This is a genomic window from Pseudomonas sp. FG29, from assembly GCF_057809355.1.
Map to the genome: position 1 here is coordinate 112,638 of NZ_JBMDJU010000008.1, position 57,671 is coordinate 170,308.

At 60.9% G+C, this 57,671-nt stretch carries 52 protein-coding genes and 1 pseudogene (2 of these 53 cut by a window edge); 29 read left to right on the top strand and 24 right to left on the bottom strand.

Annotated features, from left to right (window positions below; genetic code table 11):
- The 3 genes from ACODS1_RS11235 to ACODS1_RS11245 all read left to right on the top strand — a co-directional run.
- Window positions 1–744, top strand: the 3' portion of a protein-coding gene (locus ACODS1_RS11235) for a serine/threonine protein kinase (RefSeq protein ID WP_322978624.1). It extends 555 nt beyond the left edge of the window; the window shows 744 of its 1,299 coding nt (coding positions 556–1,299); its start codon lies off the left edge, out of view; it ends in the stop codon at window positions 742–744.
- Window positions 737–1,507, top strand: coding sequence for an MlaA family lipoprotein (locus ACODS1_RS11240; RefSeq protein WP_489085703.1), 771 nt, complete (start codon window positions 737–739; stop codon window positions 1,505–1,507). The genes ACODS1_RS11235 and ACODS1_RS11240 overlap by 8 nt, the downstream gene beginning before the upstream one ends.
- 114 nt (window positions 1,508–1,621) lie before the next feature.
- On the top strand, window positions 1,622–2,476 hold the full coding sequence (locus ACODS1_RS11245; RefSeq protein WP_489085704.1) for a pirin family protein: 855 nt from the start codon (window positions 1,622–1,624) through the stop codon (window positions 2,474–2,476).
- 8 nt (window positions 2,477–2,484) lie between these two features.
- On the opposite strand, the gene ACODS1_RS11250 is transcribed toward ACODS1_RS11245, so the two are convergent.
- Both ACODS1_RS11250 and ACODS1_RS11255 read right to left on the bottom strand, forming a co-directional pair.
- The gene (locus tag ACODS1_RS11250; protein WP_489085705.1) at window positions 2,485–3,672 is read right to left on the bottom strand and encodes a patatin-like phospholipase family protein; all 1,188 of its coding nucleotides are present in this window, start codon (window positions 3,670–3,672) and stop codon (window positions 2,485–2,487) included.
- Between the two features lie 180 nt (window positions 3,673–3,852).
- Entirely contained in the window at window positions 3,853–4,785 is a 933-nt protein-coding gene (locus ACODS1_RS11255) for a lipid A biosynthesis lauroyl acyltransferase (protein ID WP_489085706.1), read from the bottom strand.
- 202 nt (window positions 4,786–4,987) lie between these two features.
- On the opposite strand from ACODS1_RS11255, the gene minC reads away from it, so the two are divergent.
- From minC to lpcA, 6 genes are all read left to right on the top strand, one after another.
- Window positions 4,988–5,713 carry a septum site-determining protein MinC gene (gene minC, locus ACODS1_RS11260; protein WP_489085707.1) on the top strand — a complete coding sequence of 242 codons (726 nt, stop codon included), beginning with the start codon at window positions 4,988–4,990 and terminating at the stop codon, window positions 5,711–5,713.
- Window positions 5,714–5,929: 216 nt separating this feature from the next.
- Complete coding sequence (gene minD, locus ACODS1_RS11265) at window positions 5,930–6,745, top strand: septum site-determining protein MinD (protein ID WP_322978629.1); 816 nt, start codon at window positions 5,930–5,932, stop codon at window positions 6,743–6,745.
- On the top strand, window positions 6,742–6,996 hold the full coding sequence (minE, locus tag ACODS1_RS11270; protein WP_159970531.1) for a cell division topological specificity factor MinE: 255 nt from the start codon (window positions 6,742–6,744) through the stop codon (window positions 6,994–6,996). The genes minD and minE overlap by 4 nt, the downstream gene beginning before the upstream one ends.
- A gap of 149 nt (window positions 6,997–7,145) precedes the next feature.
- The gene (locus ACODS1_RS11275; protein WP_322978631.1) at window positions 7,146–7,781 is read left to right on the top strand and encodes an RluA family pseudouridine synthase; all 636 of its coding nucleotides are present in this window, start codon (window positions 7,146–7,148) and stop codon (window positions 7,779–7,781) included.
- A gap of 177 nt (window positions 7,782–7,958) precedes the next feature.
- Complete coding sequence (locus tag ACODS1_RS11280) at window positions 7,959–9,248, top strand: M18 family aminopeptidase (RefSeq protein WP_489085708.1); 1,290 nt, start codon at window positions 7,959–7,961, stop codon at window positions 9,246–9,248.
- Between the two features lie 14 nt (window positions 9,249–9,262).
- Complete coding sequence (lpcA, locus tag ACODS1_RS11285; protein WP_316913641.1) at window positions 9,263–9,850, top strand: D-sedoheptulose 7-phosphate isomerase; 588 nt, start codon at window positions 9,263–9,265, stop codon at window positions 9,848–9,850.
- Window positions 9,851–9,875: 25 nt separating this feature from the next.
- Here lpcA and ACODS1_RS11290 read toward each other — a convergent pair whose 3' ends face one another.
- Window positions 9,876–10,625: a helix-turn-helix domain-containing protein gene (locus ACODS1_RS11290; protein WP_489085709.1), complete on the bottom strand. Its 750-nt coding sequence runs from the start codon at window positions 10,623–10,625 to the stop codon at window positions 9,876–9,878.
- A 272-nt stretch (window positions 10,626–10,897) separates the two neighbouring features.
- Here ACODS1_RS11290 and lon point away from each other — a divergent pair, with 272 nt between their 5' ends.
- Both lon and ACODS1_RS11300 read left to right on the top strand, forming a co-directional pair.
- A complete protein-coding gene (gene lon / locus ACODS1_RS11295; RefSeq protein WP_489085710.1) occupies window positions 10,898–13,294 on the top strand; it encodes an endopeptidase La in 2,397 nt (798 codons plus the stop codon).
- Between the two features lie 81 nt (window positions 13,295–13,375).
- Window positions 13,376–13,768, top strand: coding sequence for a protease inhibitor I42 family protein (locus tag ACODS1_RS11300; RefSeq protein ID WP_489085711.1), 393 nt, complete (start codon window positions 13,376–13,378; stop codon window positions 13,766–13,768).
- A 161-nt stretch (window positions 13,769–13,929) separates the two neighbouring features.
- Here ACODS1_RS11300 and ACODS1_RS11305 read toward each other — a convergent pair whose 3' ends face one another.
- The 8 genes from ACODS1_RS11305 to kdgD form a co-directional block, all read right to left on the bottom strand.
- Window positions 13,930–14,691, bottom strand: coding sequence for an ABC transporter permease (locus tag ACODS1_RS11305; protein ID WP_322978636.1), 762 nt, complete (start codon window positions 14,689–14,691; stop codon window positions 13,930–13,932).
- Window positions 14,688–15,617, bottom strand: coding sequence for an ABC transporter ATP-binding protein (locus ACODS1_RS11310; protein ID WP_489085712.1), 930 nt, complete (start codon window positions 15,615–15,617; stop codon window positions 14,688–14,690). Before ACODS1_RS11310 ends, ACODS1_RS11305 begins: the two co-directional genes overlap by 4 nt.
- Window positions 15,618–15,834: 217 nt before the next feature.
- Window positions 15,835–16,776 (bottom strand): 2-hydroxyacid dehydrogenase, encoded by a 942-nt coding sequence (locus ACODS1_RS11315; RefSeq protein WP_489085713.1) that lies wholly within the window; start codon window positions 16,774–16,776, stop codon window positions 15,835–15,837.
- A gap of 26 nt (window positions 16,777–16,802) precedes the next feature.
- Window positions 16,803–18,221: an FAD-binding oxidoreductase gene (locus tag ACODS1_RS11320; protein WP_489085714.1), complete on the bottom strand. Its 1,419-nt coding sequence runs from the start codon at window positions 18,219–18,221 to the stop codon at window positions 16,803–16,805.
- Window position 18,222: 1 nt separating this feature from the next.
- Window positions 18,223–19,779, bottom strand: a complete 1,557-nt coding sequence (gene garD, locus ACODS1_RS11325; RefSeq protein ID WP_489085715.1) for a galactarate dehydratase — start codon at window positions 19,777–19,779, stop codon at window positions 18,223–18,225.
- Between the two features lie 22 nt (window positions 19,780–19,801).
- A complete protein-coding gene (locus ACODS1_RS11330; RefSeq protein WP_489085716.1) occupies window positions 19,802–21,127 on the bottom strand; it encodes an MFS transporter in 1,326 nt (441 codons plus the stop codon).
- Window positions 21,128–21,271: 144 nt separating this feature from the next.
- A complete protein-coding gene (gudD, locus tag ACODS1_RS11335; protein WP_489085717.1) occupies window positions 21,272–22,621 on the bottom strand; it encodes a glucarate dehydratase in 1,350 nt (449 codons plus the stop codon).
- A 111-nt stretch (window positions 22,622–22,732) separates the two neighbouring features.
- Window positions 22,733–23,644, bottom strand: coding sequence for a 5-dehydro-4-deoxyglucarate dehydratase (gene kdgD / locus ACODS1_RS11340; protein WP_489085718.1), 912 nt, complete (start codon window positions 23,642–23,644; stop codon window positions 22,733–22,735).
- A 328-nt stretch (window positions 23,645–23,972) separates the two neighbouring features.
- On the opposite strand from kdgD, the gene ACODS1_RS11345 reads away from it, so the two are divergent.
- The 6 genes from ACODS1_RS11345 (at window position 23,973) to ACODS1_RS11370 (ending at window position 29,781) form a co-directional block, all read left to right on the top strand.
- Window positions 23,973–24,137: a hypothetical protein gene (locus tag ACODS1_RS11345; RefSeq protein WP_489085719.1), complete on the top strand. Its 165-nt coding sequence runs from the start codon at window positions 23,973–23,975 to the stop codon at window positions 24,135–24,137.
- Between the two features lie 56 nt (window positions 24,138–24,193).
- Entirely contained in the window at window positions 24,194–25,588 is a 1,395-nt protein-coding gene (locus ACODS1_RS11350) for an enolase C-terminal domain-like protein (RefSeq protein ID WP_489085720.1), read from the top strand.
- 36 nt (window positions 25,589–25,624) lie between these two features.
- Window positions 25,625–26,602, top strand: a complete 978-nt coding sequence (locus ACODS1_RS11355; protein WP_489085721.1) for a tripartite tricarboxylate transporter substrate binding protein — start codon at window positions 25,625–25,627, stop codon at window positions 26,600–26,602.
- Window positions 26,603–26,668: 66 nt separating this feature from the next.
- The gene (locus ACODS1_RS11360) at window positions 26,669–27,181 is read left to right on the top strand and encodes a tripartite tricarboxylate transporter TctB family protein (RefSeq protein WP_489085722.1); all 513 of its coding nucleotides are present in this window, start codon (window positions 26,669–26,671) and stop codon (window positions 27,179–27,181) included.
- A 9-nt stretch (window positions 27,182–27,190) separates the two neighbouring features.
- Window positions 27,191–28,711: a tripartite tricarboxylate transporter permease gene (locus ACODS1_RS11365; protein WP_489085723.1), complete on the top strand. Its 1,521-nt coding sequence runs from the start codon at window positions 27,191–27,193 to the stop codon at window positions 28,709–28,711.
- 164 nt (window positions 28,712–28,875) lie between these two features.
- Complete coding sequence (locus tag ACODS1_RS11370; RefSeq protein ID WP_489085724.1) at window positions 28,876–29,781, top strand: LysR family transcriptional regulator; 906 nt, start codon at window positions 28,876–28,878, stop codon at window positions 29,779–29,781.
- 4 nt (window positions 29,782–29,785) lie between these two features.
- Here ACODS1_RS11370 and ACODS1_RS11375 read toward each other — a convergent pair whose 3' ends face one another.
- Both ACODS1_RS11375 and ACODS1_RS11380 read right to left on the bottom strand, forming a co-directional pair.
- On the bottom strand, window positions 29,786–30,943 hold the full coding sequence (locus tag ACODS1_RS11375) for an L-talarate/galactarate dehydratase (protein WP_322978650.1): 1,158 nt from the start codon (window positions 30,941–30,943) through the stop codon (window positions 29,786–29,788).
- 1,173 nt (window positions 30,944–32,116) lie between these two features.
- Window positions 32,117–33,142, bottom strand: coding sequence for a LacI family DNA-binding transcriptional regulator (locus tag ACODS1_RS11380; protein ID WP_489085725.1), 1,026 nt, complete (start codon window positions 33,140–33,142; stop codon window positions 32,117–32,119).
- Between the two features lie 368 nt (window positions 33,143–33,510).
- Here ACODS1_RS11380 and ACODS1_RS11385 point away from each other — a divergent pair, with 368 nt between their 5' ends.
- The 6 genes from ACODS1_RS11385 (at window position 33,511) to ACODS1_RS11410 (ending at window position 39,171) form a co-directional block, all read left to right on the top strand.
- The gene (locus ACODS1_RS11385) at window positions 33,511–34,338 is read left to right on the top strand and encodes an NAD-dependent epimerase/dehydratase family protein (RefSeq protein ID WP_489085726.1); all 828 of its coding nucleotides are present in this window, start codon (window positions 33,511–33,513) and stop codon (window positions 34,336–34,338) included.
- A 54-nt stretch (window positions 34,339–34,392) separates the two neighbouring features.
- Window positions 34,393–35,268: an SMP-30/gluconolactonase/LRE family protein gene (locus tag ACODS1_RS11390; RefSeq protein WP_489085727.1), complete on the top strand. Its 876-nt coding sequence runs from the start codon at window positions 34,393–34,395 to the stop codon at window positions 35,266–35,268.
- A 79-nt stretch (window positions 35,269–35,347) separates the two neighbouring features.
- The gene (locus ACODS1_RS11395; protein ID WP_322978654.1) at window positions 35,348–36,322 is read left to right on the top strand and encodes a TRAP transporter substrate-binding protein; all 975 of its coding nucleotides are present in this window, start codon (window positions 35,348–35,350) and stop codon (window positions 36,320–36,322) included.
- 57 nt (window positions 36,323–36,379) lie between these two features.
- Window positions 36,380–36,907: a TRAP transporter small permease gene (locus tag ACODS1_RS11400; RefSeq protein WP_322978655.1), complete on the top strand. Its 528-nt coding sequence runs from the start codon at window positions 36,380–36,382 to the stop codon at window positions 36,905–36,907.
- A complete protein-coding gene (locus tag ACODS1_RS11405; protein WP_489085728.1) occupies window positions 36,907–38,187 on the top strand; it encodes a TRAP transporter large permease in 1,281 nt (426 codons plus the stop codon). Before ACODS1_RS11400 ends, ACODS1_RS11405 begins: the two co-directional genes overlap by 1 nt.
- A 78-nt stretch (window positions 38,188–38,265) precedes the next feature.
- Window positions 38,266–39,171 carry an EamA family transporter gene (locus ACODS1_RS11410; protein ID WP_489085729.1) on the top strand — a complete coding sequence of 302 codons (906 nt, stop codon included), beginning with the start codon at window positions 38,266–38,268 and terminating at the stop codon, window positions 39,169–39,171.
- Between the two features lie 33 nt (window positions 39,172–39,204).
- Here ACODS1_RS11410 and ACODS1_RS11415 read toward each other — a convergent pair whose 3' ends face one another.
- Complete coding sequence (locus tag ACODS1_RS11415) at window positions 39,205–39,960, bottom strand: FadR/GntR family transcriptional regulator (protein WP_322978658.1); 756 nt, start codon at window positions 39,958–39,960, stop codon at window positions 39,205–39,207.
- A 94-nt stretch (window positions 39,961–40,054) separates the two neighbouring features.
- On the opposite strand from ACODS1_RS11415, the gene ACODS1_RS11420 reads away from it, so the two are divergent.
- A complete protein-coding gene (locus tag ACODS1_RS11420; protein WP_489085730.1) occupies window positions 40,055–40,933 on the top strand; it encodes an aldose 1-epimerase in 879 nt (292 codons plus the stop codon).
- A 225-nt stretch (window positions 40,934–41,158) separates the two neighbouring features.
- The gene (locus tag ACODS1_RS11425) at window positions 41,159–41,380 is read left to right on the top strand and encodes a hypothetical protein (protein WP_322978660.1); all 222 of its coding nucleotides are present in this window, start codon (window positions 41,159–41,161) and stop codon (window positions 41,378–41,380) included.
- A 304-nt stretch (window positions 41,381–41,684) separates the two neighbouring features.
- Here the strand turns inward: ACODS1_RS11425 and ACODS1_RS11430 are convergent, their stop codons facing one another.
- From ACODS1_RS11430 to ACODS1_RS11455, 6 genes are all read right to left on the bottom strand, one after another.
- On the bottom strand, window positions 41,685–42,089 hold the full coding sequence (locus ACODS1_RS11430) for a hypothetical protein (protein ID WP_489085731.1): 405 nt from the start codon (window positions 42,087–42,089) through the stop codon (window positions 41,685–41,687).
- A 501-nt stretch (window positions 42,090–42,590) separates the two neighbouring features.
- The gene (locus ACODS1_RS11435) at window positions 42,591–43,547 is read right to left on the bottom strand and encodes a tetratricopeptide repeat protein (protein ID WP_489085732.1); all 957 of its coding nucleotides are present in this window, start codon (window positions 43,545–43,547) and stop codon (window positions 42,591–42,593) included.
- A gap of 21 nt (window positions 43,548–43,568) precedes the next feature.
- Window positions 43,569–46,688 carry a hypothetical protein gene (locus ACODS1_RS11440; protein WP_489085733.1) on the bottom strand — a complete coding sequence of 1,040 codons (3,120 nt, stop codon included), beginning with the start codon at window positions 46,686–46,688 and terminating at the stop codon, window positions 43,569–43,571.
- A 1-nt stretch (window position 46,689) separates the two neighbouring features.
- Window positions 46,690–47,526, bottom strand: a complete 837-nt coding sequence (locus tag ACODS1_RS11445; RefSeq protein WP_489085734.1) for a DUF4123 domain-containing protein — start codon at window positions 47,524–47,526, stop codon at window positions 46,690–46,692.
- Window positions 47,511–49,586, bottom strand: coding sequence for a type VI secretion system Vgr family protein (locus tag ACODS1_RS11450; protein WP_489085735.1), 2,076 nt, complete (start codon window positions 49,584–49,586; stop codon window positions 47,511–47,513). The genes ACODS1_RS11445 and ACODS1_RS11450 overlap by 16 nt, the downstream gene beginning before the upstream one ends.
- Before the next feature lie 116 nt (window positions 49,587–49,702).
- Window positions 49,703–51,190, bottom strand: coding sequence for a helicase HerA-like domain-containing protein (locus tag ACODS1_RS11455; protein ID WP_489085736.1), 1,488 nt, complete (start codon window positions 51,188–51,190; stop codon window positions 49,703–49,705).
- 148 nt (window positions 51,191–51,338) lie between these two features.
- Between ACODS1_RS11455 and ACODS1_RS11460 the strand changes: the two are divergent.
- Together ACODS1_RS11460 and ACODS1_RS11465 are read left to right on the top strand one after the other, a co-directional pair.
- A pseudogene (locus ACODS1_RS11460) lies at window positions 51,339–52,361 on the top strand (HAMP domain-containing protein); the annotation flags it as partial.
- 90 nt (window positions 52,362–52,451) lie between these two features.
- Entirely contained in the window at window positions 52,452–53,216 is a 765-nt protein-coding gene (locus ACODS1_RS11465; RefSeq protein ID WP_489085753.1) for a methyl-accepting chemotaxis protein, read from the top strand.
- A 26-nt stretch (window positions 53,217–53,242) separates the two neighbouring features.
- Here ACODS1_RS11465 and ACODS1_RS11470 read toward each other — a convergent pair whose 3' ends face one another.
- From ACODS1_RS11470 to purU, 3 genes are read right to left on the bottom strand one after another with little or no spacing between them, the layout of a single operon-like run.
- Window positions 53,243–53,428 (bottom strand): hypothetical protein, encoded by a 186-nt coding sequence (locus tag ACODS1_RS11470; RefSeq protein WP_489085737.1) that lies wholly within the window; start codon window positions 53,426–53,428, stop codon window positions 53,243–53,245.
- A gap of 15 nt (window positions 53,429–53,443) precedes the next feature.
- A complete protein-coding gene (locus ACODS1_RS11475; RefSeq protein ID WP_322978668.1) occupies window positions 53,444–53,869 on the bottom strand; it encodes a CBS domain-containing protein in 426 nt (141 codons plus the stop codon).
- Window positions 53,870–53,916: 47 nt separating this feature from the next.
- Window positions 53,917–54,768 (bottom strand): formyltetrahydrofolate deformylase, encoded by an 852-nt coding sequence (gene purU / locus ACODS1_RS11480; protein WP_322978669.1) that lies wholly within the window; start codon window positions 54,766–54,768, stop codon window positions 53,917–53,919.
- A gap of 495 nt (window positions 54,769–55,263) precedes the next feature.
- Between purU and mvaT the strand changes: the two genes are divergently transcribed.
- Window positions 55,264–55,635 (top strand): histone-like nucleoid-structuring protein MvaT, encoded by a 372-nt coding sequence (mvaT, locus tag ACODS1_RS11485; protein WP_322978670.1) that lies wholly within the window; start codon window positions 55,264–55,266, stop codon window positions 55,633–55,635.
- Between the two features lie 181 nt (window positions 55,636–55,816).
- On the opposite strand, the gene sbcB is transcribed toward mvaT, so the two are convergent.
- Window positions 55,817–57,253 (bottom strand): exodeoxyribonuclease I, encoded by a 1,437-nt coding sequence (sbcB, locus tag ACODS1_RS11490; protein WP_489085738.1) that lies wholly within the window; start codon window positions 57,251–57,253, stop codon window positions 55,817–55,819.
- A gap of 198 nt (window positions 57,254–57,451) precedes the next feature.
- On the opposite strand from sbcB, the gene ACODS1_RS11495 reads away from it, so the two are divergent.
- A protein-coding gene (locus ACODS1_RS11495) for a DUF975 family protein (protein ID WP_489085739.1) crosses the window boundary here: on the top strand, window positions 57,452–57,671 show its 5' end (the start). 542 nt of this gene lie beyond the right edge of the window; 220 of the gene's 762 nt are visible here — the first part of the coding sequence; the start codon lies at window positions 57,452–57,454; the stop codon falls past the right edge of the window.

Sequence of the window (57,671 nt, forward strand, 5' to 3'; positions counted from 1 at the left end):
CTGGGCGCCCTGCATGCCGCCTTCGTCAGCAAGCTGGACGAGACTCGCCGCGCCTTCAACTTCAAGCGCGTGCTGATGCTCAACCCGCCGGTCAACCTCTACACCTCGGTCAGTAACCTCGACAAGCTGGTACAAACCCGCGTCCAGGGTATCGACAACAGCACCAATTTCTACGACCTAGTACTGGGCAAGCTGACCCGCTACTTCAACGACAAGGGTGGCTTCGACATCAACGAAGCCATGCTCTACGACTTTCAGCGCTCCAAGGAACACCTGACCGACGAGCAAATGGCCATGCTCATCGGCACCTCCTTCCGCTTCTCTTCGAGCGACATCGTCTTCACCTCGGATCTGCTCAACCGCCGCGGCCTGATCACCCCGCGCGACTATCGCATCACCGAAAGCACAAACCTCACGCCCTTCTTCGAAATGGCGCTACGCTGCGACTTCGAGTGCTACATGACCGAACAGCTGGTACCCATGTGGCGCGCCCGCTACGACGGCGGCAGCGTCAACCAGTTGATCAACGAGAGCAGCCTCTACGCCCTGGAGGACTACCTCAAGGGCAGCGACAAGATCGCCGTGATGCACAACGCCGACGACCTGATCCTCGGCAAGGGTGATATCGGCTTCCTGCGCCGCACCTTCGGCGACCGCTTGACCCTGTACCCGCGTGGCGGTCACTGCGGCAACCTCAACTACCGCGTCAACAGCGACGCCATGCTGGAGTTCTTCCGTGGCTAAGCACAAAGTCCTGATCGCCGCCCTGCTGCTGGCCAGCGGGCCGGCCCTGGCCGAACGCCAGGTCGATGCCGATGGCTTCACCAACCCGCTGCAGAATCTCAAGTTCAACCCCGGGCTCGACCAGCAGGAGTTCGAACGCGCTTCCAGCGACGCCCTGCAGGTCTATGATCCGCTGGAGCCGTGGAACCGCCGCGTCTACCACTTCAACTACCGCTTCGATCAATGGGTATTCCTGCCCGTGGTCGAGGGCTATCAGTACGTGACGCCGAATCTGCTGCAGACCGGCGTGCACAACTTCTTCAGCAACCTGGGCGAGATTCCCAGCCTGGCCAACAGCCTGCTGCAGCTCAAGGGCGAGCGGGCGATGAACAACACCGCGCGCCTGCTGTTCAACACCATCCTCGGCATCGGTGGTCTCTGGGATCCGGCCACTGCGATGGGCCTGCCCAAGTACCGTGAGGATTTCGGCCAGACCCTCGGCTACTACGGCGTACCGGCAGGCCCCTACCTGATGCTGCCGCTGCTCGGCCCCTCCAACCTGCGCGACACCGGTGGCCTGGTGGCCGATTACAGCCTGGAGAATGCGGTCAACTACCTGGACGTCGCCGAGGCAAGCAGCAAGAACCCAGGCATCACGGTCTTGCGCGCAGTCGACCAGCGTGCCAATACCAGCTTCCGCTATGGCCAGTTCAACTCACCGTTCGAGTACGAGAAGCTGCGCTACTTCTATCACGAGGCGCGCAAGCTGCAGATCGCGGACTGAATCCACGACCGGTAATGAATCGAATTAATCGATTCATTACCGGAATATTTTCCAACCATCCATCGACTCATTACGCATAGCATGGCGGCATTCCTCACTGATCAGGAGCCCCTCATGACCCAGCATCGCCGCGTTCTCAGCATTCAACCCGGCCAACCCGCCTCGGACGGCGCCGGTGTACGCCTCAATCGTGTGATCGGCGGCCCTGGCCTGGAGCGCTTCGACCCGTTCCTGATGCTCGATGAGTTCGCCACCGACAACCCGGACGATTACATCGCCGGCTTCCCGCCGCACCCGCACCGCGGCTTCGAAACCGTCACCTACATGCTCGAAGGCCGCATGCGCCACGAGGATCATCTGGGCAATGTCGGCCTGCTCGGCAGCGGCGGCGTGCAGTGGATGACGGCGGCGCGCGGCATCATCCATAGCGAAATGCCGGAGCAGGAATCCGGTGCCATGCGCGGCTTTCAGCTGTGGCTCAACCTACCCGCCAAGGACAAGCTCGGTGAAGCCGGCTACCGCGACATTCCGGCCAGCGAGATTCCTCGGCTGACCACAGCGCAGGGCGTGGAGGCGGTGGTGATCGCCGGCCAGTTCGACGACGGCAACCTGCAGCAGCCCGGCGTCGTGCAACGCCCGCATACCGAACCGCAGTTGTTCGACCTGCGCCTGCCGGCCGGCAGCGCCATCGCCCCCAAACTGCCTGACGGGCATCGGGTGATGCTCTACGTCTACCAGGGTGAACTGCAATTGCCGGACGCTTGCCCGGAGCCGGTCAAGGCCGGTCGTCTGGTGCGCCTGTCGGACGAAGGCACATTGCACCTGAGCAGCAGCCAGGGCGCCGGTGTACTACTGATCGCCGGCAAGCCCCTGAACGAGCCGATCGTGCAGTACGGGCCGTTCGTGATGAACAGCCGGGAAGAGATCGAACAGGCCCTGCGCGACTTCCGCGACGGCGTACTGGCCTGAGTTCAGGCTCAGGCTGGCTGCACCAACTCCGCCAGGCCCAGGAAGGCGCACAACTCGCTCTTGCGCGCCATGGCGTCCTGGTAGCCCAGTTCGATGAGCTCGTTGCAATAACCCGACTCGAACAGCAGGTAGCTGAGCACACCGGCACCACCGGCCTTGGTCGCCCCCGGCCCGCGCAGGAACAGGCGCAGCACGCGCGGCAACTCACGCTGGTGCCGCGCGGCAATCTGATCCAGCGGTCGGCTCGGCGCTACCACCATCACATCCACCGGCTTCAGCCCCAGGCCGCGCGAACGTGGCTCGCCAGGCAGCATGCCACTCAACTGGTTCAGCCGGTTGAGCAACTCGATATCGCTTTCCAGGCTGTCGATGAAGGTGCTGTTGAGCAGATGCCCACCAATCTGCGCCAGCGTCGGCGGTCGCTTGCTGCTGGGTCGCGGCTGCAGTTCCACGGCCGCACCCTGCGCACTGCCATTGCCGCTGACGCCAATCACCAACACCCGGCTGGCCCCCAGATGCAGCGCCGGGCTGATTGGCGCGGACTGGCGCACCGCACCATCACCAAAATACTCACGGTTGATCTTCATCGGCGGGAAGATCAGCGGAATCGATGCACTGGCCAGCAGATGATCCAGCGCCAGACGCGTGGGGATACCGACCCGCCGATGACGAAACCAGGGGTCGATGGTGGCGCGCCCCTGATAGAAGGTCACCGCCTGGCCACTCTCGTAGCCGAACGCCGTGACCGCCACCGCGCGCAGCTTACGCTGGCGCACAGCCGCAGCGATCCCGGAGAAGTCCAGCTCACGCTCCAGCAAACCGCGTAGCGGCCGGCTGTCGAGCAGCGCCACCGGCGTCTCGCGCCCCAACCCCAGCAAGCTGTGCCCCAGAAAACGTGCAGCCTGGTGCAGCACGCCCGGCCAGTCGCTGCGATACACCTGATGGGTATGGAAGCTCTGCCAGACGGCGGTGAGCCGGCGCACCGCCTCACCGAACTGCAAAGCCCCGCAGGCCAGGCTGACGGCATTGATGGCGCCGGCAGAAGTGCCGACGATGACGGGAAAGGGATTGTGGCTCGGATCAGGCAGCAGGTCGGCGATGGCCGCCAGTACACCGACCTGATAAGCCGCTCGCGCACCGCCGCCGGACAGGATCAGGCCGGTGACGGGCTCATACGGCTGAGAGATGACGGTCATCGGGCGATCCTGTTTTTGTTTTCAGTATAGAGAGCCCTAACGGACCATTGAAAAACGTAGGCGAGGCAGGCAAGACAAGGAAAAAACGGCCGAAAAAGCGCAGTTTACGTGTTGTAAATGAGCATTTTGAGGCCGTTTTTAACGCAGTATTGCCCACGCAGGTAGTTTTTCAACGGCCCGTTAACGGCGCTTCCCGTAGAGCTTCGCCTCCCCCTCCGGACGCGTCTTGAAACGACGATGGGCCCACAGGTACTGCTCGGGGCAGGCGCTCACGGCCTGCTCGATCCACTGGTTGATGCGCAGGCAGTCGGCCTCTTCGCTCTCTCCGGGGAAGCCTTCGAGCGGCGGATGGATCACCAGCCGATAGCCGCTGCCATCCTCCAGCCGACGCTGGGTGAAGGGCACCACACGCGCCTTACCGAGACGTGCGAACTTGGTGGTGGCGGTGACGGTCGCCGCCTGGATGCCGAACAGCGGCACGAAGATGCTCTGCTTGCGCCCGTAGTCCTGATCCGGTGCGTACCAGATCGCGCGGCCGGCACGCAGCACCTTGAGCATGGCGCGGATGTCCTCGCGCTCGATGGCCGTGGCATCCAGGTTGTGCCGCTCGCGGCCACGACGCTGGATGAAATCGAACAACGGATTCTTGTGCTCGCGGTACATGCCGTCGATGGTGTGCAACTGGCCGAGCAGCGCCGCTCCGATCTCCAGCGTGGTGAAATGCACCGCCATGAGGATCACGCCCTGCCCCTCGGCCTGTGCCTGCTGCAGATGCTCCAGACCTTCGACATGCGCCAGACGCGCCAAGCGCGCCCGTGGCCACCACCAGCTCATCGCCATCTCGAAGAAGGCGATACCGGTGGAGGCGAAGTTCTCGCGCAACAGGCGCTCGCGCTCGGCCTCGCTTTTCTGCGCAAAGCACAACTCCAGATTGCGCCGGGCGATGCGCCGCCGCGCACCGGCGGTGCGGTACATCACCCAGCCCAGCGCCCGCCCCAGCGCCAGCAGCCAGCGATAAGGCAACTGCACCAGCAACCAGAGCTGCCCCAGGCCCAGCCACAGCGGCCAGAAGCGCGGGTGAAGGAAGGAGGCGCGAAAACGGGGGCGTTCCATGAAGCAGATCCGGTCACAGGCAAGGCCGCGCATTCTACCCCAGTTTGTCCGCCTCGCTGCCGACCGCGCCTCGGCAGATGACGAACCTGCGCGACACGTCGCGGTCAATCCCCGGGACAGGGGCTGCGAGTTGCGGTGCGCAGTCGTTACCGCTATAAGTCCCGCAAACTTTCGTACCGCTGCAGAAGCCCCGCGCCCGACCATGAGCCAAGCCGATCTCCTCGACCAAGACCCCGTATTCCAGCTCAAGGGCAGCATGCTCGCCATCACCGTGATGGAACTGGCGCACAACGACCTCGAACGCCTGGACGCCCAGCTCGCCGAGAAAGTCGCCCAGGCTCCGGCCTTCTTCAGCAACACGCCGCTGGTGCTGGCGCTGGACAAATTGCCGGAAGGCGAAGGCGAACTGAATCTGGATGCGCTGATGGACGTCTGCCGTCGTCATGGCCTGCGTACCCTGGCGGTACGTGCGGCGCGCGAAAGCGACATCGCTGCTGCCGAGGCGCTAGACCTGCCGGTGTTGCCACCTTCCGGCGCGCGCGAACGCCCCATCGACCCGGCGCCAAAGGCACCGCCGAAGCCGGTGGAGCCGGAGCGCAAACCGACCCGCGTGATCACCACACCGGTACGTGGCGGTCAGCAGATCTATGCCCAGGGCGGCGACCTGGTCGTGCTCGCCCCGGTCAGCGCCGGGGCGGAACTTCTCGCCGACGGCAACATCCATGTTTACGCGCCCATGCGCGGCCGTGCCCTGGCCGGTATCAAAGGCGATGTCACGGCGCGTATTTTCTGCCAGCAGATGGGCGCCGAAATGCTCTCCATCGCCGGTCAATACAAGGTTGCAGAAGACCTGCGCCGCCACCCGCTCTGGGGCGATTCGGTACACGTCAGCCTGTCGGGCGACGTGTTGAACATCACCCGCCTTTGACGGATACTGCGGCCATTTTTCATGGACACAAAAGGAGCGTCTGAAAACCTCGGCAAAGCCACCCGCAACAGGCGAAAACAGGCGCATGCAAGCGATCTGTCATCGACCTTCGCGGCAGCCAAGCAAGGCGTTTTCAGAGGTTCGTCAAAGGGCATCCGGACGCCTCGACCGGCCGACGGATTCCCGCGTTATCTTCATTTCTTAGGGTGAATCACCTTGGCCAAGATCCTCGTAGTCACTTCCGGCAAGGGTGGCGTCGGCAAAACCACCACCAGCGCTGCCATCGGTACCGGCCTCGCCCTGCGCGGGCACAAGACCGTCATCGTCGACTTCGACGTCGGCCTGCGTAACCTCGACCTGATCATGGGTTGCGAACGCCGCGTGGTGTACGACTTCGTCAACGTGATCAACGGCGAAGCCAGCCTGACCCAGGCCCTGATCAAGGACAAGCGCATCGAGAACCTGTTCGTCCTGGCCGCCAGCCAGACCCGCGACAAGGATGCGCTGACCCTCGAAGGCGTCGAGAAAGTCATCGCCGAGCTCTCGGAAACCTTCGACTACGTGGTCTGCGATTCGCCAGCCGGCATCGAGAAAGGCGCCCACCTGGCCATGTACTTCGCCGACGAAGCCATCGTCGTGACCAACCCGGAAGTGTCCTCGGTACGTGACTCCGACCGCATGCTCGGCCTGCTGGCGAGCAAGTCGCGCCGCGCCGAGAAAGGCGAAGACCCGATCAAAGAACACCTGCTGCTGACCCGCTACAACCCCGAGCGCGTCACCAAGGGCGAAATGCTCGGCGTCGAAGACGTCGAGGAAATCCTCGCCATCCGCCTGCTCGGCGTGATCCCCGAATCGCAGGCCGTACTCAAGGCCTCCAACCAGGGCATCCCGGTCATCCTCGACGAGCAGAGTGACGCCGGCCAGGCCTACAGCGACGCCGTCGAGCGTCTGCTCGGCAAGGAAATGCCGCACCGCTTCCTGGACGTGAAGAAGCAGGGCTTCCTGCAAAGACTATTTGGAGGTCGAGAATGAACATCTTCGACTTCTTGCGTTCGCGCAAGAAGGAAACCACAGCCTCCATCGCCAAGGAACGTCTGCAGATCATCGTCGCCCACGAGCGCGGCCAGCGTACCCAGCCGGATTACCTGCCAGCCCTGCAGAAGGAACTGGTCGAGGTGATTCGCAAGTACGTCAACATCGATCAGAAGGACGTACAGGTGGCACTGGAAGATCAGGGCAGTTGCTCGATTCTGGAATTGAACATCACCCTGCCGGATCGTTAAGCGAACCCGGCAACGCTCACGGCGGCTTCGGCCGCCGTGTTCATTTGTAGCCACTGATCCCCTGTAGGAGCGAGCTCTGCTCGCGAATACCGGAAGCCTGCATTCTTTCGCGAGCAGAGCTCGCGCCTACCAGACCGTTGCGAAACACCATGCCGCTAAGCCAGATCGAAATTCTCCACCAGGACGCCGCACTGCTGGTGATCAACAAGCCCACCCTGCTGCTGTCGGTACCTGGCCGCGCCGATGACAACAAGGATTGCCTGGTCACCCGCCTGCAGGAAAACGGCTACCCCGAAGCGCGCATCGTGCATCGACTGGACTGGGAAACCTCGGGCATCATCGTCCTGGCCCGCGATGCGGACAGCCACCGCGAGCTGTCGCGCCAGTTCCACGACCGCGAGACCGAGAAGGCCTACACCGCGCTGTGCTGGGGCCAGCCACAGGCCGATAGCGGCAGCATCGACCTGCCGCTGCGCTACGACCCGCCGACCAAGCCGCGTCACGTGGTCGATCACGAACTGGGCAAACACGCCCTGACGCACTGGCGCATCATCGAGCGCTGCGGTGACTGGTGCCGAGTGGAGCTGACGCCCATTACCGGCCGTTCGCACCAGTTGCGCGTGCACATGCTGTCCATCGGCCATCCGCTGCTGGGCGATCGCCTCTACGCCCACGAGCAGGCCCTCGCCGCCCATGAGCGCCTGTGCCTGCACGCCAGCATGCTCGCCCTCACCCACCCACAAAGCGGCGAGCGTATGCGCTTCGAATGCCCGGCACCGTTTTGATCACCCGCCGTAGGGTGGATGACGCTTTTTCATCCACCGCCCTGACCACAACGACCATCGCCCAATACCCCGCCAGCGCCTAACGGATAGCCTGAAACTATCGCCCCAAACGAGTGCGCAGCCGGCACAGGGCGATGCAAATTGGTTACACTCGCGCCATCGTTGCCCGGAGTCCCTATGCGCGAAGAACTGATCCAAGGCCTGCTCGATTTTCTCAACGCCTCGCCGACCCCCTTCCATGCCACCTCCAGCCTGGCCATGCGCTTGGAAGCTGCGGGTTACCGCCATCTAGACGAACGCGCGCCCTGGCACACCGAGGCCGGCGGTCGCTACTACGTGACCCGCAACGACTCCTCGATCATCGCCTTCAAACTGGGCAAGCGCCCGGCCGTCGAGGGCGGCATTCGCCTGGTCGGCGCACACACCGATAGCCCCTGCCTGCGCGTCAAGCCGAGCCCCGAACTGCAACGTCAGGGCTTTTTCCAGCTCGGCGTGGAAGTCTATGGCGGCGCTCTGCTCGCCCCCTGGTTCGACCGTGACCTGTCGCTGGCCGGCCGTGTGACCTACCGCCGCGACGGCAAGGTCGAGAGCCAGTTGATCGACTTCTACCAGCCCATCGCCGTGATCCCCAGCCTGGCCATCCACCTCAACCGCGAGGCCAATCAGGGCTGGGCGATCAACCCGCAGAACGAGTTACCGCCGATCCTCGCCCAACTTGCCAGCAGTGAAACCGCCGACTTCCGTGCCCTGCTCGCCGAGCAACTGGCCATGGAGCACGACTTCAACCCGGACGCGGTGCTGGACTACGAGCTGAGCTTCTATGACACCCAGAGCGCCGCCATCGTCGGCCTCAATCAGGACTTCATCGCCAGCGCGCGCCTGGACAACCTGCTGTCGTGCTACGCCGGCCTGCAGGCGCTGATCGACTCGGATGACGAGGAAACCTGCGTGCTGGTCTGCACCGACCACGAAGAAGTGGGCTCCTGCTCCGCCTGCGGCGCCGACGGCCCCTTCCTTGAGCAGGTGCTGCGCCGCGTGCTGCCGGAAGGCGATGCCTTCGTCCGCGCCATCCAGCGCTCGCTGCTGGTATCGGCCGACAACGCCCACGGCGTGCACCCCAACTATGCCGACAAGCACGACGGCAACCACGGGCCCAAGCTCAACGCCGGCCCGGTGATCAAGATCAACAGCAACCAGCGCTACGCCACCAACAGCGAAACCGCAGGCTTCTTCCGTCACCTGTGCCTGGAAAACGAAGTGCCGGTGCAGAGCTTCGTGGTGCGCAGCGACATGGGCTGTGGCTCCACCATCGGTCCGATCACCGCCAGCCAGCTAGGCGTGCGCACGGTCGACATCGGCCTGCCCACTTTCGCCATGCACTCGATCCGCGAACTGGCTGGCAGCCATGACCTGGATCACCTGGTGAAAGTGCTGACCGCGTTTTACTCCAGCCCTGAACTGCCCTGAGAGCGAGCCCCGCGATGATCGAACACATCCGCAACAGCCTGCAGGAAGCCCAGCGCGCGCTGGAGGCCTTCCTCGCCAACGAACAGACCCTGGGCAATATCCAGAAGGCCGCCGAACTGCTGGTCGAGAGCTTCGAGCACAAGGGCAAGGCCTTTTCCTGCGGCAATGGCGGCTCGATGTGCGACGCCATGCACTTCGCCGAGGAACTGACCGGGCGCTACCGCAAGAACCGTCCCGGCATCGCCGCAGTGTCGATCAGCGACCCCAGCCATATCAGCTGCGTGGCCAACGATTTCGGTTACGACTTCATCTTCTCGCGCTACATCGAGTCCCACGGCCGCGCAGGTGACGTGTTGATCGCCATCAGCACCAGCGGCAAGAGCCCCAACGTGGTCAAGGCTGCTGAAGCCGCCAAGACGCTGGGCGTGAAGGTGATCGCCCTGACCGGCAAGCCCGGCTCACTGCTGGAAAGCCTGGCCGATGTGTGCATCTGTGCCCCGGGCGGCGACTTCGCCGACCGCGTGCAGGAACTGCACATCAAGACCCTGCACATCCTCATCGAGCTGATCGAGCGCAAACTGAGCCCGCAGAACTACGCTTGAGTGCCAACGGCGGGTTGCACCCGCCCTACGCAGCGCGCAGGCGCTTCGGCGTCAGCCCCAGATAGCGGCGCATCGCCGTGGTCAGGGCGCTCTGACTGGAAAAGCCGCACTCCTCGGCAATCCGCACCAGCGGCAGCTTGCTCTCGCGCAGCAGGCGCGCGGCGCGGTCGAGGCGGGTCTTGAGCAGGTACTGATGAGGCGTCAGGCCGACGCTGTCCTTGAACTGCGCATGGAAATGGCTGGGGCTGAGGCACGCCACCTGGGCCAGTTCGGCGACACTGATGCGCCGCGCCAGGTGCTCGCCGATATAGCCATCGAGACGCTGCAGATCCAGCGCAGTCTGTGGCGGCCGGCGCTGCTCACCGAACAGACGCAGGTGCAGGGCCCGCAGCAACACGCCGCCAATCGAACGCGCCAGAATGGAGTCGCCGCCATAACGCTCCAGCTCGGCGCCGGCATAACTCAGCAAATTCTGAAAATCCGCATCCAGAGCCGGGTAACAGGGCTTCTCGAAGAGGCGCTGGAGCAGTTCCAGGTCTTCGCCGGGCGTATCCTGCTCATCAAGATCGAGGATCAGCATGCGGTTGTCGCCCATGCCGGCGAACTGGTGCGCAGCATCGCCCGGCACCAGGCAAGCACGCATACGGCAGACCTCGCCACCGCGACCGCCCACCTCGAATTCGGCACGGCCGACCAGCGACATCACCAGTTGATGATGATCATGGGCATGGTTATGAGCCTGTTCGTCCAGGCGAATCACTCGGGCTTGCAGCATCGGTCAGGATCCACGACGCGGAACGAGGGTTGCACTTTACCGTTTTTTCGGAGAAAGCGCCGCAACCCGTCGTCGCCAAAGGTTGCACCTTTAGCAACCAAGCCCCTTAAGCCGGCCTGAATACCCCACGAGTGACGAGTCATTCGGCCGAGCAGCGATCCGATCCAGCCTGTCCGCCAGGTGCCGCCATAGCGCCAGGAAACCATTGGCAGGCGTTGAAAACCTCCGCGCCTCGCCCCATGTAGCAGCTAACGTACACGCACAGGTGCTCCATGAACGATCAGGACAACACCCCCGAAGCTGTCGAAGTTCACGTCCAGGCCGATAGCACCGGCCTGGTACTGCCCGCGCAGCAGTTGCCGGACAAGCTCTACATCATCCCCATCCACAACCGTCCGTTTTTCCCCGCTCAGGTACTGCCCGTGATCGTCAACCAGCAGCCTTGGGGACGCACACTGACGCGTGTTGGCAATACCGAACACAAGTGCATGGCGGTGTTTTTCGTCGACACCCCGCCGGACGAACACGGCGAGTTCGATCTGGCCAGCCTGCCCGAGCACGGCACCCTGGTGCGCGTGCACCACGTCAGCGAGGAAGGCGGCAAGCTGCAGTTCGTCGCCCAGGGCCTGACCCGCGTGCGCATCCGGGGCTGGCTCAGCCGCCGTGGCCCGTACCTGGCCGAAGTCGAATACCCCCAGGCGCCGAACGACCCGCGTGATGAGGTCAAGGCCTACGGCATGGCGCTGATCAACGCGATCAAGGAGCTGCTGCCACTCAACCCGCTGTACAGCGAAGAGCTGAAGAACTACCTGAACCGCTTCAGCCCCAACGACCCGTCGCCGCTCACCGACTTCGCCGCCGCCCTGACCACCGCCTCTGGCCAGGAGTTGCAGGAAGTGCTCGACACCGTGCCCATGCTCAAACGCATGGAAAAGGTGCTGCCACTGCTGCGCAAGGAGGTCGAGGTCGGTCGCCTGCAGAAGGAACTGTCCGCCGAGGTGAACAAGCAGATCGGCGAACGTCAGCGCGAGTTCTTCCTCAAAGAGCAGCTCAAGCTGATCCAGCAGGAGCTGGGCATCAGCAAGGACGACAAGAGCGCCGACCGCGAAGAATTCCTCGCCCGCCTGGAAGGCAAGACCCTGCCGGCGCCCGCACAGAAGCGCATCGACGAGGAACTGAACAAGCTGTCGATCCTCGAAGCCGGCTCGCCGGAGTACGCCGTCACGCGCAATTATCTGGACTGGGCCACCGCCCTGCCCTGGGGCATACACGGCGAGGACAAACTCGACCTCGGCCGCGCACGCAAGGTGCTGGACAAGCACCACGCCGGCATGGACGACATCAAGGAGCGCATCACCGAGTTCCTGGCCGTCGGCGCCTTCAAGGGCGAGATTGCCGGCTCCATCGTGCTGCTGGTGGGCCCGCCCGGCGTGGGCAAGACCAGCATCGGCAAGTCCATCGCCGAATCCCTCGGCCGGCCGTTCTACCGCTTCTCGGTGGGCGGCATGCGTGACGAGGCAGAGATCAAGGGCCACCGCCGTACCTACATCGGCGCCATGCCCGGCAAGCTGGTGCAGGCGCTGAAGGAAGCCGAGGTGATGAACCCAGTGATCATGCTCGACGAGATCGACAAGATGGGCACCAGCTACCAGGGCGACCCTGCCTCGGCGCTACTGGAGACCCTCGATCCGGAGCAGAACGTCGAGTTCCTCGACCACTACCTGGATCTGCGCCTGGATCTGTCCAAGGTGCTGTTCGTCTGCACCGCCAACACCCTCGACTCCATCCCCGGGCCACTGCTCGACCGCATGGAAGTGATCCGCCTGTCCGGCTACATCACCGAGGAAAAACTGGCCATCGCCAAACGCCACCTATGGCCCAAGCAGTTGGAAAAAGCCGGCGTGCCGAAGACGCGCCTGTCCATCAGCGATGCAGCGCTGCGCGCGGTGATCGAAGGCTATGCCCGCGAGGCCGGCGTGCGCCAGCTGGAGAAACAGCTCGGCAAGCTGGTGCGCAAGTCAGTGGTGAAGTTGCTGGACGATCCCGAGGCGAAAATCCGCATCGGCGCCAAGGATCTGGAAGACGCCCTCGGCATGCCGGTGTTCCGCAACGAGCGGGTGCTGGCCGGCACCGGGGTGATCACCGGCCTGGCCTGGACCAGCATGGGCGGTGCGACCTTGCCGATCGAGGCGACGCGTATCCACACGCTCAATCGCGGCTTCAAGCTTACTGGCCAGCTCGGCGAGGTGATGAAGGAGTCGGCGGAGATCGCCTACAGCTACGTCAGCTCGCACCTCAAGCAGTTCGGTGGCGACCCGACCTTCTTCGACCAGGCCTTCGTCCACCTGCACGTACCGGAAGGCGCCACGCCCAAGGACGGCCCCAGCGCCGGCATCACCATGGCCAGCGCCCTACTTTCGCTCGCGCGCAACCAGGCGCCGAAGAAAGGCGTGGCCATGACCGGCGAGCTGACCCTCACCGGCCAGGTGCTGCCCATCGGCGGCGTGCGCGAGAAGGTGATCGCGGCGCGCCGGCAGAAGATCCATGAGTTGATCCTGCCGGAGGCCAATCGCGGCAGCTACGAGGAACTGCCGGACTACCTCAAGGAGGGCATTACCGTGCACTTCGCCAAACGCTACAGCGACGTGGCCAAGGTGTTATTCGACTGACCACCCCGCGCACCACACGGCTCGCATGCCGCACCCCGGTGCGGCTATGCTGGGGCCAGGTTTCGTCGACTGGAGTTCGTCATGCACGCCACCTTGCGCCTGCTCACCCTGCCCACCCTGGCCCTGCTCAGCGCCTGCGCCCACCAGTCCGGCACGCTGGAGTTGAGCAAGCAGCGGCAATGCCCGCTGACGCTGGACAAGGGTCAACAACTGATCCTCAGCCTACCGAGCAATCCCACCACCGGTTTTCGCTGGGAAATCCGCGATGGCGCGGAGAAGGTTCTGCGCAGCCTCGGCCCCGAGGTCTACAGCAATCCGGAGGATGCCGGGCTGGTCGGTGCTGGCGGCATGTCCACCTGGCGTTTCACCGCGCGCGAGCCTGGCGAAGGTCGCCTACTGCTGACCTATCAGCAACCCTGGGAGCCGAATGTGCCGCCGGCAGAAACCTTCGAGTGTGAACTGCGGGTGAAGTGAGCAAGCCGAACACGGTAGAGCTTCTGTGGGAGGGGCTTTAGCCGCGACAGCTCGAAATCAGTCGCCGCCAAGGCGCTTCCCGTAGGGCGGGTGCAACCCGCCATCTATTCATGGCGGGTTTCACCCGCCCTACGGGCTGAGGATTTCCCTCGTTTCTCGGCTCAGCTCTTGAGCCGGTAACCGGTCTTGAAGATCCAGCCCACCAGCGCGATGCACAGCGCCAGAAAACCCAGCACCATGGCCAGGCTGACGCCGACGTTGACGTCGGACACGCCGTAGAAGCTCCAACGGAAGGCGCTGATCAGGTACACCACCGGATTGAACAGGGTCACCGTCTGCCAGGCCGGCGGCAGCATGCTGATGGAATAGAACGCACCGCCGAGGAAGGTCAGCGGCGTGACGATCAGCGCCGGGACGATCTGCAGCTTCTCCCAGCCATCGGCCCAGACGCCGATGATGAAGCCGAACAGGCTGAAGGTCAGCGCCGTCAGCACCAGGAATGCCGCCATCCACAGCGGATGCTGAATCTCGAAATCGACGAACAGCCTGGCGGTGAGCAGGATGATGATGCCGAGGATCACCGACTTGGTGGCCGCCGCGCCGACATAACCAATCAGAATCTCCAGGTACGAGACCGGTGCCGAAAGAATCTCGTAGATGCTCCCCGAGTACTTGGGCATGTAGATGCCGAACGAGGCGTTGGAAATACTCTCGGTCAGCAGCGCCAGCATGATCAGGCCGGGAATGATGAAGGCGCCGTAGCTCACGCCGTGCACCTGAGTCATGCTCGCACCGATGGCCGAGCCGAACACCACGAAGTACAGCGAGGTGCTGATCACCGGCGTGGCGATGCTCTGCAGCAGGGTACGCCAGGTGCGTGCCAGCTCGAACAGGTAGATGGCCTTGATGGCATACAGGTTCATGCGCGCGACTCCTTGAGCAGGGACACGAAGATTTCCTCCAGCGAACTCTGGCTCGACTGCAGATCCTTGAAGTCGATGCCGTGCTGAGCCAGGTCACGCAGCAATTCGGCGATACCTGTGTTCTCGTGCTGGGCATCGAAGGTGAACACCAGGGCATGGCCCTGATCGGCCAGCTCCAGGCCATAGCGCGCCAGTTCCGCCGGTACGCAGGACAATGGCTGCTGCAACTGCAGGGTGAGCTGCTTCTTGCCCAGCTTGTGCATCAGCACCTGCTTGTCTTCCACCAGAATGATCCGGCCCTTGCTGATCACCCCGATGCGGTCGGCCATTTCCTCGGCCTCTTCGATGTAGTGGGTGGTGAGGATGATGGTCACGCCGCGCTCGCGCAGACGCCGCACCATGTTCCACATGTCGCGGCGCAGTTCCACGTCGACGCCAGCGGTGGGCTCGTCGAGAAAAAGAATCTGTGGCTCGTGGGAAAGCGCCTTGGCGATCATCACCCGGCGCTTCATGCCGCCGGACAGTTCCATGATCTTGGCGTTGCGTTTGTCCCATAGCGACAGATCCTTGAGCAGCTGCTCCAGGTAGGCCGGGTCGGGCTTCTTGCCGAACAGACCGCGGCTGAACTTGACCGTCGCCCAGACGGTTTCGAACACGTCACTGACCAGTTCCTGCGGCACCAGGCCGATCTGCGAGCGAGCCGCGCGGTAGTCACGGACGATGTCCTTGCCGCCGACCAGCACCTTGCCCTCGCCCGGATTGACGATGCCGCAGATGATGCTGATCAGGGTGGTCTTGCCGGCGCCGTTGGGGCCGAGCAAGGCGAAGATCTCGCCCTGGCGAATCTCCAGATCGATGCCTTGCAGCGCCGGATGCCCAGACGCATAGATCTTGTTCAGTTGCTGGATGGAAATGACCGACTGCACGGTGGATGGCCCCTTGCCTGCGGAAAACGCCACAGTTTACAGGGCTTGCCAGCGCCTGGAGAAAAAACGGCGCACTTGTGGTGCGCCGGGGTGCTGCTGGGAGGGAAGGAACGATTGCACCGCTTGTGACGGGGCAACGATAGGCCAGGCGGCAGGCGCAGCCCGGCGTATGCCGTAGAGGGGGGGGGGCCAACTGAAGCGGCGGGTTGCACCCGCTCTACAATGGAGTCAGCAACCTGCCGGTGGCGATGAAGGCGCGCAGGTTATCCAGCACCAGATCGGCCATCTGCTGGCGCGTCTCGACACTACCGCTGCCGACATGTGGCAGCAGCACCACGTTGTCCAGCTCGCGCAATGCCGCCGGCACCAGGGGCTCGCGTTCGTAGACGTCCAGCCCGGCGCCGCCAATCACCTTGTGCTGCAACGCCGTGATCAGCGCGGCCTCATCGACCACCGAACCGCGCGCGACGTTGATCAGAAAGCCATCCGGGCCCAGCGCTTCGAGTACCTCGGCGTTGATCAGGTGATGGGTGGCCTTGCCGCCCGGACAGGTCAGCACCAGAAAATCCGCCCAGCGCGCCAGCGCCAGCAGATCCGGCTCATGCTGGTAAGGGCTGCCCTCGACCGCACGGCGGTTGTGGTAACGCACCGGCATGGAGAAACCCGAGGCGCGCAAGGCCACTGCCTCGCCGATACGGCCGAGGCCGACGATGCCCAGGCGCTTACCGCTGACCCGACGCGCCAGCGGGAAGCCCGTGGGGCTGTTCCAGGCGCCGCTGCGCACGAAGCGATCGGCCTCGGACAGGCGCCGCGCGCTGTCGATCATCAGGCCCATGGCCAGGTCGGCGACACAGTCGTTGAGCACGTCCGGCGTGGTGCTGAGGACGATGCCGCGATCACGCAGCAGCTCCAGCGGATAGGGGTCGTAGCCCACGCCGAAACTGCAGATCGCACGCAGATTCGGCAGCAGCGCGAGCTGGTCAGCCGTGCAGCCAAAACGGGCCGAGGACACCATGTAGATGAACTGCTCGCCCTGCTCACGCAGGAACGCCAGCGGCTCGGCCTGCTGCCACAGCGCGCTGACCTCGTATTCCTCCGCCAGCTCGCGGTTGAAACGCTCGCTCAGCGGGCCGATCTGCAGCACCTTGGGTTTGCTCATGAGGCCTCCTGTTTAGGTTGTGCCATTTACAGCAATTTGCCCGGGTTCATCAGCCCGGCCGGATCCAGCGCCTGCTTGACGCGAGCCATCAACTCCAGCTCCAGCGGCGCCTTGTAGTGCTGCGCGGCCAGGCGCTTGGACTGGCCCAGGCCATGTTCGGCACTGATGCTACCGGCATAACGCAGGGTCTGATCGTAGATCACCCGCATGATCGCCTCGGCCTGCGCCTTGAATGCGGCATCCTCGGCTTCGACTGGCTTGCTGATGTTGTAGTGCAGGTTGCCGTCGCCCACGTGCCCGTAGGCCACGATGCGCACACCGGGAAACATCTGCTGCAACGCCTGATCGGTACGCGCGATGAAGTCGGGAATACGGCTAACCGGCACGCTGATGTCGTGCTTGAGGCTTGGCCCCTCGTGATTCTGCGCCTCCGAGATGCCTTCGCGCAGCGCCCACAAGGCGCGCACCTGCGCATCGCTGGCAGCGACCACGGCATCCAGCGCCACGCCCTGCTCGAAGGCAGCGCCGAGGCCCTCTTCCAGCAACTCGTTCAAGGACGCGTTGGGCTGGGTGTCGCTCAGCTCGATCAGCACATACCAGGGATGCGTCTCGGCGAACGGATCACTGACACCGGTGACATGGCGCAGGACGAACTCGACGCTTTGCCGCGACATCAGCTCGAAGCCGGTCAGGCGGTCGCCACACAAACCACGCATCTGCCCGATCAGCTCGACGGCCGCTTGCGAGCTGGGCAGCGCCACCCAGGCAGTGGTCAGGCTACGCACCGCGGGGAACAACTTGAGGACGGCGGCGGTGATGATGCCCAGGGTGCCCTCGCTGCCGATGAACAGATGTTTGAGATCGTAGCCGGTATTGTCCTTGCGTAACCCGCGCAGGCCGTCCCAGATGCGCCCGTCGGGCAGCACCACTTCCAGCCCCAGGGCCAGGTCGCGCATATTGCCGTAGCGCAGCACCGCGGTACCGCCAGCATTGGTCGCCAGGTTGCCGCCGACCGTGCAGCTACCCTCGGCGCCCAGCGACAGCGGGAACAGCCGGCCGACCTCGGCAGCGGCCTCCTGCAACTGCTGCAGGATCACTCCCGCTTCGACGGTGATGGTTTCATTGCCCACGTCCACTGCGCGGATGCGCTTCATGCGCGTCAGCGACAGAACGACCTGCGCTCCAGAGTCGTCCGGAATCGAGCCGCCGCACAGGCCGGTATTGCCGCCTTGTGGCACCAGGGCGACGCCGGCCTGCGCGCACAAACGCACCACGGCGGCAACTTCCTCGGTCGAAGCCGGGCGCAGCACGGCAGCCGCCCGGCCACGGTAGGCACCGCGCCAGTCACTCAGGTAGCTCTGCATGCGCTCGGCGTCAGTGATCAGGCCAGCCTCGCCGACCGCCTCGCTCAACGCCTCAAGCAGATCATCGGGCAGGCTGCGCATCTCAGGTCACCGGCGCCGGGTTGAACAGCACCAGGTCGTTGTGCAGGCGCAGGTGCTCGGCGCAGGTCTGCTTGCGACCGCTGGCCACGTCCAGGTAGAGCTGGAAGATATGCCAGCCCATTTGCTCCAGCGTCATGCGCCCGGAGACGATCTGCCCGGCGTCGACGTCGATCAGATCCGGCCAGCGCTCAGCCAGCTGGGTACGCGTGGCCACCTTGATCACCGGCACCATGGACAGGCCATAGGGCGTGCCGCGACCGGTGGTGAAGATGTGCAGGTTCATACCCGCCGCCAGTTGCAGGGTGCCGCAGATGAAGTCGCTGGCAGGCGTGGCGCAGAACCACAAGCCCTTGCCACGAATGCGCTCGCCCGGCGCGACCACGCCGGCAATCGGGCTGTTGCCGGACTTGGCAATGGAGCCCATGGCTTTCTCGACGATGTTGTTCAGCCCGCCCTTCTTGTTGCCCGGCGTGGTGTTGGCACTGCGGTCGGCCATGCCGCGCTGCAGGTAGCGGTCGTACCAGTCCATCTCGCGGATCAGCGCATCGGCCACCTCGACACTGGCGGCGCGCGGAGTCAGCAAGTGGATGCCGTCACGCACTTCGGTGTTCTCGGAGAACATCACGGTGGCGCCGGCGCGCACCAGCAGGTCGGCGGCCACGCCGAGCGCCGGGTTGGCGGTGATGCCGGAGAAGGCATCGCTGCCGCCGCACTGCATGCCGACCACCAGCTCGGCAGCCGGTACGGTCTCGCGGCGACGCTGATCGAGCACCTTCAGACGCTCCTCGATCATGCCCATGATCTGCTCGACCATGCCGGTGAAGCCGGTGCCGGAATCCTGCAGGCGGAACAGCCAGTCTTCCTCGTCCATGCCATTGGTGAGCTGGTCGCCATCCATCAACTGGTTGGCCTGCAGCTTCTCGCAGCCGAGGCTGATCACCAGCGCCTGGCCACCGAAGTTGGGGTTGCGGCTGATGTTGTACAGGGTGCGGATCGGCACCACCGCGTCCGGTGCGTTGATCGCCACGCCGCAGCCGTAGCTGTGCGATAGCCCCACCACGTCGTCAACGTTGGGGTACTTGGGCAGGACTTCCTTGCGCACGCGCTCGACCACGTGATCGAGCACGCCGACCACGCACTGCACCGTGGTGGTCACACCGAGGATGTTACGAGTGCCGACGCTGCCGTCCGGGTTGCGGAAGCCCTCGAAGGTATAGCCTTCCAGCGGCTCGCCAGGTGCGGTCTTGAGGGTCGCCTTGGGCAGGTTGTCCAACACCGGCGGCTCGGGCATGCGCAACACCTGCTCGGTGACCCAACTGCCGGCGGCGATGGATTTGAGCGCATAGCCGATGACCTCGCCATAACGCACCACCTCGCCACCTTCGGCGATATTCACCAGCGCCACCTTGTGGCTCTGCGGGATGCCCTCGATAGCCGTCAGGCCATCGTCAAACTGGCCGCCTGCGGCAACGCCCTGGTCATTGACCACCACGCCGACGTTGTCGGTCGGGTGCAGGCGGATGTAACGGGGCGAATCCTGATGGGGAATCAACTGCATGACGCTTGCTCCTGTTGTGCGTTCAGGATGCCGAGCCGGACGTGGCGTCCAGCTCGACCCTGTGAATACGGCCGACGATCAGGCCGAAACTGACGACCGCCAGCAGGGCATTGAGGCCGACATAGACCAATGCCCCATCGAAAGAACCGCTATGGCTGACCAGGTAACCGATGATGATCGGCGTGGTGACGGCCGCCAGATTGCCGAAGGTGTTGAACAGCCCGCCGGACAAGCCAAGTATCTGCCGGGGCGAGGTGTCGGCCACCAGCGTCCAGCCCAGCGACCCGAGGCCCTTGCCGAAGAAGGCCAGGGCCATCAGCGCCACCACGGCGGCGTCGCTGTCGACGAAAATGCATAGCACCACCGCGCTCGACAGCAGCAGGCCGAACACCATCGGCAGCTTGCGCGCCAGGGTCAGCGAATGACCGCGACGCAGCATGCCGTCGGACAGCAGCCCGCCGAGCACGCCACCGACGCAACCGCTGATGGCCGGCAAGGCGGCGGCGAAACCGGCGCCGAGAATGCTCATGCCGCGCGCCTGCACCAGGTACACGGGAAACCAGGTGAGAAAGAAGTAGGTAATGGCGTTGTTGCAATACTGGCCAAGGTAGATGCCGATCATGGTGCGCTGGCGCAGCAGCAGGCCCAGGTAGCGCCACTGCAAGCCGCCGCTACCGCCGCGCAGCCCTTCCAGATCGATCAGCGCCCCGCCCTGCTCCAGATGGGCCAGCTCGGCTGCACCAATACGTGGATGCTGACGCGGGCCATGCAGCTGTTTGAGCCAGACGAACGACAGCGCCAGCCCCAGGCAACCGAGCACGATAAATACCGATTGCCACCCCAGGGTTTGCACCACCCAACCCATCAAGGGTGCGAACAGCGCGGTGGCGGCATACTGCGCCGAACTGGAAATGGCCGTGGCGGTGGCGCGCTCGGCAGTGGGAAACCAGGAAGCGGTGATCCGCGCATTACCGGGAAAGCACGGCGCGCTGGCAAAGCCCACCAGCAGCCGCAGCAGAAACATCGAGGTTACCGCCCAGGTTGTCGGCAGCCAGCCGACGAAGCCTTGCAGCAGGGTCAGCACCGACCAGATGAACAGCGCCAGGGTATACACCGGCTTGGTGCCGAAGCGGTCGAACAGCCAGCCACCCGGTATCTGCCCGATCACATAAGCCCAGCCAAAGGCCGAGAAGATATAGCCAAGCGTCACCGCGTCGATGCCCAGGCCAGCCTGCATCGCCGAGCCGGCGACCGACAGACTGGAGCGATCGGCAAAGGTGATGGTGGTGACCAGAAACAGCATCAGCAAGATGCTGTAGCGCACACGACCCGGTTTGGCATCTGGCATCGGCAAGGCTCGTGAGACAACAGGAAAGGCTAAGCCCGTAGGTGAGCAGGACACCCGTAGGGCGGGCCGGGCGGCGCTCCGCTTCAGCCCACCGATTGTAGTCACGGTGGGCTAAAGCCCACCCTACAGGACTGCGGGCTTGGCTCAACGCACCAGGCAGGGCTTCTTGTTATTGAAAGTCCAGCCGGGGATCAGGTACTGCATGGCCACTGCGTCGTCACGCGAACCCAGACCTTTGGCCTGATACAGCTCGTGCGCCTTGGCCAATGCATCCCAATCCAGCTCGACGCCGAGGCCCGGCGTCTTCGGCACCTGCACCAGGCCACCCTCGATACGCAGCGGGTTGCGCGTCAGGTACTGGCCGTCCTGCCAGATCCAGTGGGTATCGATGGCGGTGACTCGCCCCGGCGCAGCAGCGGCGACGTGGGTGAACATGGCCAGGGAGATGTCGAAGTGGTTGTTGGAGTGCGAACCCCAGGTCAGGCCCCAGTCGTTGCACATCTGCGCCACGCGCACTGAACCGGCCATGGTCCAGAAGTGCGGGTCGGCCAGCGGAATGTCCACCGATTGCAGGGAGATGGTGTGGCCCATCTGCCGCCAGTCGGTGGCGATCATGTTGGTCGCGGTGGGCAGGCCGGTGGCGCGACGGAACTCGGCCATCACCTCACGACCGCTGTAGCCGTTCTCGGCGCCGCACGGGTCTTCGGCATAGGCCAGCACGCCATGCAGGTCGCGGCACAGGGCGATGGCCTGATCCAGCGACCAGCCGCCATTGGGGTCAAGCGTCACACGGGCATTGGGGAAGCGCACGGCCAGGGCACGAATGGCCTCGACCTCGGCCTCGCCATGCAGCACACCGCCCTTGAGCTTGAAGTCGTTGAAGCCATAGCGCGCGTGCGCGGCCTCGGCCTGGCGGACGATGGTTTCCGGGGTCATTGCGGTCTGGTTGCGCACGCGCTCCCAGGTGTCATCGGCATCGCGCTCATCGCGGTAGCCGAGATCGGTCTTGTCCTTGTCTCCGACGAAGAACAGATAGCCGAGCATTTCCACCGCATCGCGCTGCTGGCCTTCGCCAAGCAGGGCCGCCACTGGCACACCGAGGTGCTGACCGAGCAGGTCGAGCAGCGCCGACTCCAGCGCGGTAACGGCATGAATGGTGATGCGCAGATCGAAGGTCTGCAGACCACGGCCGCCGGAATCACGATCAGCGAAGGCACGACGTACCTGGTTGAGCAGCGCGTTGTAGTTGCCGACCGGCTGGCCGACGAGGATCGAGCGGGCGTCGTCGAGGGTCTTGCGGATGCCCTCGCCGCCGGGGACTTCGCCGACACCGACATGGCCGGCGCTGTCCTTGAGAATGAGGATGTTGCGGGTGAAGTAAGGACCGTGGGCACCGCTCAGATTGAGCAGCATGCTGTCCTGACCGGCGACCGGTACGACTTGCAGCTCGGTGATCAGCGGAGTGCCGACAGCGGCAGGAATCTGTGAAGTCATGAGCGTTACCCTGTTGTTCTTGTGCGGGTTCGACAATGGTTCAACATCGTCGCGCCGGGCCTGCCGGCGCGCGACTGGGCCGCTCACCGAAGCGAGCGGCCACCTGCGGTGTTACTGCGCGCCTTGCGCTTCGACCAGCTTGGCCAGGGCTTCGTACTCTTCCGGCAGCAGATCGGTCAGCGGCGCACGTACCGGGCCGGCATCGTAACCGACGATCTTGGCACCGGCCTTGACGATGCTCACGGCATAGCCGGCCTTGCGGTTACGAATGTCCAGGTACGGCAGGAAGAAATCGTCGATCAGCTTGCCGACGGTGGCGTGATCATCCGCTGCGATGGCCTTGTAGAACGCCATGGCGGTTTTCGGAATGAAGTTGAACACAGCCGAGGAATACACCGGCACACCCAGGGCCTTGTAGGCCGCTGCGTAGACTTCAGCGGTCGGCAGGCCGCCGAGGTAAGTCAGGCGCTCGCCCAGGCGACGACGGATCGACACCATCAGCTCGATGTCACCCAGGCCGTCCTTGTAGCCGATCAGGTTCGGGCAACGCTCGGCGACCTGCTCCAGCAGGTTGGCGTTGAGGCGGCAGACGTTACGGTTGTAGACCACCACGCCGATCTTCACCGACTTGCACACCTGCTCGACGTGGGCGGCAACGCCGTCCTGCGAGGCTTCGGTCAGGTAGTGCGGCAGCAGCAGCAGCCCCTTGGCGCCCAGGCGCTCGGCTTCCTGCGCCATCTCGATGGCAACGCGGGTCGGGCCGCCAACGCCAGCCAGGATCGGTACGGACTTCTCGCAGGTGTCCACGGCGGTCTTGATCACAGCGCTGTATTCGTTCGGCGCCAGGGAGAAAAACTCGCCAGTACCGCCGGCAGCGAACAGGGCGGACGCACCGTACGGCGCCAGCCACTCGAGGCGGCGTACATAGCCAGCCGGGTTGAAATCACCAGCGGCATCGAAGTCGGTCACCGGGAAAGACAGCAGACCAGAGGAGAGGATGGACTTCAGTTCTTGTGGATTCATTATGCGAACACCCTGTAAAGCGAGTTGTGAGAAATGGCGTCAGCCGCAGCTGTAGAGATACGTTATCGTACAACAACAAAAAAAACACCAGTTTTTGCATTCGCCGTTCGTCGAAGCCTTCCGCTTAATCCCAACGCTCTGCGTGCGTCCCAGTGTTTTCAGGGGAAAGCCATATGCAGAGCAGCTTCTACCACAGCCGCCGAATGAATGGCAGCGCAATCATCGTCGAGTCAAACAGCGTTGACAGCCTCGGATCGGGCTGGTACTAATTTCGCCAAGTCATACGACAACCTATGACATTCCAATAAAAACAAGCGAGGCCCAGGTCATGTCACCGACCTTCACTGCCACCCTGCCCTGCCATCGCGCGGCTCCTCACCGCGATGCCAGCAGCCGACTGACCAGCGCGTCCTGCGCAGGCTTCGTTGCCGTTTTTGCCCACGCCTTCATGTGCAGCAGCGAGGATCGTCTGCTGATCCCGGCGCACGACTGAACCGCCCCTTCGCCATTGCGGCCAAGGGCCGCGCCAGTTTTGGAGCCCCAGCCAAGATGTACGAAGCCTCCCGCCATAGCACGCCGCAGATCGTCGAAATGCAGGTCATTCCGGTCGCCGGGCATGACAGCATGCTGCTCAATCTGTGTGGCGCCCATGCCCCCTATTTCACCCGCAACCTGGTATTGCTCAAGGACAATGCCGGCAACACCGGTTGCGGCGAAGTGCCGGGCGGTGAAGGGATCCGTCAGGCGCTGGAGCGCTGCCGCGAAAAGGTGATTGGCCAACAGATCGGCCGCTACAACCGCATTCTCAATAGCCTGCGCCAAACCATCGCCGGCCCGGCCAAGGGGCCGCAGACCACTCAGCATCAGGTCACCTCGGAATCCGAAGCACGCGTACTCAAGCAGCCGCACGAGATCAACCTGCGCCTGGACAACGTGATCACCGCAGTCGAAGCCGCGCTGCTCGACCTGCTCGGCCAGCACCTGGGCGTACCTGCCTGCGAACTGCTTGGCAGCGGCCAGCAGCGTGATCAGGTGCCGATGCTCGCCTACCTCTTCTATATCGGTGACCGTCAGCGTACCGACCTGCCCTACCTGGCCGGCAAAGGCTCGGCGGACGACTGGTACCACCTGCGCCATCAGGCCGCAATGACACCGGAGGCCATCGCCCGCCTGGCCGAAGCGGCGCATGCGCGCTACGGCTTCAACGACTTCAAGCTCAAGGGCGGTGTGATGCGCGGCACCGAGGAGATGGACGCGATCCGCGCGATCAAGGCGCGCTTCCCTGACGCCCGCGTCACCCTCGACCCCAATGGCGCCTGGTCGCTGGACGAGGCCATCGCCCTGTGCCAGGGCCAAGGTCATGTGTTGGCCTACGCCGAAGACCCCTGCGGCCCGGAAAACGGCTACTCGGGCCGCGAGGTGATGGCCGAGTTCAAGCGCGCCACCGGCATTCCCACTGCCACCAACATGGTCGCCACCGACTGGCGGCAGATGGGCCACTCGCTGCGCCTGGAAGCCGTCGACATCCCTCTGGCCGACCCGCACTTCTGGACCATGCAGGGCGCCGTGCGCCTCGGCCAGGTCTGTGAAGAGTTCGGCCTGACCTGGGGCTCGCATTCGAATAACCACTTCGACATTTCCCTGGCCATGTTCACCCATGCTGCCGCAGCCGTACCGGGCCGTGTCACCGCCATCGATACCCATTGGATCTGGCAGGAAGGCGAGGAGCGCCTGACCCGCGAGCCGCTGCAGATCATCGGTGGCCAGGTGCAGGTATCGGACAAGCCAGGCCTGGGTATCGAGCCGGACATGGAGCGGATCATGGCCGCCCACGCGCTTTACAAGAAGGTGGCCAACGGCGCGCGCGACGACGCCATGGCCATGCAGTACCTGGTTCCGGGTTGGCAATACGACCCGAAACGTCCCAGCCTCGGTCGTGACTGACTCACGCGACCTCAATCCCCCACCCGGAGCATTCCAATGAAAAAAACATTCCGCGCCTCCCTCCTCTCTGCCGTCGTCGGCATCGGTGCCCTGGTCAGCCACGCGGCTACCTTCGCCGATGAGGTCAAATGGCCGACTCGTCCGATCCAGGTGGTGGTCATCGCCAACCCCGGCGGCGACACCGACTTCAACGCCCGCATGATGGCCAAGTACTTCAACCAGATCACCGGCAAGACCATGGTGGTGACCAACGTCGCTGGCGGTGGCGGCACCCTGGCGGCCGAACAGGTCAAGGGCGCAGCACCGGATGGCAACACCATCCTCTTTACCCACCCAGGCCAGTTGATCGTCAACGAAGTCGCCGGGCTGACCCAGGACAGCTATGAAACCTTCGATGTCGCCTGCATCGCCGGTGTCGATAAAAGCACCGTGTTCGTCGCCTCCAAGCAGGCTGGCGTCAACAACATGCAAGAGCTGATCGACAAGTCCAAGGCCAATCCGGGCAGCGTCACCTATGGCACCGAGATGGGCAGCTTCTCCCACCTGCAGGGCCTGATGCTGGAGAAACTGGCCGGTATCAAGCTGAAGATGGTCGATGGCGGCACCGTATCGGATCGCGTGGTCGGCATGCTCGGCGGCCGTCTGGGCATGGGCGCCATCACTTACGGGTCGGTGCAGGACTATGTTCAGGGCGGGCAGATGGTCGCGTTGGGCCAGCCTAACGCCGAGCGTAACCCGATGATCGGCGACGTACCGACCCTCAAGGAACAGGGCCTGGATATCACCATGGACAAGCCGTACGTGGTCGCCTTCCCAAAAGGTACCGACCCGGCCATCGTCAAGAAGATGTCTGACCTGATGAAGCAGATCACCGAAGTGCCGGAGTACGCCGAGGATCTGAAGAAGTTCAAGCAGCCGGTCGCCTTCTACGCCACCGAAGATGCCAAGGCCATCCTGGCCAAGACCCGCAATGACTTCATGCAGTTCAAGGATGATCTGCGCAAGGCCAAGTAAGCCCCAAAGTGCTGCCGCCCCGCCTGATGCGGGTCGGCAGTGCACCTCAGAACATCGAGGCATGTGATGAGCACCCTGAACAAGAAAGAACTGATCATCGGCGTCGCCATGCTGGCCGCCAGCATCGGCTACATGCTGATGAGCTACCAACTGCCCGGACACCAGGGCGTAGACGCCGCGACCGTTCCCGTCCTGCTTTCCGGCCTGCTGCTGTTGCTGGGCGTGATGCAACTGTTCAGCGCCTTTGCCAGCAAGGCAGTGCAGAGCACCGAAACGTCCGCCCAACAAGCGGAGGAAGACGGCGAAGCAGCAGCACCTGAAATCGTCGAACCCAAGACGGTCATCAAGACCCTGGTTCTGATCCTCGCCTACATGGCCCTGCTCGGCCCGATTGGCTTCCCGATCATGACCGCGCTGTACCTATACCTGCAGTTCATCGTGCTGACGCCGGTGAACCAGAAAGTCCGTCACCTGACCTACGCCCTGATCGCCGTGATCAGCTCGGCCGTCATCTTCCTGCTGTTCCGCGAGGCCTTCGACCTGTTGCTGCCCGCTGGCCTGCTGAACAACTTCCTCTGAGGATCGACCATGCTCGAATTACTGCAGCAAGGCTTCGGTGCCGTCTTCTCTGTCCATATCATGCTGCTGATGGCCATTGGCGTAGCCGTGGGTATCGTCTTCGGCGCGGTGCCCGGCTTGTCCGCCACCATGGCCGTGGCCCTGTGCCTGCCGCTGACCTTCACCATGGGCCCCCACGCGGGCCTGTCGCTGTTGGTGGCCCTGTTCATCGGCGCCACCTCCGGAGGTCTGATCTCGGCGATCCTGTTGAAAATACCCGGTACACCCTCCTCCATCGCCACGGTCTTTGACGGTGGCCCGATGATGGAAAAAGGCGAAGGCGTGAAGGCGCTCGGCGTCGGTATCGTGTTCTCCTTCCTTGGCACCATCTTCAGCATCGTCGCGCTGATGTTCATCGCCCCGCAGTTGGCCAAGGTGGCACTGAGCTTCGGCCCGCATGAATACTTCGCCATCGCCGTATTCTCCCTGACCCTGATCGCCACCCTGTCGGCCGGCTCCATGATCAAGGGGCTGTTCGCCGGCGCGCTGGGTATCGCCGTGTCCACCGTCGGTATCGCCCCGGTCGAAGCCATCCGCCGCTTCACCTTCGATTTCAGTGAGCTCAACGGCGGTTTCTCCATGCTCACGGTGATGATCGGCATGTTCGCCGTGGCCGAAATCATCAAGGTCGCCGAAACCGGCCGTCACGCCGTGCAGGGCAAGGCCAAGTCGGTGAGCATGAAGAACATCAAGGGCTTCGGCTTCTCGCTCAAGGAGTTCCGCGAGCAACTGCCCAACGCTGGCCGCTCCGGCCTGATCGGCCTGGGCATCGGTATCCTGCCGGGCATTGGTGCAGGCACCTCGAACCTGGTGTCCTACATCATCGCCAAGAAGCGTGCGAAGGACGGCCACACCTACGGCAAGGGCAACATCGGTGGCGTGGTCGCCAGCGAGACCGCCAACAACGCCGGTATCGGGGGCGCCATGTTGCCGCTGATGACGTTGGGCATCCCTGGTGACACCGTTACCGCGATCATGCTCGGCGGCTTCCTGATCCACGGCATCCAGCCCGGCCCGCTGCTGTTCATCAGCCAGGGACCGCTGGTGTACACCATCTTCGCCGCCCTGATCGTCGCCACCTTCATGATGCTGTTCATGGAGTTCTACGGCCTGCGCCTGTTCATCAAGCTGCTCGATGTGCCCAAGCACATCCTGCTGCCGATCATCCTGGTGCTGTGCGTAGTCGGTGCCTTCGGCCTGTCCAGCCGCCTGTTCGACGTATGGTCGATCCTGCTGTTCGGTCTGCTCGGCTACGGTTTCGTCAAGGCGGGCATGCCGGCAGCGCCGTTCATCATCGGCTTCATCCTCGGGCCGATGGCGGAAACCAACCTGCGCCGTGGTCTGATGCTCTCCGATGGCAACTTCGCCGACTTCTTCACCAACCCCATCGCCGGCACCTTCCTTGGCCTGGCGCTGGCGTTCGTGCTCTGGCAGGTGTTCAGCGCGCTACGTCCCAAACCCAGCGCCATCAACGAGATCCTGCGTACCTGATCCACCTCACCGCCCCCTCTGCTCAGGGGGCGGTTTCTTTTCCGTCCCGTTATCCCTCAAGCGCTCTAGAACCATGTCTAGAGCGGCTTGAAGCGGATAATGGACGTCTGCATTGATCCAGGTCTAATCTAATCCATCACTTGATTGATACCTGGATTGAATCAATGTTCGACCTCGCCCAACTGCGCTGCTTCACCACTCTGGCTGCAGAGTTGAATTTCCGCCGCGCCGCCGAACGCCTGAACATGACCCAGCCGCCGCTGAGCCGGCAGATCCAGCTGCTCGAACACCAACTGGGCGTGACGCTGCTCACCCGCAGCACCCGTTCGGTCGCGTTGACGGCGGCCGGGCGCGCCTTCTTCGTCGAAGCTCAAGCACTGCTCGACCAGGCCCATCGCGCCGCGCAAAGCGCCCGTCTGGCTGCCATCGGTGAAAGCGGTTCGCTGAATATCAGCTTCGTCGCCAGCGCGGTGTACGACGTACTGCCACGGGCGATCACCACCGCCAAGCGCGAACGCCCCGGCGTGGATATCGCCCTGCAGGAAATGAGTACCTTCGAGCAGGTGCAGGCATTGCGCGCCCGGCGCGTCGACCTGGCCATCGTACGGGCACCGTTGCAGCAACCGGGCCTGGTCAGCGAATGCCTGCTGCGCGAACCCTTCGTGCTGGCCGCCCCGGCCGATCATCCCCTGGCGCAACACGAACGCCCGACCCTGGAAATGCTCCATGGCCAGCCCTTCATTCTCTATGCGCATACGGCCTGGCAGCCGTTCAACGAACTGCATACCGGCCTGTTTCGCGCCAGCGGCATCCAGCCGGAGTTCGTTCAGTCGCTGGGCTCGACCCTGACCATCCTGTCGCTGGTCAACGCCGGCATGGGACTGGCGCTGGTGCCACGTAGCGCCAGCGCCATTCGCTTCGAGCAGGTGCGCTTCCGCGATATCGCGCTGCCCCAAGGCGTGTGCGGCGAGCTGCATCTGGTCTGGCGCGACGACAACGACAACCCCGCATTGCCAGCAGTGATCGATGCAGTGCGCCAGGCCGCTCGCGAGATTTATCCGCCTAGCTGACCACTCAGGCGCGCTTGCCAACCTCGGCCTGCTGCACTGTCCAGGCGGCCACCTGCTCGCTCAGGCTCAAGCCCAGGCCCGGACGAGTCGGCACCAGCATGCGCCCGTCACGAATCTCCAGGCGCTCGTTGAACAGTGGCTCCAGCCACTCGAAGTGCTCGACCCAGGGCTCGCGCGTATGGCTGGCGGCCAGGTGCACGTGCAGCTCCATGGCGAAGTGCGGCGCCAGGGTCATGCCGGCCTGCTCGGCCAGGGTCTGCACGCGCAGGTACGGCGTGATACCACCAACGCGCGGCGCATCGGGCATGAGGAAATCGGCGCCGCGCTGACGAATGAACTCCCAGTGCTCCGCCGGGCTGGTGAGCATCTCGCCGGTGGCAATCGGCGTATCGAACTGACGCACCAGCTCGGCGTGGCCTTCGGCGTCGTAGCAATCGAGCGGTTCCTCGATCCAGATCAGATCGAAGGGTTCCAGGCGACGGCACATGCGTCGTGCGGTCGGACGATCCCACTGCTGGTTGGCATCGACCATCAGCGGGAAGCTCTCGCCCAGATGCTCACGCACGGTGCTGACGCGGTGGATATCCAGCGCCCAGTCGGGCTGGCCGACCTTGAGCTTGATGCCGCCGATGCCCTTCTCGCGGGAGATATCGGTGTTCTTCAGCAGTTGGTCGAGCGGCGTGTGCAGAAAGCCGCCGGAGGTGTTGTAGCAGCGCACCGAATCACGATGGCTACCGAGCAGACGTGCCAGCGACAGGCCACTGCGACGCGCCTTGAGATCCCACAGGGCGACGTCGAAGGCGCCAATGGCCTGAGTCGCCAGGCCGCTACGCCCAACCGACGCGCCGGCCCAGCACAGCTTGTCCCACAGCTTGGCGATATCACTGGGGTTCTCGCCGATCAGATTCGGCGCCACCTCCAGGGCATGGGCGAACTGCCCAGGGCCACCAGCGCGCTTGGAATAGCTGAAACCCAGACCGCGATGACCGTCACGGGTCTCGATCTCGGCGATCAGGATGGCGATCTCGGTCATCGGCTTCTGCCGGCCGGTCAGCACCTTGGCATCGCTGATCGGGTTGGCCAGCGGTAGCGCCACCGAGCGCAGGCTCAGCCAGACGATGCGGTCGTCATCGGCACAGACAGGGTTGGATCGATCATTCATGCAAACCTCCTCGGAATGGACAACCGACGACCCAACGGGGCCGCCGAAAATGAGCAACCCGATTCAGGCTACGATGATTGCGCAATCATTCAAGGACGTTCTGAGGGATGAAGAGAGGCTCGGAGCATTGGGACGACCAGTCCACCTGATCAGCAAAGATGCACTACCTACTACGAACATCAAAGATGTCGAGCCTGTTGGAGATGTTGTGAAGACCACAGCAGACCGGTGCCTCCGGCCAGCATTACCTCGTAGCAAAAATTACTACCCGCAATTTTTCGTACCGATCAACTCGCATATTTTGTGTTCGGATAAAAACCGTTTTATGAAAAGCGTCCAGTAAGGATTGCCTGAACACCGGGCCGACTGGCCAGCTAAACACCAATTAGCTGCTCGACTCACCAAATTGAACAATGTACGGCGAGGCTCGAAGATAGGCAAGTCAGACTAGCGAAATACCAGTTTTTTAGACATCGCTCACAATAACAAAGGACGACAGACTCATCTCACCAAAGAAAAATCTGCCCCCCCTTTTCGCTCTCTAAATTCTATATATCCGGTTCAACCCATTTACCAAATGCGTAAATCGCAATATTTCCACTATCCGTCACTCGCAATGTGGGACTGAATTGCAGTACATCTTTCCTACCGAACAAGTCCCAATAGGTCATTGCTCCGCCGCATACAAAGCCCGAAGCTCTTTGCTGGCCTAGAGCGCCACACGAAATAGTAGACATACTGGTATGGATCACAGGCCCGATATCGAGCTCCAAGATGCCCTCTTTTATCAGCTGTCGATTATAAGCCTTAATAGTTTTAGCAATATCAGCCGTCGAAGGCATCCATTCAGGGCATACATCAGGCGACTCGCTTCTGCAATTATCTGAATCGGCCCACGAGGACTGTGTAAACAGAAGCAGGGTAGTCCAGATGAAAAGCAGTGCACACTTATTACTTAGAAAAAGCATTGGGGCGTTCCTTCGTCCAATCAACATTTAAAGAGCAGCGTCTCGCTAATGCTCTCATTAAGCAACAAGGCAACAGCCTTGGGCTGGCAGATTAATACCTAGTGACTGTGAAACTCAAGACTCGAAAGGAGAAGACGTACAAGCAGAAGCAGATCAGAGTAGCTGCAACAATTGCAATTCCATACAACGCCATCGCATACAAGCTTCACCCACTCCCCCGCCCCACCAGCTCGAACCCCACATCCAGCCTGAATGGCTGGCGCGCCAGAGCCGGTTCGGCGATGCGGGCCAGCAGTGCCTCGGCGATGGCGTTACCGATGCGCGGACCGTCGATACGGATGGTGGTCAGCGGTGGATGGCTGTGTGCGGCGCTGGAGAGATCGCCGAAGCCGATGACCGCCAGATCCTCCGGTACGCGCAGGCCACGACTGGCGGCCTCGGCCAGTACGCCCTGGGCCAGGGTGTCGGAACTGCACACCACCACATCACCGGCCCGCCCGTCCTTTAGCAACCTGGCACAACCTTCACGACCGACCGCGAGGGTCGCCGGGGCAGGTAGTATCTGTGCGCCAAGCAGTTCGACGCCCTGTGAAGCCAACGCCTGCGCCAGGCTGCGGTAGCGACGCAGACCGCGCGGGTCGTCGAGGGTGGCCACCGAAATACGCCGATAGCCCTTGCCGACTAAATAATCTGCCACGGCCTGGCCCACCGCTTCGTGGGAAAAACCAATCTGCATGTCCAGCGGTTTGGCCGATAAGTCCCAGGCCTCGACCACGGGAATGCCAACCCGAGCCAGGCGCTCGCGGCTGGCCTGGGTGTGCTCCGTGCCGGTGAGCACGATGCCGTCTGGCCGGCGGCCGAGCACGGCTTCGAGCAGCGCCTCTTCCTGCTCCGGGCTGTAACCGGTCAGCCCCAGCAGGGTCTGGTAGCCGGCGGCCGCCAGGCGATCCGTCAGCGCCTGCACCGTATCAGCAAAGATCGAGTTGGCGATGGTCGGCAGAAAAACCGCTACCAGCCGGCTGCGGCTGGAAGCCAACGCCCCTGCCGCCAGGTTGGGTACATAGCCTGTCGTCCGCACGGCCTCCAGCACCCGCTTGCGCGTCGTCGCCGTCACCACCTCGGGGCGCCCCAGGGCGCGCGACACGGTAATGGGAGACACACCCGCCACCTTGGCCACGTCGACCAGTGTGGGGGCGCTGCCAGTACGTCCAGCTGAAGATCGCCTGCTCATCGGTCACTCCTTGGGCATTCAGGTGAGAGACCTTGTGTCTAACGCCTGAGTAAGATAGTTGTCATACAACATTGGTCGAATAGGCCCTATTGATGCAAGCTACCGTTTCGGTATGGCTCAAGCGGCGGCCCAATACTTATCGAAAAACATCAAGATGCCTGAGATAGAGCCGCCGGCTTGACTGTAAAAAGCTGCAGAATGGCGCTTTCCCGATGCTCGGCGGCGTATCCAGAGCTGGATGAAAAGTCCTGATTCAGTGCTGGTTTCACGTTGACATCCCCCGGGGCAGATGTTGATAATCACCCCAAGTCATACGACAACGTATGACAACCCAATAACAACAAGCAATCTAGAGTTCAGGCCCCGCCATGACGACCACCTCCAGCGAACTGCGCCCTTTCAATCGCCTGCTGCTGACCGGCGCCGCCGGCGGCCTGGGCAAGGTACTGCGCGAACGCCTGCGCCCCTATGCCAGCATCCTGCGTCTGTCCGATATCGGTGAGATGGCGCCCGCCGCCGGCCCGCATGAAGAGATCGTGCGCTGCGACCTGGCCGACAAGAACGCCGTGCATCAACTGGTCGAGGGCGTCGACGCCATCATTCACTTCGGCGGCGTCTCGGTCGAGCGCCCCTTCGAGGAAATCCTCGGCGCCAATATCTGCGGCGTGTTCCATATCTACGAAGCGGCGCGCCGCCATGGCGTGAAGCGCGTGGTGTTCGCCAGCTCCAACCACGTCATCGGCTTCTACAAGCAGGACGAGAAGCTCGACGCGCATTCGGCGCGTCGTCCTGACGGTTATTACGGCCTGTCCAAGTCCTACGGCGAAGACATGGCCAGCTTCTATTTCGACCGCTACGGCATCGAGACCGTCAGCATCCGGATCGGCTCCTCGTTCCCCGAGCCGGCCAACCGCCGAATGATGAGCACCTGGCTGAGCTACGACGACCTGACCCAATTGATCGAACGCAGCCTCTACACCCCAGAGGTCGGCCATACCGTGGTCTATGGCATGTCCGATAACCGCGATGTGTGGTGGGACAACCAGTTCGCCGCGCATCTGGGCTTCGAGGCCAAGGACAGCTCAGAGGTATTCCGCGCCAAGGTCGAAGCGCAGCCGATGCCGGCAGCCGATGATCCGGCGCGCATCTACCAGGGCGGCGCCTTCGTTGCAGCGGGGCCTTTTGGCGACGACTGAAGCGCTCCCGACACCGCCGCCACGTCATAACAACAAACAGAGTGACGAACCCGCATGTCAGCCGAACTGATCTTCGACGCCCGCAACGCCACCGGTGAAAGCCCGGTCTGGCATGCCGCCGAACAAGCGCTCTACTGGGCCGATATACCCGCCGGGCGCCTGTATCGCTGGCAGTTGGCCGATGGCCAAACGCAAAGCTGGCAAGCCGACGAGATGCTCGCCTGCCTTGCCATTCATCCGGCTGGCGGCTGGCTCGCCGGCATGCAGAGTGGTCTGTTCCATCTGCGCCCTCAGGACGATGGCAGCCTGCAATCCGAGCGTCTGGTACAGGTTGCACATGCTCGCCCGCAGATGCGCTTCAATGACGGGCGTTGCGACCGTCAGGGCCGCTTCTGGGCCGGCACCATGCTGCTGGACATGGCCGCCGGCGCACGCGTCGGTGCGCTGTATCGCTACGACAGCCAACTGCAGCAGGTATTCGATGACCTGATCGTGCCCAACGGCCTGGCCTTCAGCCCGGACGGCCGCACCATGTACCTGTCCGATTCGCACCCCTCGGTGCAGGCGGTGTGGGCCTTCGATTACGACATCGACAGCGGCACCCCGCACAACCGCCGCCTGTTCATCGACATGAACCTGTATCCCGGTCGCCCGGATGGCGCGGCCATGGATGTCGACGGCTGCTACTGGATCTGCGGTAACGACGCCGGCCTGATCCACCGTTTCACCCCGGATGGCCGCCTCGACCGCTCACTCGCCGTGCCGGTGAAGAAACCAGCCATGTGCGCCTTCGGTGGCGCCAACCTGGACACCCTGTTCGTCACCTCGATCCGCCCGGGCGGCGACCTCACCGACCAGCCGCTGGCAGGCGGCGTGTTCGCCCTCGACCCAGGCGTACGCGGCATCGAGGAGCCCTCCTACCAGCCCTGAATCCGATCCACCCCGGGCCGCCACAGCGGTACCGGCTAGCCATGCTGTTCACCAACAACAACAAGATGGAGCTTTCCGCATGAACCTCAAACGCAAGCTGCTTCTCGCCACACTTCCGCTGGCGCTCGGCCTGTCCTCCTTCGCTCAGGCCGAGATGACGCTGAAGATCGCCGAGATCCACCCGGCGGGTTACCCAACCGTGGTCGCCATGGAACACCTGGGCAAGAAGCTTGAAGAAGCCACCAATGGCGAACTCAAGTCGCGCATGTTCTCGGGCGGTGTACTGGGTTCCGAGAAGGAAGTGATCGAGCAGACCCAGATTGGCGCCGTGCAACTGACCCGCGTCAGCCTCGGCTCGGTGGGCCCGGTCGTGCCGACCACCAACGTGTTCAACATGCCCTTCGTGTTCCGCGACGTTGACCACATGCGCAAGGTAGTCGATGGCGAAATCGGCCAGGAAATCCTCGACGCCATCACCGACTCGGACTTCAACATGGTCGGCCTGGCCTGGATGGAAGCCGGTAGCCGCAGCCTGTACACCAAGAAGCCGGTGCGCAAGATCGAAGACCTCAAGGGCATGAAGATCCGTGTGATCGGCAACCCGCTGTTCATCGATACCCTGAATGCCATGGGTGCCAACGGCATCGCCATGGACACCGGTGAAATCTTCAGCGCCCTGCAAAGCGGTGTGATCGACGGCGCCGAGAACAACTCGCCGACCCTGCTCGAGCACAACCACTTCCGCGTGGCCAAGTACTACACCCAGACCCACCACCTGATCCTCCCCGAGCCGCTGCTGATGTCCAAGACCACCTGGAACAAGCTCACTCCCGAGCAGCAGGCCCTGGTCAAGAAGCTGGCCAAGGAAGCCCAGCAGGAAGAGCGTGAACTGTGGACGGCCAAGGAGAAGGCCAGCGACGAGAAGCTCAAGGCCGAAGGCGTCGAGTACATCGAAGTCGATACCAAGCCGTTCTACGACGCGACCGCACCGGTACGTGCCAAGTACGGCGCGCAGTTCGCCGACCTGATCAAGCGCATCGAAGCGGTCAAGTAACTCCCTCCTCCTGAAGAACGTCGCGGCGCCGAAAGGCGCCGCCTCTGGTGAAGTCTCATGAAAAACCTGGTACTGGGCGTCAACGACGTCATCTACCGGGCCTGCATCGCAGTTGCCGGGATGGCGATCACGATCATGGCCCTGATCATCCCCTGGGGTGTATTCAGTCGCTACGTGCTTGGCCAGGGCCTGGGCTGGCCCGAGCCGATCGCCATTCTGCTGATGGTGCTGTTCACCTTCGTCGGCGCTGCTGCCAGCTATCGCGCTGGCGCGCACATGGCCGTGCAGGTGTTGAGTGACCGCATGCCTGAAACGCTACAACCGCTGCTGACCCTGTTCGTGCGCCTGGCAATGGGCGCGATCAGCCTGTTCATGGTGATCTGGGGCTACAAGCTGTGTGTGGCGACCTGGAACCAGTACCTCAGCACGCTGACCTGGATGCGCGTCGGCATCAGCTACGCCCCCATTCCGCTGGGCGGCTTCATCACCCTGCTGTTCGTCATCGAGCAGTTGCTGTATGGCGACCAACACCAGCGTCGTGTCGTCGATTACGAAAACTGCGCCGACTCCAAGGAGGCCGTGTAATGGACGCCTTGATCCTGCTGGGCAGCTTCATTGCCCTGATCCTCCTCCGTGTGCCGGTGGCCTATGCCCTGGGCATCTCCGCCCTGATCGGCGCCTGGTGGATCGATATTCCGTTGCATGCCGTGATGATCCAGATCGTCGGCGGCGTGAACAAATTCTCCCTGCTGGCCATTCCGTTCTTCGTCCTGGCCGGCGCAATCATGGCCGAGGGCGGCATGGCGCGGCGCCTGGTGGCCTTCGCCGGGGTGCTGGTGGGCTTCGTTCGCGGCGGCCTGTCACTGGTCAACATCACCGCCTCGACCTTCTTCGGCGCCATCTCCGGCTCGTCGCTGGCCGATACCGCCTCGGTCGGTTCGGTGCTGATCCCGGAAATGGAAAAGCAAGGCTATCCGCGCGAGTTCTCCACCGCCGTCACCGTCTCAGGCTCGGTACAGGCGCTGCTCACCCCGCCCAGCCACAACTCGGTGATCTACTCGCTGGCCGCTGGCGGCACGGTATCCATCGCCGCGCTGTTCGTCGCCGGCATCGGTCCAAGCCTGTTGCTCAGTTTCACCATGGCCGCGCTGTGCCTGATGTTCGCCAGGAAGCGCAACTACCCCAAGGGTGAAGTGATTCCGCTGCGCCAGGCGCTGAAGATCTGCGCCGAGGCCCTGTGGGGCCTGATGACCATGGGCATCATCCTCGGCGGCATCCTCAGTGGCGTGTTCACCGCCACCGAATCGGCAGCCGTGGCGGTGGTCTGGGCGTTCTTCGTCACCATGTTCATCTACCGCGACTACAAGTGGAGTGAACTGCCGAAGATGCTCCATCGCACCGTGCGTACGCTGTCGATCGTGATGATCCTCATCGCCTTCGCCGCCGCGTTCGGCTACATCATGACCCTGATGCAGATTCCGTCGAAGATCACCACAGCCTTCCTGACCTTCTCGGACAATCGCTACGTGATCCTGATGTGCGTGAACTTCATGCTGCTGGTACTCGGCACCCTGATGGACATGGCACCGCTGATCCTGATCCTCACGCCGATCCTGCTGCCGGTGGTCACCTCCTTCGGTGTCGACCCGGTACACTTCGGCATGATCATGCTGGTCAACCTGGGTATCGGGCTGATCACCCCACCAGTCGGTGCGGTACTGTTCGTTGGCGCCGCCGTCGGCAAGGTCAGCATCGAAAGCACCGTGAAAGCGCTGCTGCCGTTCTACGTCGCGCTGTTCGCCGTACTGATGGCGGTCACCTACATTCCGGCCATCTCGCTGTGGCTGCCGAGCGTCGTGCTCTAACCACTCCGGGCAACCCAACCGAACGCCGCCCAATCGGGCGGCGTTTTACTTTGGGCCATGACAAACAGGATTTTCGTCATGCACAGCTCCACCCTCTTCCCTCGCCATATCGCCGTGCTGATTCTGGCGCTCATCGCCTGCTCCTTCGCCGGCAACCATATCGCCGCGCGTATCGCCTTCGACCATGACACCGGCCTGCTGCTGGCCATGCTATGCCGGGCCGGCGTCACCCTGGTGGCCTTGCTGGCCTTGGTGTTCTGGCGCCGCGAATCACTGCGCCTGGGTGCACGCACCTGGGGTTGGCAGCTGCTGCTGGGGCTGCTGATCGCGATCCAGAGCTTCTGCATCTACTCGGCTGTAGCGCGCATTCCGGTGGCCCTGGCGCTGTTGGTGGTGAACCTCTCGCCCATCCTTCTGGCTCTACTGACCTGGGTGCTGGGCGGCGCAGCGCCGACCCGCCAGGCGGTGGGCATCATGGGGCTGATCCTGTTCGGTCTGGTGCTGGTACTGGATGTGCCGGGACGCCTGTTCGGCAGCGATGCCACCGATGGTCAGTGGCTGGCCGGCATCCTCTTCAGCCTGACGGCTGCCGCGGTCTTCGCGGTGGCCCTGTGGATCACCGAGAACCGCCTGTCCAAGCTGGCTGGCTCGGTGCGCAGCATGCTCACCTTGAGCGTGGTACTCGTCGCCTCCAGCGCATTGGGAGTCAGCGGTCTGCTCCCTGGCGGTCTGAGCCTGCCCAGCGCTATGTCTGGCTGGGTGGCGCTGGCCTGCCTGGTGGTGCTGTATGGCGCGGCATTCTCGACCCTGTTCATCTGCATGCCACGGCTGAACATCGCCCACAACGCCCCCGTGATGAATATGGAGCCTGTGGCCGGCATGGTGTTCGGCTGGATGATTCTCGGCCAGGTGCTCGGCGCCCTGCAGGTGCTGGGCGGACTGATCGTGGTCGGCGGGGTGATCCTGCTGGCCTACAAGCGCTGACGGCCGATCATGCAGACCGGCCAGCTGGGTTCGTCAACCGTGCAGCGCTTCAGCCTCGGCGGCCTCATGCGCCTGGCGCAGGCGCTCGCGGCTGTTGGTCAGGTGCAGGCGCATCGCGGCACGCGCCGCCTCGGCGTCCTGGCGGGCGATGGCCTCGAAGATCTGCTCGTGTTCACGCTCCAGGCGCGCCATGTAGTGCGCCTGATCATCATGCGCCAGACGGGCGGAATTGACCCTGGTGCGCGGGATGATGCTGGTGCCCAGATGGCTGAGGATATCGGTGAAGTAGCGATTGCCGGTCGCCTCGGCGATGCGCAGGTGGAAATGGAAATCCGAGGACACCGCGTCGCTGGAGCTGGCCGTGCTTTCGTTGATGGCGTCCAGCGCCTCACGAATCGCCTGCAGTTGCACATCGCTGCGGCGCTGCGCCGCCATACCGGCGGACTCCACCTCGAGGCTGATGCGCAGCTCGAGAATGGCCAGCACATCACGCAGGGTAACGATGGTCGCCGGGTCGATGCGGAAACCACTGGCGCTGGGTGTGTCGAGCACGAAGGTACCGATGCCGTGACGGGTCTCCACCAAGCCGGCCGCCTGCAACCGCGACAATGCCTCACGCACCACCGTACGGCTGACGCCCTGCTCTTCCATGATCGCCGACTCGGTCGGCAGCTTGTCGCCGCGCTTGATCACGCCATCACGAATGCGCTGCGACAGCTCGGCAACCAGTTCCTGGGCCAGGCTACGGTGCTTGCGACGTGCCCTGGGTTGGGCGGGAGTGTTGTCCATATCGGCGGCGATTCTCGGTTAACGGTCAAACGGCAATCATAGCCCAGCGGTTGTACGATGACACTATCAATTAACGCACATGCGGTATCCAGCCATGTCGACGCCAATGCTTACCTTGCAAGATAGCCTGACTCGCCTGACCGTGGCGCCGGAAATCGGCGCCAGCCTGGTCAACTGGGTGCGCCTGAGCGATGGCTTGCCACTGCTAAGGCCGTCAGACGAGCAAGCGCTGGCCAGCGCCAACCCCAGAAAGCTGGCCTGCTATCCCCTTGTGCCCTGGTCAAACCGTATTGGCGGCGGCGGCTTCGATTGCCCGGACGGCTGGCTCGCCTTGCAGGCCAATACCAGCCACGAGGCCCTGCCCATTCACGGCAGTGCCTGGCAGCAACCTTGGCAGGTCATCCACCAGAGCGAACAAGCGGCGACGCTGGAACTGCACAGCCAAGTGCCCTTCCCCTACCGTGCTCGCTTCGAGATCGCCCTGCACGAAGGGCAACTGAGCCTGGCTCTGTACGTCACCCACCAGGGCGAACAGCCGACCTGGTATGGCCTGGGCCTGCACCCCTACCTGCCGCGCACGCCAGCCACTCGCCTGCAAGCCTCGGCGCGATCGGTGTGGCTATGTGATGACGACAAACTCTCCCGAGAACACATCACCATTCCGGCCGACTGGGACTTCAATGAACAGCGCGCGCTGCCACAAGAGCTGGTGGACAACGCCTTCACCGACTGGAACGGCCAGGCCTGCATCGTCCAGCCGGATCATGGTTACCAGTTGCAGTGCAACACTACGGATACCAACGTCTATCTGTTGTTCTGCCCAACCGAGCAGAACTTCTTCTGCTTCGAACCGGTCAGCCACCCGGTCAACGCCCACCACCTACCGGGCCGGCCAGGCCTCGTTCTGCTGCACCGCGATCAAACCACACGCTTGCGTTACAGCCTGCACTATCGACCACTACCAGCCTCTTGATACTGGACAGCCTTGGGCATTTCGCGATAATGCGGAGTGCGCTGCGAGTCACTTATCCAAAAGCCGTTGCATAATCCAATGTAACGAAACGGAAAAGATGGACTCCAACGATACTGACAGGTCATAAAACCAGACTGGTACGACCTACCCCAAACGAATGGCCGCCACAGTGAAGCACGATGCCTCACGCGCCGTTCGAATCATGAGAAACCACAGGAAAGCCAAGTGACGAAAGACGAACTGCGCGCCGAACTCGAGCGCCAGGCGCAGCGTTACAAGGATGTTTACGGCGGGGAAGTCATTACCTACGCCGCCCAGCCGGATCCCGACCGCAAGCCCTGGCGCAAACGCCCCAGCCTGCTCGACCAGGCCTTCGACAAAGAACTCGAAAAGATCGAAAAAGAACGCCAGGAAAAACAGGACGCCGCCAACGAAGCGGCGAGCTGAAAAGTGTGCTTGGCGAAGGGATTCGCCAAGTGACCGAAATAGCTACCGAAGAATAAAAACGGCGTAAAGCGGCTGGCGGATCATTGCCATCTTCAAAAATATCACCAAAGCCACAGAGCAAAAAAGAAGCGTCGGCTGTAGATATCCGCTCATACTACAGTGCGGCCTCAGACCGTCCCTTGCAAAAACAAAACTTCAATAATTTTGAATATACTGGAGCGAATGACAGCTAATATCCTACTCCTGCAAAATTTCTCTAGTGAGCAAATTATTCTTTACTAGAGCCGCGATCTACTCCAGCCACTTATTTATCACGCCCTCTATCGCTGAGATCTATATTAATTGGTGAGAAGCAGCTAACAGAAGCACAAACAGCAATTGCAAGCGCAAAAGAAATAGATGAGTCATTGACCCTTAAAAACAAAGGAGGCAAGAAATTTGAAATGTAAGAAACAAAAAATCCAGCCACGACACCGAATACAGCAGCACGCCCAAGCCCCACAGATGAAAGACTAAGGACTCTTGCCAATGGAGCCGTAAAATACAAAAAAACAAACCATGCAAGCATAATTACTGGCACAGACACCACATAGAACACAAGAAAGTATGACACATTCATATTAAAAACATCCCCACGACTCGTGAACAGCAAAAAAAATACAGGCCCTAGCAACAAAAACACCAAAAACGATATAACTGCCAACTTCATTACAATCACCTAGTGAAGAAAAACACGAAGCCCATTCGTGCAAACATATTATAGACAACAGCCATGCATCGCTTTAAATAGCCGTTCTTTAGCAAATAACAAGAAAGCAGAAAATTTGCTTCTATCGTAAGCACTCCATAAATCCTACATACCCATAGCCCGCTGAACGCTCATATCCCAAAGCTGAACAGAGTGATCAACGATATCGACTTACGACGTGCCCGTCCGCATCAGGTTTTGAAACCTCATTTCGTAACATGAGCCGGTATAATCCGCGGCCATAATTGCCGTACCCGAAAAATTTCCTGATGATCCAACAACGCTAAAACAATTGTTCGCAGATGTACTGTAATTGGCCAAGGACTAGAAAGGACAAGTCGAGCGGTTACGCGTACAGACCATTGCTGAAGAGACCTACGTGCAGTAGGAGGTCGTAAGTGTGCGTCGTTCGTCATATTAGCCAGGCGTTGCTCTCGTTTTTCACCTGACCTGGCGTTATCTTTAAAATCCAAATTTCCTGACATGGTAAGAGACAGGTGGATGCGTTTTTTTCCATTCCTTAAAAAAGGCCTCTCCGCGAGCCTTGTCCTCATTTGTCAAAGACTCTCTAAACTCTGGCGTGAGATCGGTCTCAGGCTTGGGGGAACCGAGCGAATCAACCCTAAACAAGAACAAACCATAAGCTATAGCCTTTTCAGGCTTATAGCCAAGCCCCTCATCTCTTATATTATCGCCTTGATGGATCATTTCCATTCGCAATATACATTCGTAATGACTTGTATCCAAACAACTTTCAAGCCATTTCTTTGAGCTCTGGTAGTCACCCTCTTCACTGAGAAACTCGGAGAACAACTCCATGGCATTGGGATTTCCATCGAAAGCTGCTTTTTCGAGATATTGCTTAGCCACCTTAGTCAGAGCTGACCTTCCTGTTTCACGATCCCAAGTATCGTCAAGCATTAATCGCACTAGAAAATATCCAGCCTCACCATTCCCTGCCTCGGCTGATTTCATCAACCACTTTTTATCTCCTGTTAAGAAATACATGGCGTACATGGCATAACTATCGCCTTCGCTGGCTTTTCTTCCTGCGACCTCAAGTGCTTTTTTCTCCCAAAACTTATTATCCTTAGCACAATTTTTTGCAATGCATAACGTGTCGCGCTTTGACAAACGCAACATGGCAAATATATCATCTTGCTCTGCTGCCGCCACATACCAGCTAGCCGCTTCATTAGTCATGTACCTATTTGCCAGCCTTATAGACTCAGCTAAATAATATTGAGCCTCTCGCCCGCCAGCCTCTGCAGCCACCTTTAGCGGAGGCTGTGACTCTACCCATTTATTCTGATTATAAAGAACCATTCCTTTTTCAAAATAATCTTCGCCAGCTTCTTGCGCATGTGATAAACCTGAAAATAATGCACCGAGAAACAGCAAAATCACTCCAATCCTCATGGAAACCCCTCATCAAACAAATTAATCATAAAAATACAGTGATAACTCTCTAACTAAAGAGCTGTAAGCCCTCTGCGCTGCAAGAACACTCCTCTTCCTAGAATATCGTCCCATAAAACTATCAAGCTGCTTACGATTATTGATAGCCACAGTCAGCTTGTTATCTGAGTGCCCTGAATCGATGCTCATTCGCTCCAACGCTTTTTGGAATAGAATCTGCGCCGCATTTGGAGTCGTAGAGCTGAATGATTTACCAAGCGCATTACCCTTTACCCAGAGCAGGCAACGGTATATTGCAACCTGCTGAAACTCACATGCCTCTTCGTCCGAAAAATACTTAACCTCATCATTGTTTCGACTTTGAAAACTGAAATCATGCGGAGTACTCGTAAGAGTATACAGCAATGGACCTAGAGTCTCTGGCGGCATACCTAGGAACCATCGCGCCATCGCATCTTGTCGAATATCATTAGCAATTGTATAGGCAAGCAATCCAGCTCGCTTACCAGGCTTACCTGTAATTTCATCGATTAAGGAGTCTACCTTGACCGAAAGTAAAGCGCCAAACTCAGCCATACTCCCCAGTGTAACGCACCCAAAAAGTGTAACTTTACTAAGGTAGGTAAATGCATTCTCATCGATCCAGTGGATTCGACGAAAATTATTTTTCATAAGGATTCGACGATAGAGCATAAGGATACTGTCAAGGGCTGCTCCATTGACCTCAAAGCTAAATGCTCCTTTAGCACCGGGCCCGAAGAATACTGCAGCTTTGATGCAGAGCATGAGCCTGCCTCTATCCATCATCAAATTAAAATCGAATTCAATTCCGACACCAGCTCCGATAGACGCATCAAGTTTAGCACCCAAAAGAGTAATCCAGTTTATCTCACTGGACAGGCCAGAATTAAGGATTGCTACATCTTTAGGTGGCCTCCAATTAACTCCACCTTCTATTGTGCAGCCCACTTCGGCCCCGGCATAAAGCTTAAGCTCTCCTAGCAACCCACTGCGTTTAGCAAAATCAATTCCACTTATGCTTGGCAGGCCTTTTTCGTCGACTTTCAGTGCAATTTCGCGGGCCATCATTAAGCTCACCCCCGCAAACCCCCAAGCAACTACACTATAGTTAAGATAAAAACTTCCCATCGACTGAGAGGCTTCTTGTCCATCACCATCAATAAATCGTAGCTCGACAGGAACCGCTTCGCTCTTTGGAGGGAGTTCGATCTTAACCAGATCTACTTCAGCCCGCGCAAGGTTGACTGTCATCCCCAACTCTGCGCTTGCGAGTCTCCTCTCTTTCATCACTTTGGGGTCTGAGTCAATCCCGCTCGCATCTGCGCTGCCTGATACATCTAACGTATCAAGTCGCGTACTTAACACATCCAATTCGGCAACAGGTATTACACTGGGAGAATTATAGCGAACGAGGCTATTTACACTATCTGCACTACTCCCCATACCAAGCATTCTGACGAACTGCGCTTGATAAGATGTATCAAAAAGAATGAGCTGCTGCCGTGCACTGTCCTCAAAGACCATCTGAGTAAGATGCTGGCCCCATTGCTCGGCATAAGCATCCAAGCCTTGGATCTCATGTCCAGCGTCGTTTAGCTTGGAAAAAAATTCTTCAGGAAGAAAAACGCCGTTCTTGTCGAACCACTTGGAATCTTGCTCCTCAATTGAAATAGCGCCATTACGCTCCAAAAACTGCGTTAGTATCATATCTGGATCTGCTTTATGCAGAGAGGCATATCGAGCTGTTCGGGCATGATCCTTCTTAAGCCTTGAAGCCAACTCAACATCACACTTTTCAGCTAGATCATACAGACTGATATGTACTAGTGGCTTTTTACTAGAGGCAAGGCTTAACTCGCGGAGAGGAATGTCGTCATTGCATACGCTATCTTGTTCGCGCATAACATAATTATTCGTGTCCCATAGAAGTCGTCGACTAGGCCGAATACTTAGCATATTTCTCTGAGCACGACCAAAGAGGCGATCAGCTTCTTTTTGTAGAGGAGCAAGCATGGCTCGCTCCTCTTCTAGCAGCTCAGCTGGTGGTGGTGAAAATCCCCCAGTTGCCTTGACAAATTTTTCGTATCGCTCCTCGGCCCTACTGATTAGAGACTGCTTCTGCTGCATGAGCTCCATGTATGCTTGGTAGTCTTTCAGGCCGCCAGCCATATTGTCGGCTATGCTAAGAGCAAACTCAGGTGTAGCAATACCCAAGTTAGCCAGCCTAATAATTGGCTCAATGTACCCGCCAAGGCGATACTCTATTAAATAGCTATAGTATTCTCGATAATTACCAAGAGCACGACAATCTAACTCACCAGCATCGCAAGACATAATTATTTTTTTATATGCATCAAGCACATTCCAAATCGGCTCATACTGACTAGAAAGGCGATTATATTCTTCAAAGGAGTAATTTCTAACCTTAGCCATAAAAGAGTTGTACTCTTCCAGAGCCGCTCTAATAGCAACCTCACGAACCCCATAAATCTTTTTATTTTCTATATGGAACCCTAGAGACCTTGCTACAGCATATCCCTTACTTCTTAATTTCTGTCTATTAGCAGTCAAAACTCTGAGATGCATTCGCCTGGCGCGGACTTTGACTTCAACTTCTTGCTGTGCATCTCGATATTCCTGCAAGTATGGCTTTTGCGCTTCTACGCCTCGCTGCGATAGCAATCTTTTTTCCGCTTCTTCAAACCGCTTAAGAACCAGTGGTTCATCAGCCTCCAGTTCTGCACGAACCTGACGGACATCCTCCTCAAGACCGTCATATACACCCTGATCGTCAGGATTGAGGAATACATATGCATCCACAGGTATGAATGGCTCATGCAGTCCATGTCTTGCCAATGCATTATTCCGGGTGTCTTTGTCCGCTTGGGATAGCGACTCCACAAGTTCTTCATGGCATTCAACCAGCAAGTCCCTGAGTCGCTCAGGCAACAACCAAAACCGACGCTGCCCAGTAATGTATGCAATATCAGAAAATATCGTTTTCTCACAAGCTCTTGCTTCATTATCGGCAAACGAAACCTGATCAGGCTGCGAAACATGAATCGACGACGGAAGAACTATTGGCTTTTTCAGACATTCGAACTGGGACATACCTGTCATATTATTTCTCCAAAGACTTTATCTTTTGCGCAGCACTCAGATTGCTTCGTAAAATCATCATTGCCTCACCATCTTCAGCCAAGCTTTGATCAGACAATAAAGGCAGTGCTTGACGCAAATGACGAGATTCGTGAATACCATAACTAACCAGAAGCTGCAAATTATCGATAGAAGTTTGCAACATGTCAGGACTTAGCTGATAGCGAAGTAGCCTTGAGTTCTGGATAAGCCAAAAATACCAACGAACCCTCTTATGCTGCAGCAGAGTTTCATTGCCAACCACCAAGGAATCAGCTTCATGCAAAGCAGCATGAGACTTCACATTTTTATAGGTGAGCCACGCTACTTTTGGCTCTTCTTCAGACGTAATAAATGGAGCTAAAACCTCACTCCACCCTCCCATCAAACGCTCCGTGTTTTTCAGCGTGGCAGCAAGCGCATGCCAAAGCCGAGGATCATAATAGCGACACAGGCTTTCACCATAGCCATCGCAATACATAGTCAAAAGATACTGGGCCTGTGCAACAGCAGAGTCTTCTGAACACTTAGTAGAAACTGCGATACCTGCCAATGACTCCTGACACATAGTCGCAGCAAGAAGGCCTGCCTCCTGGCAGCCATTCAGCGCGATCCACACGGGGCCAACATCACTTAACCCTGCATAATCAGTACCTACAAACAATCGCCTTGCTGTAACTCTTCCGCTAACTTGATACAGCCTTTCTAAAGCATCCGGTCTAATTACCTGATCAATTATAAAGTAAGAATCAGCCCAGTCATTTTCTGATGTTGTTTTGATCTGCGAGTTTTCAGGGAGACTCGTTAGCCATAAAGACATGGGCAATCCCCTCTACTGCAATTACCGTTCGCCTGCTTGCCGCAACGAGGTACGAATGGTTGTGTTTGATGCGAGCTGCGAACAAAAACGTTAGGCGCAATTGGCATTGTTAAGCGCCCCGCCTTATCCTGATCCGCCGCCCACGGAATCACCGGCCCCAGGATCTTCAACCCCGAACCACTGCCCGGCGCCCCGCCCGTGTTCATCTTGATGGTCGCGCCGCTGATGGTTACACCGCTGGGGTCGAGCTTGACGAAGCTGCCGCCGCCGGCTGCGGTGAGTTCCATACCCGCATCGACGACGACCTTGCTGCCGGCGTTGTAGTGAATCTCGCTGCCCGCTTCGATGAACAGGCCGGTACCGATCTTGTTGTGCTGGGTGGTGGCGACGGTGAGGTGATCGTTGGCGCGTACTTCCACCTTGCGGTCGAGGTCGGTGGTGCGGTGCTCTTCGGCCTTGAGTTCGGTGTAGGTGTTGGCCTCGACGGTGTCGTGGCGCTCGTTGCCGATACGGATCTTCTGGTCGTGCTCGATGTTTTCGTCCCAGTCGCGCTGGGCGTGGATGTAGATCTGCTCGGCGCCCTTGCGGTCTTCGATACGAAATTCGTTGTAGCCGCCACCGCCGGGGCTGCTGAGGGTCTTGAACACGCTGCGGGTCTTGTTCGCGGGCAGGTCGTAGGGCACCACGTGTTCGGCGTGGTAGAGGCAGCCGGTGACCAGCGGCTGATCGGGGTCGCCTTCGAGGAAGGTCACCAGTACTTCCATGCCGACGCGAGGAATGGCCACGCCGCCATAGGCTTTGCCCGCCCAGTTGGAGGCCACGCGCAGCCAGCAACTGGTGGTGTCATTGCCCAGGCCATCGCGATCCCAGTGAAATTGCACCTTCACCCGGCCGTACTGGTCGCAGTGGATTTCTTCACCGGCAGGGCCGGTGACCACGGCGGTCTGGCTGCCGAGCACTTTGGGTTTGAGGTGTTCCAGTGCCGGGCGGTAAGGGATGTCCCAGGGCGTGGCGGTGAAACGGTTGCGATAGCCTTGCTGGAAGCCGTCACCCGGTTTGGCGTTGCTGGTGACCGACTCTTCCAGCACCTGCGGCTGCTTGCCTTCGTGGATCACTTCATTGAGCAGCCAGAGGTCGTTCCACTGCTGGCGGGGGTGGCCGGCCAGGGCGAGGAAGTGGCCGCAGATCAGATAAGCGTCGCTGCTGCCTTCGGCCAGTTCGTAGTCACTGCGCAGGCGTTCCAGGCTGCGCTTGGCCAGGTGTTTGCCGCGGGTGCGGTCGGTGAAGCGCCCGGGGTAATCGTAGACCTCCAGCGCTGGCGTGAACTCGCTGCTGTAGTCGGCAGCCATCTGCAGCTTGGGCTGCTCGAAATCATAATCGCGCCAACTGGCCTGGGTGCTACGGGTTTCCAGGCGCACGCCGAAGGCGCGTACGACTTCGTGGTCGGCGGAGAGGCCACTGCCTTGCTGGTAGCTGAGTGGATCGAGCTTGGGGAAAACGCTGGCGTCGTCGCCAAAGACCACGACATGGCCGTCTTCGCTGTGCTGGAAGTGGAAGCTGATGCCCTCCTCTTCGCATAGGCGCTGGATGAAGCGCAGGTCGCTCTCGTCGTATTGGGTGCAGTAGATGCGCTCGGGGTAGACGTAGGGGCCGAACTGCATGCGGTAGTCGGTGCCGTCGAGCAGGCCGTGTTCTTCCAGTACGGCGGCGATGATCTGCGGCGCGGTCAGATTCTGGAAGATGCGCTGGTCGAAGCTGTGGCCGAGGTAGGCCAGGGTCGGGCGCAAGTCGATACGGTAGCGGGTCAGGCGTTTGCCGGAGTCGCCCTGCTCGACGCCGTAGATGACGCCGTGCACACCTTTGCCGCTCGGGCCGAAGGCCAGGTAGGCGGTCTGGTTGATCAGTTCGTTGAGGTCGAGATCCGCCCGCGGGCTGACCAGCTCGATGTCGAACCGATAGGGTTTGTTGAGCATTTCCCGGCCGGTGAACGCGAGCACCTGGAGATCGGTTTCGACGGCGGGGATGGTGAGGGTGATATGCGCCTGGTTGGCATCCAGCATGCCGAGGTCTCCATCCATGGGTTGGGCGAAGCCTGAAGGGTGCCGGACGAGGCGCACCGGTTCAATGATGGCATTCCCATACTATGCGCCCGTTCAACAAATGGAGACCTGCCCATTCAGCGCCTTTTGCTGCCTAGCAGCGAGCCCATCAGGCCGCGTACCAGTTGGCGCCCCAATTGATTGGCAGCCTGGCGCACTGCTGATCTGAGAGCCTGCCCGGCGATCCCCCCAAGAAATTCGCCCGCCATCTGGCCCAGACCGGGTTCGTCTGTTGGTTTGCCGGATTTGTCAGAAGCGGCGCTATCGGCCGCCTTGGCCGCCCGCGCATTCAGCAACTCATACGCCGACTCTCGGTCGATCGGCTTGTCGTAGCGCCCGGCCAACGGCGATTGGCGCACCAGTGCACTGCGTTCAGCCTCACTCAGAGGGCCAATGCGCGACTGCGGCGGCGCGATGGCCACGCGCTGCACCATGGCCGGTATGCCCTTTTCTTCCAGCGTGCCCACCAGGGCCTCGCCGATACCCAGCTCGGTCAGCACGGCGAGGCTGTCGAAGGCTGGATTGGGGCGAAAGCCATCGGCCACGGCGCGCAGCGCCTTCTGTTCCTTGGTGGTGAAGGCGCGCAAGCCATGCTGGATACGCAGGCCCAACTGCGCCAGCACATCGTCCGGCAGGTCGCTGGGCGATTGGGTGACGAAATACACGCCAACGCCCTTGGAGCGAATCAGCCGCACCACTTGCTCCAGCCGCTCCTGCAAGGCTTTCGGCGTGCCCTGAAAAAGCAGGTGCGCTTCGTCGAAGAACAGGGCCAGCACCGGCTTGTCGGCATCACCGCGCTCCGGCAACTGCTCGAAGAGTTCGGCCAGCAGCCAGAGCAGGAAGGTCGCATAGACCTTCGGCGCCTCGTGCACCAGACGGCTGGCATCGAGCAGATGCACACGTCCACGGCCATCGCGATCCGGATGCAGCAGGTCTTCGAGCTGCAGCGCCGGCTCGCCGAACAGCGCTTCAGCGCCCTGCTGCTCCAGCCCTGCCAGGCGGCGCAAGAGTGCCTGGGCCGATGTCGAGGTGAACAGCGCCGCATCCTCTCCCAACGCCTGCGGGTTGTCCTTGAGGTAACCGAGCAAGGCCTTGAGATCCTTCAGGTCGAGCAACAACAGCCCCTCACGATCCGCCACCTTGAACGCGGCATAGAGCGCCGCCTGCTGGCTGTCGGTGAGTTCGAGCAATGCGCCGAGCAACAACGGCCCCATCTCGCTGAGCGTGGTGCGCAGCGGGTGACCGCTGATGCCATGCACGTCCCACAGCGTCAGCGGATAGGCCTGTGGCCGATGTTCCAGCCAGGGCATGCTGGCGATGCGTTCAGCCACCTTGCCCTGTGGCGTGCCAGCGGCGCCCAGCCCACAGAGATCGCCCTTGACGTCGGCGGCGAACACGGCGACGCCGGCATCGCTGAAGGTTTCGATCAGCCGCTGCAGGGTCACGGTCTTGCCGGTGCCGGTCGCACCGGCAATCAGACCATGACGATTGGCCAGGCGCAGTGGCTGACCAACGGGTTGCCTCTGAGCGTCGGCACCGATGATGAACTGGGAACTTGCAGGCATCTTGCCATCCTCTGAGTTAGCGCTTTACTGCAGATATGCCGACACGGACGTCAGACCGGCGAACGATCTTCGCTTGGTCTGGCAGGCTTCCGCAATCCGGCTGTTGCCGGTTTACGGACACTCCCAGCCGTCAACCGGAGGCACGACCATGGCCAAGTCCCTGCGTTTCAGCCATAAGATCCTGATTGCCGCGTCACTGGTGGTGATTGCGGCTTTCTCCCTGTTCACCCTCTACAACGACTACCTGCAACGCAACGCGATACGCGACGACCTGCAGAACTACCTGCGGGAAATGGGCGATGTCACTGCCAACAATATCCAGAACTGGCTGGATGGACGCACTCTGCTGGTCGAGACCGTCGCCCAGACCTTCGCCGGCGACAGCAGCCCCGATCATGTGATCAAGCTGCTCGAGCAGAAGGCGCTGGCCAATACCTTCGCCTTCATCTACCTGGGGACGGCACAAGGGGCCTTCACCATGCGCCCGGACGAGAAGATGCCGGACGGCTACGACCCGCGCGCCCGCCCCTGGTACAAGGATGCACAAGCAGCCGGTGGCACGACACTGACCGAACCCTATATCGATGCAGCCACCAACGTGCCGATCATGACCATCGCCACGCCGGTGCCGGCAGTCGGCGTGGTCGGTGGCGATCTCAACCTGCAGACCCTGGTGAACATCATCAATGCGCTGGATTTCGACGGCATGGGTTATGCCTTTCTGGTGAGCAGTGACGGCAAGATCCTGGTGCATCCGGACAAGAACCTGGTGATGAAGAGCCTCGCGGATCTCTACCCCCGCGACACACCGCCGATCAGCAGCAACTTCAGCGAAGTGGAGCAGGATGGCCAGACGCGCATCCTCACCTTCGCCCCGATCAAGGGCCTACCCTCGGTACAGTGGTACGTCGGCCTGTCGATCGACAAGAACAAGGCCTACAGCATGCTCAGCGAATTTCGCACCTCGGCCATCATCGCCATGAGCATTGCCGTAGTGCTGATCATCGCCTTGCTCGGCCTGCTGATCCGCGTGTTGATGCAGCCGCTGACGGCCATGGGCAAGGCCATGGAAGACATCGCCCAGGGCGAAGGCGACCTGACCAAACGGCTGGCGATCCAGAGCCAGGATGAGTTCGGCGCGCTGGCCAATTCCTTCAACCGCTTCGTCGAACGCATTCACGCCTCCATCCGCGAAGTGGCCTCGACCACCGGCCAGCTGAACGAAGTCGCCAAGCGCGTGGTGAGCGCCTCCAACTCATCCATGCTCAATTCCGACGAGCAAGCCAGCCGTACCAACAGCGTGGCGGCGGCAATCAATCAGCTCGGCGCGGCCGCCCAGGAGATTGCCCGCAATGCGGCTGATGCCTCGGCGCAGGCCTCCGATGCCCGGCATGAGGCCGAGGATGGTGGCCACGTGGTGCAACAGGCCATTGCCTCGATGAGTGAGCTGTCGCAAAAGATCAGCGATGCCTGCGCCAAGATCGAACAGCTCAACAGCAAAACAGTGGATATCGGCCAGATACTCGAAGTGATCAAGAGCATTTCCCAGCAGACCAACCTGCTTGCCCTCAACGCGGCTATCGAAGCTGCGCGCGCGGGCGAAGCCGGCCGCGGTTTTGCCGTGGTCGCCGACGAGGTACGTAGTCTGGCGCACCGCACCCAGGAGTCGGCTCAGGAAATCGAGAAGATGATCGAGGAGCTGCAGGTCGGCTCACGCGAGTCTGTCAGCACCATGACCGAGAGCCAGCGCTACAGCGAAGACAGCGTGCAGATCGCCAATCAGGCCGGCGAGCGGCTAGGCACAGTGACCGCGCGCATCGGCGAGATCGACGGCATGAACCAGTCCGTGGCAACGGCGACTGAGGAGCAGACCTCGGTGATCGAGTCGCTGAATATGGACATCACCGAGATCAACACACTCAACCAGGAGGGCGTGGAAAACCTGCAAGCGACGCTGCGAGCCTGTGGCGATCTGGAGCATCAGGCCGAACGCCTAAAGCACCTGGTCGACAGCTTCCGCATCTGAAACGACGAAGGGCACGCGAGTGCCCGTCAGGAGTCCTTCCCGTCATCAGCATCGACAGCCTGCTCATCCTGCAACTGTCGCCAGAGTTCGGCGGCCTGCGGAAAGTCGGTGCCGTCTTCCTCGCTCAAGGCCTCCGGGTCGTAGCGCCGCACACAGCCCTCGCCCAGAGTCGGCGGCGCCTTGGAGGTCGCCTTGTCCAATGGATCGTTCATGCACCAGCCTCTCAATCAGTTGGATAGCAATCGTCCCGGATCATGCTGGGCGAACTCCTTCACCGCGCGCAACACGTCATGACGACTGACCTGCCCGACCAGACGACCATCCTCGATCACCGGCAGACGGCCACGCCGCCCGCTGAGAAAGCGCTGGGACAGCTCGATGACATCGGTATCCGGGCTGATCGCCTCGACATCGGTGGTCATGTAGGTGCTGACGCAACCTCCGGTCGCTTCGTAATAGGCGCCGGAGAGAATGCCGCGCAGGCAATCCCCTTCCGACAGCATGCCGATCAGGTGGCCCTGGGAATCCACCACTGGAGCACCGGAAATACGGTGCTCCAGCAGGCGGTTGATGGCGGTGAACAGATCAGTATCCGACCTGAAGGTCACCAGGTGACGCGTCATGTAGTCGCGCACCTTGATGGATTTGAGCATGGGGCGGCCTCCTCCACGATGAATGGGCTCGGCCACCGACAACAGGATCAGTCGAATACCACCGTCTTGTTGTCGTGCACCAGAACCCGGTCTTCCAAGTGATAGCGTAGCCCACGGGCCAGCACCATCTTCTCCACGTCCTTGCCGAGGCGCACCATCTCTTCGATATCGTCACGATGGGTCACGCGCACCACGTCCTGCTCGATGATCGGGCCGGCATCCAGCTCTTCGGTAACGTAATGCGAGGTGGCGCCGATCAGCTTCACGCCACGTAGCGAGGCCTGGTGATAGGGCTTGGCGCCCACGAAAGACGGCAGGAAGCTGTGGTGAATGTTGATCACCCGCTGCGAATACTCGGCACACAGCGCTGGCGGCAGAATCTGCATGTAGCGCGCCAGGACGATGACGTCGGCCTGATGCTCCTTGACCAGACGCTCCACCTCGGCGAAAGCCGGTGCCTTGTCCTTCGGGTCGACCGGTACATGGAAGTACGGAATGCCGTGCCACTCGACCATGCTGCGCAGATCGTCGTGGTTGGCGATCACGCAAGGGATCTCGCAATCCAGCTCATTGCTGTGCCAACGATGCAGCAGGTCGGCCAGGCAATGCGATTCACGGCTGGCCATCAGCACCACGCGCTTCTTCTGCGCCGAATCGGTGATGCGCCACGCCATGGAAAACTCACGAGCGATGGGAGCGAAGGCCTGCTTGAAGCCATCCAGATCGAACGGCAACGAATCAGCGCGAATTTCGTGACGCATGAAGAACCAGCCAGTCTGGGTATCGGAGTGATGGCTAGCCTCCGTGATCCAACCGTTGTAGGTGGCCAGGAAGTTACTGACTTTGGCAACGATACCGACACGGTCCGGGCAGGAAATGACCAATCTGAATGTACGCATGAAGTATTGACCCTGGGTAACAGCGCAAAAGTGCGCCATTCTAGGGGCTCGCGGAAAAACCGTCGAGCGACGCCCATCCCGACAGCGATGAGTTGCAAGCAGGGCAGCACCGGCATCGATGATCGGGAGCGCCAATTATTTCAGCGCCACACAACTACGGTTTCATCCGTGTTGCCCCCCGGTTTCGAGCTAATAGCATCAGTGCAAACGGTTTAATGCCACACCAACACTTCGATTAATGCCGCGAAACTGCCAGCCGCGCCATCACCCCGGCACCCCGCCATAGCCTGTGATTCCCACGCGCTAAAAGACAGCGCTGGCACCCTGCGGAACTTTCCACACCCGCAATACTCGACCAATTATTACCAGGCTCGCCGATACAATCAGTTGCAGTGCAGCAGAGAAAGTTTTGTGGCCCGCTGTTTACTTGTTATTAACGCCTGACTACTATTACCCCACTGTCCGCTGTACACACCCGATATCAAGGTAAATTCCATGTCGCTGATCAACGAATACCGCGCTACCGAAGAAGCCATCAAGGAACTGCAAGAGCGCCTGAAAAACCTGTCGCAAGACGACAAGCTGAAAAAAGAACTGGAATTCGAAGGCAAGCTGCGCACCCTGATGGGTGAATACCAGAAGTCGCTGCGCGACATCATTGCCCTGCTCGACCCGGAAGCCAAAGTCGGCAAGGCTCCGCGCGCAGCCAAGCCTGTCGCCAAGCGTGCCCGCAAGGTCAAGCAGTACAAGAACCCGAACACCGGCGAAGTCATCGAGACCAAAGGCGGCAACCACAAAACGCTGAAAGAGTGGAAAGCCAAGTGGGGCGCTGACACCGTAGAAGGTTGGGCAACCCTGCTGGGTTGATTCAATCGCTTCAGCCAAAACGCCAGCCAAGCTGGCGTTTTTTATTTCCGTATTTTTCTTGCTGAAATTTGGCGCAACGCCAATACGCTGACAGCCATAGAGGCAGATGGCGCAGACCGAACGGTGATCTTTTCGCTCCGTCTTGCTGCCCCATCTTTGTGCACGCTCGTATCAAAATCGCTTAATCATTCAGGCCGTAACGAAGTTCCAGTGCCTGCGCATGACTCAGCCATTGCGCAAGAAGTTGCACCTGCGCTGGTGAACATTCGCTTCGTAACTTTTCCAGTGCCGCCCTGAACTGTGCCAGGGTATTGGGCGCGCCCCATTCAGGCTGGCTAAGGCGCTGCCGACAAAAGTCGAACCAGCGCTGCTGCTCATCGGCCGACAGACTGTCTGGAAAGTTACGCGCACGATAGCGGAACAACAATTCGGGCAAGCGTGGGTCATCGAACGGGAATTGCCCGCTGCCTAAATCAACGGGCTCTGCGCGCCTGACCTGTTCGCATAAACGGCGGTCACGATCACCAATGAATCCGTCGTACAACTGCTGCTCGGGATCGGCACTTCCCGCGAATTCTTCTTCCTTGTAGATAACGGACAACTTGTCCTGCCAGGCGCCTGGGTTATCACGCAACAGCGCAGCATGCTGCTCGCATTGCTGCAAATCCAATCCCAGGCGCAGACGATCCTGCTCACGCAGAACGGAGAGGGGCGCGACCACCGGGCAGCGGTTGATGTGCAGCAACTTCAGCGGCACGGGCATCTCGCCTTCAGCCAACTGGTCACGGCGGGTATACAGGCGGCTACGCAGGGTGTCGGCGTCCAGATCGAACAGCGGCGATGGATCGGCCAGCAGATCGATGACGATCAGTGCATTGCGGTTGCGCGGATGCCAGGCCAGCGGCAGGACAGGCGCGAGGTAATGGCGCGCCGCCGAGAAGCGTCCGGAGATATGCAGAACCGGTTGCAACAGGCGAATCTGGTCGAGCACGCGCTGCTTGCTGCGCAACTGGTAGAGGAAGTCATAGAGTCGTGGCTGGCGCTCACGCAGCAGCCGCGCCAGGCCGATGGTGGCGCGCACATCGGAAAGCGCATCGTGCGCCTGCCCATGGTCGATACCGTTGGCCTGGGTCAGCCTTTCCAGCTTCAACGTTACGCGCCCATCTTCCTGCGGCCATTCGATGCCTTCCGGGCGTAACGCATAGGCGGTACGCACCAGATCGATCAGATCCCAGCGGCTGTTGCCACCCTGCCACTCGCGTGCATAGGGATCGAAGAAATTGCGGTAGAAGCTGTAACGCGTGACCTCGTCATCGAAGCGCAAGGTGTTGTAACCGGCACCACAGGTACCCGGTAGCGACAGTTCGGCATGCACGCGGGTGATGAACGCGCCTTCATCGAGCCCTAGCTGAGCCAAACGCTGTGGCTCGATGCCGGTTACCAGGCAGGCAGCCGGATGCGGCAGGATATCGTCACTCAGGCGGCAATATAGATTCAGCGGCTCAGCGATCTCGTTGAGCGCCTCGTCGGTGCGGATACCGGCCACCTGGATCGGGCGGTCACAGCGAGGGTTGATACCGGTGGTTTCGTAGTCGTACCAGAAGATGCTGGAAGTCACGGGCGATCCTTCTGTCTGATGGGCGCAGGCAGTCTAACAGGCCGCAGACAAACGACTGGCATGGCCGCCCTGTCCGTCACTACCGGGAAAGCTTGAACCAGCGCACAGCATTGGCAACAGGCTGCAACGCCGCTTGAGCCGGTTGAGCAGCTGTCGCTAACATGCGTAGCCCATTCACACTCGTACAAGGACGCAGCCATGAGTGATGCAAGCATTGCCAATCCCTATGCCGCACCGGCCAGCAACCTGCAGGAACAACCTGTTGGTGACCAGGTGCCCACCATCGAACAAGCCCTCGCCCGCCGCTACGACTTCAACATCGGCGACCTGCTGAGTGAATCCTGGAACCTGGTCAAAGGTACCAAGGGCATCATCATCGGCGGTTTCCTGGTGTTCTACGTGGTCATGATGATCGCGA

Bases quoted from the DNA above. Each gene is read 5' to 3' on its own strand.
- ACODS1_RS11245 (WP_489085704.1), top strand. From the start codon at position 1,622: ATGACCCAGCATCGCCGCGTTCTCAGCATTCAACCCGGCCAACCCGCC.
- ACODS1_RS11350 (WP_489085720.1), top strand. From the start codon at position 24,194: ATGTACGAAGCCTCCCGCCATAGCACGCCGCAGATCGTCGAAATGCAG.
- ACODS1_RS11380 (WP_489085725.1), bottom strand. From the start codon at position 33,142: ATGAGCAGGCGATCTTCAGCTGGACGTACTGGCAGCGCCCCCACACTG.
- ACODS1_RS11455 (WP_489085736.1), bottom strand. From the start codon at position 51,190: ATGCCTGCAAGTTCCCAGTTCATCATCGGTGCCGACGCTCAGAGGCAA.
- ACODS1_RS11450 (WP_489085735.1), bottom strand. From the start codon at position 49,586: ATGCTGGATGCCAACCAGGCGCATATCACCCTCACCATCCCCGCCGTC.
- ACODS1_RS11375 (WP_322978650.1), bottom strand. From the start codon at position 30,943: ATGAATGATCGATCCAACCCTGTCTGTGCCGATGACGACCGCATCGTC.
- ACODS1_RS11400 (WP_322978655.1), top strand. From the start codon at position 36,380: ATGAAAAACCTGGTACTGGGCGTCAACGACGTCATCTACCGGGCCTGC.
- ACODS1_RS11345 (WP_489085719.1), top strand. From the start codon at position 23,973: ATGTCACCGACCTTCACTGCCACCCTGCCCTGCCATCGCGCGGCTCCT.
- ACODS1_RS11300 (WP_489085711.1), top strand. From the start codon at position 13,376: ATGCACGCCACCTTGCGCCTGCTCACCCTGCCCACCCTGGCCCTGCTC.
- ACODS1_RS11365 (WP_489085723.1), top strand. From the start codon at position 27,191: ATGCTCGAATTACTGCAGCAAGGCTTCGGTGCCGTCTTCTCTGTCCAT.
- ACODS1_RS11385 (WP_489085726.1), top strand. From the start codon at position 33,511: ATGACGACCACCTCCAGCGAACTGCGCCCTTTCAATCGCCTGCTGCTG.
- ACODS1_RS11370 (WP_489085724.1), top strand. From the start codon at position 28,876: ATGTTCGACCTCGCCCAACTGCGCTGCTTCACCACTCTGGCTGCAGAG.
- ACODS1_RS11420 (WP_489085730.1), top strand. From the start codon at position 40,055: ATGTCGACGCCAATGCTTACCTTGCAAGATAGCCTGACTCGCCTGACC.
- lpcA (WP_316913641.1), top strand. From the start codon at position 9,263: ATGATCGAACACATCCGCAACAGCCTGCAGGAAGCCCAGCGCGCGCTG.
- ACODS1_RS11320 (WP_489085714.1), bottom strand. From the start codon at position 18,221: ATGCGCAGCCTGCCCGATGATCTGCTTGAGGCGTTGAGCGAGGCGGTC.
- ACODS1_RS11315 (WP_489085713.1), bottom strand. From the start codon at position 16,776: ATGAGCAAACCCAAGGTGCTGCAGATCGGCCCGCTGAGCGAGCGTTTC.
- ACODS1_RS11360 (WP_489085722.1), top strand. From the start codon at position 26,669: ATGAGCACCCTGAACAAGAAAGAACTGATCATCGGCGTCGCCATGCTG.
- ACODS1_RS11430 (WP_489085731.1), bottom strand. From the start codon at position 42,089: ATGAAGTTGGCAGTTATATCGTTTTTGGTGTTTTTGTTGCTAGGGCCT.
- ACODS1_RS11470 (WP_489085737.1), bottom strand. From the start codon at position 53,428: ATGAACGATCCATTGGACAAGGCGACCTCCAAGGCGCCGCCGACTCTG.
- gudD (WP_489085717.1), bottom strand. From the start codon at position 22,621: ATGACTTCACAGATTCCTGCCGCTGTCGGCACTCCGCTGATCACCGAG.
- ACODS1_RS11465 (WP_489085753.1), top strand. From the start codon at position 52,452: ATGCTCAATTCCGACGAGCAAGCCAGCCGTACCAACAGCGTGGCGGCG.
- ACODS1_RS11440 (WP_489085733.1), bottom strand. From the start codon at position 46,688: ATGACAGGTATGTCCCAGTTCGAATGTCTGAAAAAGCCAATAGTTCTT.
- kdgD (WP_489085718.1), bottom strand. From the start codon at position 23,644: ATGAATCCACAAGAACTGAAGTCCATCCTCTCCTCTGGTCTGCTGTCT.
- ACODS1_RS11330 (WP_489085716.1), bottom strand. From the start codon at position 21,127: ATGCCAGATGCCAAACCGGGTCGTGTGCGCTACAGCATCTTGCTGATG.
- ACODS1_RS11250 (WP_489085705.1), bottom strand. From the start codon at position 3,672: ATGACCGTCATCTCTCAGCCGTATGAGCCCGTCACCGGCCTGATCCTG.
- ACODS1_RS11475 (WP_322978668.1), bottom strand. From the start codon at position 53,869: ATGCTCAAATCCATCAAGGTGCGCGACTACATGACGCGTCACCTGGTG.
- ACODS1_RS11445 (WP_489085734.1), bottom strand. From the start codon at position 47,526: ATGTCTTTATGGCTAACGAGTCTCCCTGAAAACTCGCAGATCAAAACA.
- ACODS1_RS11410 (WP_489085729.1), top strand. From the start codon at position 38,266: ATGCACAGCTCCACCCTCTTCCCTCGCCATATCGCCGTGCTGATTCTG.
- ACODS1_RS11390 (WP_489085727.1), top strand. From the start codon at position 34,393: ATGTCAGCCGAACTGATCTTCGACGCCCGCAACGCCACCGGTGAAAGC.
- ACODS1_RS11415 (WP_322978658.1), bottom strand. From the start codon at position 39,960: ATGGACAACACTCCCGCCCAACCCAGGGCACGTCGCAAGCACCGTAGC.
- ACODS1_RS11275 (WP_322978631.1), top strand. From the start codon at position 7,146: ATGCCGCTAAGCCAGATCGAAATTCTCCACCAGGACGCCGCACTGCTG.
- ACODS1_RS11280 (WP_489085708.1), top strand. From the start codon at position 7,959: ATGCGCGAAGAACTGATCCAAGGCCTGCTCGATTTTCTCAACGCCTCG.
- ACODS1_RS11355 (WP_489085721.1), top strand. From the start codon at position 25,625: ATGAAAAAAACATTCCGCGCCTCCCTCCTCTCTGCCGTCGTCGGCATC.
- minC (WP_489085707.1), top strand. From the start codon at position 4,988: ATGAGCCAAGCCGATCTCCTCGACCAAGACCCCGTATTCCAGCTCAAG.
- ACODS1_RS11405 (WP_489085728.1), top strand. From the start codon at position 36,907: ATGGACGCCTTGATCCTGCTGGGCAGCTTCATTGCCCTGATCCTCCTC.
- ACODS1_RS11255 (WP_489085706.1), bottom strand. From the start codon at position 4,785: ATGGAACGCCCCCGTTTTCGCGCCTCCTTCCTTCACCCGCGCTTCTGG.
- ACODS1_RS11290 (WP_489085709.1), bottom strand. From the start codon at position 10,625: ATGCTGCAAGCCCGAGTGATTCGCCTGGACGAACAGGCTCATAACCAT.
- purU (WP_322978669.1), bottom strand. From the start codon at position 54,768: ATGCGTACATTCAGATTGGTCATTTCCTGCCCGGACCGTGTCGGTATC.
- minE (WP_159970531.1), top strand. From the start codon at position 6,742: ATGAACATCTTCGACTTCTTGCGTTCGCGCAAGAAGGAAACCACAGCC.
- ACODS1_RS11435 (WP_489085732.1), bottom strand. From the start codon at position 43,547: ATGAGGATTGGAGTGATTTTGCTGTTTCTCGGTGCATTATTTTCAGGT.
- lon (WP_489085710.1), top strand. From the start codon at position 10,898: ATGAACGATCAGGACAACACCCCCGAAGCTGTCGAAGTTCACGTCCAG.
- ACODS1_RS11395 (WP_322978654.1), top strand. From the start codon at position 35,348: ATGAACCTCAAACGCAAGCTGCTTCTCGCCACACTTCCGCTGGCGCTC.
- garD (WP_489085715.1), bottom strand. From the start codon at position 19,779: ATGCAGTTGATTCCCCATCAGGATTCGCCCCGTTACATCCGCCTGCAC.
- mvaT (WP_322978670.1), top strand. From the start codon at position 55,264: ATGTCGCTGATCAACGAATACCGCGCTACCGAAGAAGCCATCAAGGAA.
- ACODS1_RS11305 (WP_322978636.1), bottom strand. From the start codon at position 14,691: ATGAACCTGTATGCCATCAAGGCCATCTACCTGTTCGAGCTGGCACGC.